Annotated in this window: 49 protein-coding genes, 1 tRNA gene and 1 pseudogene (2 of these 51 running past the window's edge); 29 read left to right on the top strand and 22 right to left on the bottom strand. The window is 69.2% G+C overall.

The genetic code is table 11. The features are described from left to right. The 3 genes from FE263_RS12345 to FE263_RS12335 form a co-directional block, all read right to left on the bottom strand. On the bottom strand, positions 1–1949 hold the 5' portion of the coding sequence (locus tag FE263_RS12345; protein WP_138326259.1) for a dipeptidyl-peptidase 5. 163 nt of this gene lie to the left of the window's left edge; the window shows 1949 of its 2112 coding nt (coding positions 1–1949); it begins with the start codon at positions 1947–1949; its stop codon lies off the left edge, out of view. 32 nt (positions 1950–1981) lie between these two features. Further along, positions 1982–3604 (bottom strand): tetratricopeptide repeat-containing sulfotransferase family protein, encoded by a 1623-nt coding sequence (locus FE263_RS12340; protein ID WP_138326258.1) that lies wholly within the window; start codon positions 3602–3604, stop codon positions 1982–1984. A gap of 109 nt (positions 3605–3713) precedes the next feature. After that, the gene (locus FE263_RS12335; RefSeq protein WP_138326257.1) at positions 3714–6527 is read right to left on the bottom strand and encodes a bifunctional YncE family protein/alkaline phosphatase family protein; all 2814 of its coding nucleotides are present in this window, start codon (positions 6525–6527) and stop codon (positions 3714–3716) included. Positions 6528–6727: 200 nt separating this feature from the next. On the opposite strand from FE263_RS12335, the gene FE263_RS12330 reads away from it, so the two are divergent. The 6 genes from FE263_RS12330 (at position 6728) to FE263_RS12305 (ending at position 11941) form a co-directional block, all read left to right on the top strand. After that, positions 6728–7480 (top strand): response regulator transcription factor, encoded by a 753-nt coding sequence (locus tag FE263_RS12330; RefSeq protein WP_138326256.1) that lies wholly within the window; start codon positions 6728–6730, stop codon positions 7478–7480. After that, positions 7473–8564, top strand: coding sequence for a sensor histidine kinase (locus FE263_RS12325; RefSeq protein WP_138326255.1), 1092 nt, complete (start codon positions 7473–7475; stop codon positions 8562–8564). Before FE263_RS12330 ends, FE263_RS12325 begins: the two co-directional genes overlap by 8 nt. Continuing rightward, entirely contained in the window at positions 8551–9468 is a 918-nt protein-coding gene (locus tag FE263_RS12320) for a LysR family transcriptional regulator (RefSeq protein WP_138326254.1), read from the top strand. The genes FE263_RS12325 and FE263_RS12320 overlap by 14 nt, the downstream gene beginning before the upstream one ends. Before the next feature lie 110 nt (positions 9469–9578). Further along, entirely contained in the window at positions 9579–9995 is a 417-nt protein-coding gene (locus tag FE263_RS12315) for a DoxX family protein (protein WP_138326253.1), read from the top strand. Positions 9996–10022: 27 nt separating this feature from the next. Beyond that, entirely contained in the window at positions 10023–10898 is an 876-nt protein-coding gene (locus FE263_RS12310) for a VOC family protein (protein WP_138326252.1), read from the top strand. A gap of 50 nt (positions 10899–10948) precedes the next feature. Continuing rightward, the gene (locus FE263_RS12305) at positions 10949–11941 is read left to right on the top strand and encodes a glutathione S-transferase family protein (protein ID WP_138326251.1); all 993 of its coding nucleotides are present in this window, start codon (positions 10949–10951) and stop codon (positions 11939–11941) included. 22 nt (positions 11942–11963) lie between these two features. On the opposite strand, the gene FE263_RS12300 is transcribed toward FE263_RS12305, so the two are convergent. From FE263_RS12300 to FE263_RS12285, 4 genes are all read right to left on the bottom strand, one after another. Next, complete coding sequence (locus FE263_RS12300; RefSeq protein WP_138326250.1) at positions 11964–13976, bottom strand: OPT family oligopeptide transporter; 2013 nt, start codon at positions 13974–13976, stop codon at positions 11964–11966. Next, positions 13937–15817, bottom strand: a complete 1881-nt coding sequence (gene cobT, locus FE263_RS12295) for a cobaltochelatase subunit CobT (protein ID WP_138326249.1) — start codon at positions 15815–15817, stop codon at positions 13937–13939. Before cobT ends, FE263_RS12300 begins: the two co-directional genes overlap by 40 nt. A gap of 1 nt (position 15818) precedes the next feature. Then, on the bottom strand, positions 15819–16898 hold the full coding sequence (cobS, locus tag FE263_RS12290; protein ID WP_138326248.1) for a cobaltochelatase subunit CobS: 1080 nt from the start codon (positions 16896–16898) through the stop codon (positions 15819–15821). Between the two features lie 76 nt (positions 16899–16974). After that, complete coding sequence (locus FE263_RS12285; protein ID WP_171034084.1) at positions 16975–17598, bottom strand: J domain-containing protein; 624 nt, start codon at positions 17596–17598, stop codon at positions 16975–16977. A gap of 53 nt (positions 17599–17651) precedes the next feature. On the opposite strand from FE263_RS12285, the gene FE263_RS12280 reads away from it, so the two are divergent. Further along, positions 17652–17963, top strand: a complete 312-nt coding sequence (locus tag FE263_RS12280; protein ID WP_240759425.1) for a BolA family protein — start codon at positions 17652–17654, stop codon at positions 17961–17963. A gap of 3 nt (positions 17964–17966) precedes the next feature. Here the strand turns inward: FE263_RS12280 and FE263_RS12275 are convergent, their stop codons facing one another. From FE263_RS12275 to FE263_RS12265, 3 genes are all read right to left on the bottom strand, one after another. Continuing rightward, complete coding sequence (locus tag FE263_RS12275) at positions 17967–18989, bottom strand: NADP-dependent oxidoreductase (RefSeq protein WP_138326246.1); 1023 nt, start codon at positions 18987–18989, stop codon at positions 17967–17969. After that, entirely contained in the window at positions 18986–19882 is an 897-nt protein-coding gene (locus tag FE263_RS12270) for a slipin family protein (RefSeq protein WP_138326245.1), read from the bottom strand. Before FE263_RS12270 ends, FE263_RS12275 begins: the two co-directional genes overlap by 4 nt. A 67-nt stretch (positions 19883–19949) precedes the next feature. Continuing rightward, entirely contained in the window at positions 19950–20564 is a 615-nt protein-coding gene (locus FE263_RS12265; RefSeq protein WP_138326244.1) for an ankyrin repeat domain-containing protein, read from the bottom strand. Between the two features lie 246 nt (positions 20565–20810). Between FE263_RS12265 and FE263_RS12260 the strand changes: the two genes are divergently transcribed. Genes FE263_RS12260 through hglS form a run of 3 tightly spaced genes read left to right on the top strand, consistent with a single transcriptional unit; the run spans position 20811 to position 23980 of the window. Continuing rightward, entirely contained in the window at positions 20811–22010 is a 1200-nt protein-coding gene (locus FE263_RS12260) for an acyltransferase family protein (RefSeq protein ID WP_171034068.1), read from the top strand. Beyond that, positions 22007–22681 carry a CoA pyrophosphatase gene (locus FE263_RS22395; RefSeq protein WP_205880350.1) on the top strand — a complete coding sequence of 225 codons (675 nt, stop codon included), beginning with the start codon at positions 22007–22009 and terminating at the stop codon, positions 22679–22681. The genes FE263_RS12260 and FE263_RS22395 overlap by 4 nt, the downstream gene beginning before the upstream one ends. 27 nt (positions 22682–22708) lie before the next feature. Continuing rightward, positions 22709–23980, top strand: a complete 1272-nt coding sequence (gene hglS / locus FE263_RS22390; RefSeq protein WP_240759424.1) for a 2-oxoadipate dioxygenase/decarboxylase HglS — start codon at positions 22709–22711, stop codon at positions 23978–23980. A 98-nt stretch (positions 23981–24078) separates the two neighbouring features. Here the strand turns inward: hglS and amaB are convergent, their stop codons facing one another. From amaB to FE263_RS12240, 3 genes are all read right to left on the bottom strand, one after another. Further along, positions 24079–25620, bottom strand: coding sequence for an L-piperidine-6-carboxylate dehydrogenase (amaB, locus tag FE263_RS12250; protein ID WP_138326242.1), 1542 nt, complete (start codon positions 25618–25620; stop codon positions 24079–24081). A 99-nt stretch (positions 25621–25719) separates the two neighbouring features. Beyond that, entirely contained in the window at positions 25720–25953 is a 234-nt protein-coding gene (locus FE263_RS12245; protein ID WP_138326241.1) for a hypothetical protein, read from the bottom strand. Positions 25954–26247: 294 nt separating this feature from the next. Next, entirely contained in the window at positions 26248–27753 is a 1506-nt protein-coding gene (locus FE263_RS12240; RefSeq protein ID WP_138326349.1) for an amino acid permease, read from the bottom strand. A gap of 151 nt (positions 27754–27904) precedes the next feature. Between FE263_RS12240 and FE263_RS12235 the strand changes: the two genes are divergently transcribed. Continuing rightward, entirely contained in the window at positions 27905–28813 is a 909-nt protein-coding gene (locus tag FE263_RS12235; RefSeq protein WP_138326240.1) for a glycosyltransferase family 2 protein, read from the top strand. 77 nt (positions 28814–28890) lie between these two features. Continuing rightward, positions 28891–29145: a hypothetical protein gene (locus FE263_RS12230; protein WP_138326239.1), complete on the top strand. Its 255-nt coding sequence runs from the start codon at positions 28891–28893 to the stop codon at positions 29143–29145. Positions 29146–29167: 22 nt separating this feature from the next. On the opposite strand, the gene FE263_RS12225 is transcribed toward FE263_RS12230, so the two are convergent. Next, positions 29168–29593 carry a DUF2934 domain-containing protein gene (locus tag FE263_RS12225; RefSeq protein ID WP_138326238.1) on the bottom strand — a complete coding sequence of 142 codons (426 nt, stop codon included), beginning with the start codon at positions 29591–29593 and terminating at the stop codon, positions 29168–29170. A 171-nt stretch (positions 29594–29764) separates the two neighbouring features. Between FE263_RS12225 and msrA the strand changes: the two genes are divergently transcribed. From msrA to prfA, 5 genes are all read left to right on the top strand, one after another. Beyond that, entirely contained in the window at positions 29765–30304 is a 540-nt protein-coding gene (msrA, locus tag FE263_RS12220; protein ID WP_138326348.1) for a peptide-methionine (S)-S-oxide reductase MsrA, read from the top strand. Between the two features lie 72 nt (positions 30305–30376). Continuing rightward, positions 30377–31405, top strand: coding sequence for a helix-turn-helix domain-containing protein (locus tag FE263_RS12215; RefSeq protein ID WP_138326237.1), 1029 nt, complete (start codon positions 30377–30379; stop codon positions 31403–31405). Positions 31406–31574: 169 nt separating this feature from the next. Further along, positions 31575–32729 (top strand): flavodoxin-dependent (E)-4-hydroxy-3-methylbut-2-enyl-diphosphate synthase, encoded by a 1155-nt coding sequence (gene ispG, locus FE263_RS12210; protein ID WP_138326236.1) that lies wholly within the window; start codon positions 31575–31577, stop codon positions 32727–32729. An 18-nt stretch (positions 32730–32747) separates the two neighbouring features. Next, positions 32748–33998 (top strand): histidine--tRNA ligase, encoded by a 1251-nt coding sequence (hisS, locus tag FE263_RS12205; RefSeq protein WP_138326235.1) that lies wholly within the window; start codon positions 32748–32750, stop codon positions 33996–33998. Positions 33999–34004: 6 nt separating this feature from the next. Continuing rightward, entirely contained in the window at positions 34005–35063 is a 1059-nt protein-coding gene (gene prfA / locus FE263_RS12200; protein ID WP_138326234.1) for a peptide chain release factor 1, read from the top strand. Here the strand turns inward: prfA and FE263_RS12195 are convergent, their stop codons facing one another. Continuing rightward, a complete protein-coding gene (locus FE263_RS12195) occupies positions 35064–35546 on the bottom strand; it encodes a hypothetical protein (protein ID WP_138326233.1) in 483 nt (160 codons plus the stop codon). It lies immediately after the preceding gene. Between the two features lie 21 nt (positions 35547–35567). On the opposite strand from FE263_RS12195, the gene prmC reads away from it, so the two are divergent. Both prmC and FE263_RS12185 read left to right on the top strand, forming a co-directional pair. Further along, positions 35568–36434 (top strand): peptide chain release factor N(5)-glutamine methyltransferase, encoded by an 867-nt coding sequence (gene prmC / locus FE263_RS12190; protein WP_138326232.1) that lies wholly within the window; start codon positions 35568–35570, stop codon positions 36432–36434. 285 nt (positions 36435–36719) lie between these two features. Then, positions 36720–37029, top strand: a pseudogene (locus tag FE263_RS12185) (DUF4167 domain-containing protein); the annotation flags it as partial. 774 nt (positions 37030–37803) lie between these two features. Here FE263_RS12185 and FE263_RS12180 read toward each other — a convergent pair. Further along, on the bottom strand, positions 37804–38910 hold the full coding sequence (locus tag FE263_RS12180) for a mechanosensitive ion channel family protein (RefSeq protein WP_240759422.1): 1107 nt from the start codon (positions 38908–38910) through the stop codon (positions 37804–37806). A gap of 153 nt (positions 38911–39063) precedes the next feature. Here FE263_RS12180 and FE263_RS12175 point away from each other — a divergent pair. Together FE263_RS12175 and FE263_RS12170 are read left to right on the top strand one after the other, a co-directional pair. After that, positions 39064–39138 (top strand) — tRNA-Met (locus FE263_RS12175). Between the two features lie 90 nt (positions 39139–39228). Further along, positions 39229–39483 (top strand): hypothetical protein, encoded by a 255-nt coding sequence (locus FE263_RS12170; RefSeq protein WP_138326231.1) that lies wholly within the window; start codon positions 39229–39231, stop codon positions 39481–39483. 8 nt (positions 39484–39491) lie between these two features. Here FE263_RS12170 and FE263_RS12165 read toward each other — a convergent pair whose 3' ends face one another. Then, the gene (locus tag FE263_RS12165; RefSeq protein WP_138326230.1) at positions 39492–39923 is read right to left on the bottom strand and encodes a DUF3574 domain-containing protein; all 432 of its coding nucleotides are present in this window, start codon (positions 39921–39923) and stop codon (positions 39492–39494) included. Then, positions 39920–40765, bottom strand: coding sequence for an NUDIX hydrolase (locus FE263_RS12160; protein WP_138326346.1), 846 nt, complete (start codon positions 40763–40765; stop codon positions 39920–39922). Before FE263_RS12160 ends, FE263_RS12165 begins: the two co-directional genes overlap by 4 nt. A gap of 82 nt (positions 40766–40847) precedes the next feature. Here FE263_RS12160 and FE263_RS12155 point away from each other — a divergent pair, with 82 nt between their 5' ends. The 5 genes from FE263_RS12155 to FE263_RS22875 all read left to right on the top strand — a co-directional run bounded on the left by FE263_RS12155 (position 40848) and on the right by FE263_RS22875 (position 46578). Continuing rightward, positions 40848–42773 (top strand): ABCB family ABC transporter ATP-binding protein/permease, encoded by a 1926-nt coding sequence (locus FE263_RS12155; RefSeq protein ID WP_138326229.1) that lies wholly within the window; start codon positions 40848–40850, stop codon positions 42771–42773. A gap of 28 nt (positions 42774–42801) precedes the next feature. Then, a complete protein-coding gene (locus FE263_RS12150; protein ID WP_138326228.1) occupies positions 42802–43077 on the top strand; it encodes a hypothetical protein in 276 nt (91 codons plus the stop codon). A 131-nt stretch (positions 43078–43208) separates the two neighbouring features. After that, a complete protein-coding gene (gene rpmB / locus FE263_RS12145) occupies positions 43209–43514 on the top strand; it encodes a 50S ribosomal protein L28 (protein ID WP_138326227.1) in 306 nt (101 codons plus the stop codon). 198 nt (positions 43515–43712) lie between these two features. Beyond that, positions 43713–45803, top strand: coding sequence for an elongation factor G (fusA, locus tag FE263_RS12140; protein ID WP_138326226.1), 2091 nt, complete (start codon positions 43713–43715; stop codon positions 45801–45803). 55 nt (positions 45804–45858) lie between these two features. Beyond that, positions 45859–46578, top strand: a complete 720-nt coding sequence (locus tag FE263_RS22875; RefSeq protein WP_338086715.1) for a PIN domain-containing protein — start codon at positions 45859–45861, stop codon at positions 46576–46578. On the opposite strand, the gene FE263_RS12130 is transcribed toward FE263_RS22875, so the two are convergent. From FE263_RS12130 to FE263_RS12115, 4 genes are all read right to left on the bottom strand, one after another. Beyond that, positions 46571–48472, bottom strand: coding sequence for a DUF1217 domain-containing protein (locus FE263_RS12130; RefSeq protein ID WP_138326224.1), 1902 nt, complete (start codon positions 48470–48472; stop codon positions 46571–46573). The genes FE263_RS22875 and FE263_RS12130 overlap by 8 nt on opposite strands. Before the next feature lie 79 nt (positions 48473–48551). Next, a complete protein-coding gene (locus FE263_RS12125) occupies positions 48552–50270 on the bottom strand; it encodes a S10 family peptidase (RefSeq protein ID WP_408886186.1) in 1719 nt (572 codons plus the stop codon). Next, the gene (locus FE263_RS12120; protein WP_138326222.1) at positions 50267–51109 is read right to left on the bottom strand and encodes an MBL fold metallo-hydrolase; all 843 of its coding nucleotides are present in this window, start codon (positions 51107–51109) and stop codon (positions 50267–50269) included. The genes FE263_RS12125 and FE263_RS12120 overlap by 4 nt, the downstream gene beginning before the upstream one ends. Positions 51110–51175: 66 nt before the next feature. Further along, positions 51176–54046 carry a phosphoenolpyruvate carboxylase gene (locus FE263_RS12115; protein WP_138326221.1) on the bottom strand — a complete coding sequence of 957 codons (2871 nt, stop codon included), beginning with the start codon at positions 54044–54046 and terminating at the stop codon, positions 51176–51178. Between the two features lie 239 nt (positions 54047–54285). On the opposite strand from FE263_RS12115, the gene FE263_RS12110 reads away from it, so the two are divergent. The 3 genes from FE263_RS12110 to sufB form a co-directional block, all read left to right on the top strand. Next, on the top strand, positions 54286–55611 hold the full coding sequence (locus tag FE263_RS12110; protein WP_138326220.1) for a DUF445 domain-containing protein: 1326 nt from the start codon (positions 54286–54288) through the stop codon (positions 55609–55611). 126 nt (positions 55612–55737) lie between these two features. Further along, complete coding sequence (locus FE263_RS12105; protein WP_138326219.1) at positions 55738–56205, top strand: SUF system Fe-S cluster assembly regulator; 468 nt, start codon at positions 55738–55740, stop codon at positions 56203–56205. 8 nt (positions 56206–56213) lie between these two features. Then, on the top strand, positions 56214–57671 hold the 5' portion of the coding sequence (gene sufB, locus FE263_RS12100) for a Fe-S cluster assembly protein SufB (RefSeq protein ID WP_138326218.1). 63 nt of this gene lie beyond the right edge of the window; only the first 1458 of its 1521 coding nucleotides appear in the window; it begins with the start codon at positions 56214–56216; the stop codon falls past the right edge of the window.

Raw genomic sequence — 57671 nt, 5'->3', positions numbered from 1 at the left:
GGAATGCGGAAGTCGCGGCCGCCATGGATGATGAGCTGCGGCACCCGCCAGTCGGCGACGTGGCCGGCCGGGTTGAAGCGCTCGTAGGCCTGCGGATCGGCCCACGGCGTGTGGTCCGGGCCACCGTGCTCCCACTCCGCGAACCACAGCTCCTCGGTGGAGAAACCCATCATGCGGTCGTCGAACACGCCGTCATGGGTGACCAGGCACTTCCAGGGCTGCGACCAGTTGCCCGCGATCCAGTTGACCATGAACCCGCCGTAGCTGGCGCCGAGCGCGCAGGCGCGGCTGCCGTCCAGCCAGTCGAACTGCGACAGCGCGGCGGTCCAGCCAAGCCGCAGGTCGGTGAGCGGCCGGTCGCCCCAGTGGTTGGAGATCGCGTCGGTGAACGCCTGGCCGTAGCCGGTGGAGCCGTGGAAATCGATCATCACCACGCCGTATCCGAGCCCTGCATAGAATTGCGGGTTCCAGCGGTAGCTCCAGCCGTCGCCGAACGAGCCCTGCGGACCGCCATGGATCAGGAACGCCACCGGGTATCTGTGCCCGGGCCGGTAGCCGGCCGGACGCACCACGTAGCCATGCACGGCCTCGTGGTTCCAGCCGGTGAACTCGAACTGCCTGAACGGCTGCATGGCGACGCCGTCGAGCTGCGCGGCGCCGATACGGGTGAGCTGCTCCGGCTTGCCGCCGGGCCGCCGGCGCCAGAGCTGGGCGGGACTGTCGAGCGTATCGCGCAGATAGAACAGGCCGCCGTCGGAGGCGGTGTGGACGTCGGTCACATGGCCGTCGCCGGTGAGCCCGGTAACCCCTCCGCTCTGCACGTCGAGGCCGAACAGGCGGAGCTGCCCGACATCCTCCGCGGTGACGCCAAGGGTCCGGCCATCGCTCGACCAGGCGAGGCTGCTCGCCGAGCGGTCCCAGCCGCCGGCAACCTCGCGGCTGTGGTGGGTGGCGAGGTCCATCACCATGACCCCGAACCGGTCGGCCTCGAAGCCTGGCCGACGCTGCGCCCGCCAGGCCAGCGTGCGCCCGTCCGGCGACGGCACCGGTTCGGCGTCCCAGGCGGGATTGCCGCCGGTGAGATCGACCGGCGCATGGCTGCCGTCTGCAGGCACGCTGTAGATGTCGAAATTCGTGCTCCAGGGCTCGCTGCGGCCAGCCTGCCGGGCCGAGAAGAACACCGTGTGGCCATCCGGGCTGATGCTGAAGTCGGCGTCGTCGCCGAACGGCCTGGACGGGCAGTCGCCGTCGAAGCCGGGCATCAGGGGGATTGCCGGCCGGCCGGCATTCCCGGCGGCATCGAGGGCGAGTGAGAACAGGTGGTTGCGGGTGCCGTCCACCCACTGGTCCCAGTGCCGGACGAACAGCCGGTCGAACACCATGCCGGTGGCCTTCGGAGCCTGCGCTCCCGCCTTCGGTGCATTGAGCCGGGCGTAGGTGGCATCCGGCGACCCGGCGTTCGGGAACACCGCCATCGATACCACCAGGCGGTGCCCGTCCGGCGACACCGCATAGGCCTGGATGTCGAGCGGCAGGTGGGTGACCTGCGCGGCGGGTCCATGGCCGGGGTCGAGGCGCCAGACCTGCGTGCTGCCGCCGTGACGGTCGGACAGCATGTAGAGGCGATGCCCGTCCGGCGACCAGCGCGGGGCGCTGGCATCGCCCGGCAGCTCTACCGGCTGCGCGCCGGCACGGGTCAGGTCGAGCAGCGCCACCGCGTGCGTGGCCCGGTTGTGCGCGAGATCGGTATGACGGATCTCCAGCGCGGCAGTATGGCCGTCCGGAGCGATCGCCGCACCGCCGAGCCGGTCGAGCGTGACGAGGTCGTGGGCGGTGAACGGCCTGGCCTGGGCTGGACCCGGGCTCCAGGGCGCGAAGGGGATCGCGAGGCAGGCGGCGAGGAGGGCGGCTGGGAAGCGGGCCGGGCGGCCAATCGGGCGGATCGTCATGGCGGACGCCATAACCGAGCCACCGCCCGGCATCAAATCCCTGGCTGCAGAGCCGATAGCGGGCCGAGCCAGGACCGGTATCGCCGCCAGGCGCCGGTGGCATCGGTGGAGATCGGCTGCCGCACCTGCCAACGGCTCGGGGTGTGCACCATGCGCGGGTTCTCCTCGGGCCGCAGGCAGGCATCTGACCAGGGCAGGCCGCAGGCGGACAGCAGCCGCCGGATCGCCGGCTCCGGGTCGGCGACCAGGTCCTCGTAGGCCAGCGCATGCAGGCGGTCGGCGGGCAGCACGGTTTTCCAATGCGCCGCCAGCCGCCCGACGGCGCGGATCGCCGCGACCAGGGCGTCACCGCCGGTCGGGAAGTCGACATGCTGGTTGAAGTAGGTGCGGTGGATCGACAGCGCGGTGTCGATCGGGCTGCGGCTGCACAGGATGATTGTCGCGTCCGGCAGCGCGGTGTGGATCAGTCCGGCCTGGAGGATATTGAACGGGCTCTTGTCGGTCACCCGCCCGGCGTCGCGCGCAAGCCCGCGCAACAGGCGCAGGTACTCGGCGGCGGAGGTGGCTGGATCGCCCGTCGCTTGATGCTCGGTCCAGAACGGCAGCTCGCCGCCGGCTTGCACCGCCGGATGCGCCGAGAGGATCTGCTCGACCAGGGTGGTTCCGGTGCGCGGCAGGCCGAGGATGAGTATCGGGGTGGCGTCGCGCCGGCCATCCTGCGCGAGGCGGGCCACGGTTTGCGGGGTGAACCGCGTGATCAGCTGGTCGATGCGGGTCTCGAAGGCGCGGACATCGAACCGGCACAGCGTCCCGCGCCACTGGTCGGCGAGATCGTACTGCCGCATGGCGCCGCGCGAGTCGCCGAGATCGTCGAGCGCCTTGCCGTAGGCAAGATGCAGCTTCAGGCGCGTCTCCGGCGGCTGTGCGGGGTCGGCGAGCGCCGCCTCGATGCGTTCCACCAGGACGGAGTCGGCCGCCGTGATGCGCCGGCAGCGCACCAGCTCGTAGACGCTGCCCGCAAGCTGCGGCGCGCGCGTGGCACGGTCCAGCAGGGTGAAGGCTTCCTCGAAGCGGCCGGCGCTGGACGCCAGCAGGCCGAGCAGCTCGGTCGCCGACAGCGCCTCCGGATCCAGGGTCAGCAGTTGGCGCAGCGCCCGTTCCGCCTCGGCGTCGCGGCCCTCTGCGAGCAGCGCGCGGGCATTGGCAAGCCGTACCAGGCTGGTCTTCGGGGTGGCGGAGGCGGCTCGGCGGAAGGTGGCAATTGCCTCGATCCTCTGCCCGAGCGTCTCGAGCAGCGACGCGGCGTGATAGCGGGCCTCGACCAGGGACGGCTGCAGTTGCGATGCGGCCTGGTAGGCAGCCAGCGCCGCCGGGATGTCGCCGAGGCGCTGCAGCGCGATCCCGAGATGCAGCCGGGCGAGCGCGAAGCGGGGATTGATCGCGAGTGTCGCCTCGAAGGCTTCGACTGCCTCGGCGATGCGGCCGGCCTGCAGGCAGACCTGGCCGAGATCGTGCCGGATGTTGGCATCCTGCGGTGCAGAGGCCACAGCATCGTAAAGCAGCGGCAGCGCCTCGACCGGACGTCCGGCCTGCAGCAGTTGCCCGGCGCGGATCAGGCGGGGATCCACCGCCTGGCTGGGAGCGTGGCGCGGCATGGGTCGGAGGCGGCTCGCATGTTCTGCAGGGGGCAGTCTAGAGCGCCGCTTCAACGAGCGACAGGCCGCGGCGATGCCGCGGCCTGTCGGCAAGGCGCGTGGATGAAGGTCAGTCGTCCTTGTCGACGACCGGGCTGCGCAGCGCCGAGGCGACCAGCTTGGCAGGCCACTGGATATGCGCCTCGCCCGGATAGGCACGCTGCCAGTTGGTGGCCGAATACCAGATCACGTGGTTGAGGAAGTTCTCGTCCACCGAGTCCGCATGGCCCTGCTTGCCGCGCGTCATCCGGTTGGATGCAACGTTCCAGGCCTTCTGGAGCGGCGACATGTGCATGTTCATCGTGTAGTTCGCAGCCCCGGTGCCGGCGATCGGGGTGCCGCCCGGGCCGATGTTGAGCGGCGTGGTGGCCGGCACGTGGGTGAACGGCGCGGTGTCGGCCGTATTCTGGAACACGTCGAACATCGGCGACGCGGTCAGGTCGAACTGTGTGAGCGGCGGCAGGTCGAGGATGTTCTCGATCGTGCGGTTGATGTTTTCCTGCGTGTAGGTGGTGTGGATCACGCGGCCGACGTTGGCTGCCTGCGGTGCCGCGGTGTACGGGCTGATCACGTAGACCGGCTGGCGATGGCCGTCGATATGGTCGACGCCGTCCTGGCTGTCATCCTCCTCGACGAAGATCGCGCTGGTCGGCCACGCCTTGGTCTTGCTGATCGCCTCGACCATGCGCCCGAGTGCCAGGTCGTTGTCGGCCTCGTAGTTGTTCGGCAGCGGATAGCCGGTGGTGGTGCCGTTGGTGTGGTCGTCCGGCAGCCAAAGGATGGTGAGGTCCGGCACCGCGTTTGCGGCATCCTGGGCGGCCAGGACCGGCAGGTAGTAGTCCATCCGGTACTGGTCGGGGATGCCGAGGTTGAAGGACGGGTAGTGCGGATCGAGGATCTTCACGACCGACGGGATGTAGGCGACCTCGGTGTCGGAGTTGTCCGGCACGACGTTGCTGCCGGCGGTGCCGCCGCTCTCCTTGTACAGCGAGGTGTTGTAGAAGTCGGCCCAGCTGTAGGTGCCACCGCCAGGCTTGCCCGCGATGGTGTAGTGGTTGCTCCACTCGCCATACATCTTGACGTTGAGGCCGCGCGCCTCTGCCGCCGACCACAGGAAGCCCTTCTGGGTGTAGGTCAGCGCGTCGTTGCTGTTGCCACCGGGATAGGAGCGGATCCAGTCCGGCGACAGGATGTCGTTGGAATAGAACGAACCGGATTCGACGATCCACGGATGGCCGTCGGCCGATTGGCGGCTCGGCGCGTAGACGTTGTCGAGCAGCGGGAAGCGCTGCACCAGGGCGTGCTGGTTCGGCACGTTGGCGGCGAACACCGCGAGAGACGGATCGCCGTTGCCCTGCGGCACGTCGCCGAGCATCTGGTCGTACGTGCGGTTCTCCTTGATCACCAGGAAGACATGCTTGATCAGCGACGGCTCGCCGATGTGAGCCGGGATCGCGACCGGCTTCGCGTTCGGATTGGCGTATTCCGAGCCGACCAGGATGTTCCTGGAGTCCCAGTGGTTGTTGCGGATCACGCGCGCCGTCAGCTTGACCAGCTGGATGGGGTTCGGCAGCGGGATCAGGTTGACGGTGCCGGTTTCCTGGTGGGTGTTGAAGGCCGAGACACCGTGCGCGGTTCCGATCGAGCCCTGCGCGCCGAGGCCCTTGTCGTTGGAAACCACCAGCTGGCTGTTGGCGGCGTCGTAGGCGATGGTGGTCGGAAAATACAGCGTCGGGATGTAGCCGATCACCGGGTTGGCGGAGTTGTTGGCGAGATCGACCACGGCGACCGCGTTGGACTGGCCGAGCGTCACGTAGGCGTGGTTGCCGGCGATCGCGATGCCGTTGGCGCCGGCGCCGAATGCGCCGCCCTTGATCGGCACGCCGACCGGGATCGTGCGCACCACCTTCTGCAGGCCGGTATCGATCACCGAGATGGTGTCGTCATACGAATTGGCGACGTACAGCTTGGAGCCGGATACCGCCATGCCGGCGGGATGCAGTCCGACATTGATCGTCTTGGTGACGGTGCCGGTCCGGGTGTCGATCACCGACACGGTGCCGGTGGTGGCGAACGCATCGGTCGGATCTGCAACGATCGGTGTGCCATCCGAGAGATTGGTGAAGTCCGACGACGTCGCCGGCCGGCCACCCTCGTTGCTGACATAGGCGTAGTCGCCGCTGACCACGATGCTGTTCGGCGCGTTGCCGACCGCGATCTGCTTCTCGAGGGTAGCAGTCGAGAGGTTCAGCACGCCGACGCTGTTGTTGGCGTTCAGCACGACCATGCCGAGCGCGGTTCCGGTGGCGACGACGCCGCCCGGATTGGCCGAGGTCGCGTTGTACAGGTTCGGGTTGGCCGGCGGCGGCGGCACCGGGATGCTGATCGCCGGGGTCAACTCGCCGTTTGCCGGGTTGACGTTGGCGACCGCGACGAAATTGTTGTCCTGGCTGAACAGCAGCTTGGAGCCGTCCGGCGAGTAGGTGACGCCGGTGAACGAGCCGGTGGTGTTGCTGGTGAAGGTGGTGCCGCTGACCGCGCTCGGTATGTAGCGCTGCAGCACCGCACCGGTCTTGGTGTCGAACACGATGATCGGCTGCGCCGCATCCATCAGCAGCACCGCGCCGCTGCGGGTCGACGGGTTCGGGTTGACCGCGACCGCCTTGGCCACGATCGGCGAACCGAGCTGCACGATCTTGCCGGTCGGCGTCAGCAGCTGGTTGTCGGAGGCCACGATCGTGCCGTTGGTCTGCGGACCGACGGTGCGCGTGGTCTGCGGGCTGGTCTGAGCGCAGGCAATGCCCGGGGCGGCGAGGGCAAGCGCCATGACGCCGGCGAGCGGGTGTTTCCGGAACGACATCGTCACCTTGAACTCCTGGGACATGATCGCCGCCGGACGGCCGCATCGGCCGCCGGCGACAGGATCTGCTGCGGAATGTTCTGGACCGGTAAACTGACAGAAACCTGACAAAGTCGGCGTGTCGAGCGCCCGCGCCTGCAATGTCACAAAACCATCGCCTTGCGTCGGTTCGCGGTGCGGGATTTCATAACCTGGAAGTGCCGCCTGTTGCGGGGGATCAACCTATGCGTGTCCTGCTCGTGGAGGATCATCGCGCCTTGCGCGAGATGATGACGGCGCATCTGCGCGGTGGCGGCTTCGTGACCGACGCGGTGGCGCGCGGCGACGAGGCCCTGGCGGCCGCCTCGACCAGCATCTACGACGTGGTCGTACTGGATCTGGGTTTGCCGGACCTCGATGGCATCACGGTGTTGAGGACGCTGCGTGCCGGACCCGCGGCGGATGTTCCGGTGCTGGTGCTCACCGCGCGCGACGCCATCGGGGACCGTGTGCAGGGGCTCGATGCCGGCGCCGACGACTACCTGCTCAAGCCCTTCGACCTGAACGAGTTCGATGCGCGGCTGCGTTCGGTGCTGCGCCGGCCCGGGCTGCGTCGCACGACGGTGCTGGATCTCGGCATCCTGACCTTCGATGCCGAGGCGCGCGAGGCCCGCATCCGCGGAGTGCTGCTCGATCTCTCCCGGCGCGAGCTGTCGCTGCTTGAGGAGCTGGTGCGGGCCGTTGGGCGCACGGTGGTCCGCGACATGCTGGAGGACCGGCTCTACGGCCTGAGCGATGCGGTCAGTGGCAATGCGCTTGAAGCCGCGGTGTCGCGGTTGCGCCGACATCTGGCGCGTGCCGGCGGGGAGGACATCGTCATCGAAACCATCAGGGGCATCGGCTACCGGCTGGTAGTGCGCGGTCCTGTCGCACCTGATCCGGCCGCACCTGATCCGGCCGCACCTGATCCGGCCGCTCCTGATCCGGCCGATGCCTGAACGGACGATCCGGCTGTCGCACTTCGCCCGCACGCCCGCCTTCAACAGTCTGGCTGCGCGGCTGGTCGGCTCGATGTCGGTCCTGCTGTTCGGTGGCCTCGCGGCGGTATCGGGACTGCACTCGCTCGAACGCGGTCGCGACCTGGCTGCCAGGATCGGCCGCCTGCTGCTTGGCGACGAACTGCCGGAGCCATGGCAGGACCTCGCCATCCTGCTGCCGTTCAGCCTGCTGGTTCTGGTCCTGATCGCGGTGGTGACACGCTGGAGTCTGCGCCCGCTGCGGCTCGCCTCCGAGGAAGCGCGGCGCGCCGGGCCGGATCATCCGGACGCGCGCATCTCGACGCGCAGGCTGCCCAGCGAATTGCGTCCGTTGGCGGATGCGGTCAACGCGGCGCTCGACCGCCTCACCGCCGCCTACGAGACCGAGCGCCGCTTCACCGCGGATGCCGCGCACGAGCTCCGTACCCCGCTTGCCGCCCTCAGCCTGCGCCTGCAACGCAGCCGGCGATTTGGCGTGGAGATCGAGTGGACGGCAATGGAGGCGGATATCGCGGCGATGCGGCAACTGGTCGAGGGTCTGCTCGATCTCGCGCGCAAGGAGGCGGGCGGACGCCGCTTCGCCACGCTGAACTTCTCCCGCATCGTGCGCGAGGCCGCCGCCGGGGTGCATCCGATGATCGAGGAGGCCGGCCGGCGCCTGGTCGTGGAGGCGCCGGCCAGCGTCAGGCTGCGCGGCGAGGCCAACGATCTGCGCGACCTGGTGCGCAACCTGGTGCAGAACGCCCTGGTGCATGGCGGCGGCCGGATCGCCCTTCGGCTCCGCGGCGAGCACGATGGCACGGTCGTCCTCGATGTCGCCGACGAGGGGGAGGGCATCCAGCAGGCCGAGCGGGAGGCGGTCTTCGAGCGTTTCCGCAAAGGGCCGGGCGCAGGGGCAGGGAGCGGCCTGGGCCTCGCCATCGCGCGCGCGGTGGCGACCGCGCACGGCGGCCAGGTCACCATCCCGCCGGGGCCGGGCTCGCTGGTGCGGGTGATGCTGCCTGGCGAGGCCTCGGGCGTCGGAGGCCGGAATGGAGCGGCTTGATTGCGATCGCATGCTGGTGGCGGTGCTCGCGACCGGGAGTTTCGCGGCAGCGGCCAGGCGCCTCGGGACAAGCAGCGGCCAGGCTTCCAAGCTGGTCTCGAAACTGGAGGCGGATCTCGGCGTGCAGCTGATCAAGCGCACGACGCGCGCGCTCGCAGCCACCGAGGTCGGACAAGCCTACTACGAGCGGATCAGGCCGCTGCTGGAGGAACTCGACGCCCTGGATGCGTCGGTGCGGCAGGCCTCCGGCGCACCCAGCGGCAGCCTGCGGATCACGGCGCCGTTCTCCTTCGGGACCACGCAGCTCGCGCCCGTCCTGATCGACTTCGCGCGCGCGTTCCCGCTGATCCAGCTGGACGTGGGCTTCTCGGACCGGATCGTGCACCTGGTCGACGAGGGCTTCGATGCGGCCATCCGGATCGTCGACAGGCCCGGCGACAGCAGCCTGATCGCGCGCAGGCTGTGCGACATCCGGCTCGTCCTGGCCGCGGCCCCGGCCTACCTCGAGGCGCGCGGCGAGCCGGTCGAGCCCTCCGACCTGGCGGGGCATGACTGCATCGTCGACACCAACTTCGCCGATCCGCTGAACTGGCCGTTCCGGCGCGGCCACGCGACGGCAACCGTCTCCGTGCCGGTCGAGGGCCGGCTGCGCTTCGCCAGCGGCGAAGCCTGCATCGCGGCCGCCTCGGCCGGGATGGGCATCACCCGGGTGCCGAGCTTCATGGCGGGTCAAGGCTTTCGCGCCGGCACCGTCCGGCCCGTCCTGGCGGCCTTCGAGGTGGCGCCGATCGGCCTGTATGCGGTCTATCCTCCCACCCGCCACCTGGCGCTGAAGGTCCGCGTCCTGGTCGACTTCCTGGCCTCCTGCTATCGCGGCCAGCCGGAGTGGGAGCGCGGATGGTGATCTGGTCGCTTCCGTTCCGGAAGGAATAACCTCCGGACCGCCCGGATAATCATCTCGCCGGAACCGGCTCATCTTCCTTCGCAGCAACCCCTGCAGAAGGAGACCTCCTCATGATCGACACCCGCACCGCACCCTACGCTTCCCTGGTCCTGCGCCTCTCCATGGGCATCCTGTTCCTGGCGCATTTCGGGCTGAAGTTCTTCGTCTTCACACCCGCCGGTACCGCGCACTTCTTCGCATCCCTCGGCCTGCCACCGGTACTCGCCTACGTCGTCATGGCGTGGGAACTCGCCGGCGCGGTGGCGCTGATCCTCGGCGTCTGGACGCGCCTCGTGGCCCTTGCCCTGATCCCCGACCTGCTGGGCGCCATCCTCACGGTGCACGGCCGAGCCGGCTTCTTCTTCAACGACGCCAACGGCGGCTGGGAGTATCCCGCCTTCTGGATCGTCGGCCTGGCCACCCTGGCGCTCATCGGCGACGGCCCGTTTGCGCTGCAGCCGACCAGCGTCCCGGCGATCACCCGCTAGATCGAAACACTCAAAGGAAGACCAACCATGACCGCTCCACTCTCGATGGGTCGCGTCGCCTTGACCGTCAACGATCTGGAAGGCACCAGTGCCTTCTACCGGCAGGTGGTCGGCCTGCATCCGATCGATGCCGATGCCGGCACCGTCCGGCTGGGTGCCGGCGATACTGTCCTGCTCGAGCTGCGCCGCGACGCATCGGCCCGCCGACGGTCGCAGCGCGAGGCGGGGCTGTTCCACACCGCGTTCCTGCTGCCGACCCGCGCGGATCTCGGCGCCTGGGCCAGGCACGCGTCGGAAGCGCGGGCCCCGGTCGTCGGCGCCTCCGACCACGTCGTCAGCGAAGCAATCTACCTCACCGACCCGGAAGGCAACGGCGTGGAGATCTATGCGGACCGGCCGGCAGCCGGGTGGCGGAGGCAGGACGGCCTGGTGGTGATGCGGACCGACGCGCTCGATGTCGAAGACCTCCTGGCCAGTGCCGGCACGCTGCGCTGGCAGGGCTTCCCGGCCGGCTCCACCATCGGCCACGTGCATCTCCAGGTCGGTGCCATCGCGCCGGCCGAGGCCTTCTATGCCGGGACCCTCGGGCTCGCGGTGACCAGCCGCTACCCCGGCGGCACCTTCTACGCCGCCGGCGAATACCACCACCACCTCGCGACCAACATCTGGAGCAGCCGCGGCGCCGGCGTGCGGAGCGAGCCTTCGACCGGGCTGGCCGATGTCGAGCTCATCCTGGAGCCGGAAATGCTCCAGGCGGTTCGAACGCGGCTCGCCGCGACGACACCGACCGCGGCCGAGGACAGGACGCGCCTGTCGCTGACCGATCCCTGGGGTACCCGGATCACCCTCGTCGCCGGCCAGCAGGCTGTCGAGGAAGCATTCGCCGAGGCATCGTCATCCTGACCGGCAGGCGCCCGACTGCAGAACAGACACTCCTGAGAGGAGAATGAGCAATGCTGGTCGACGGCAAGTGGACGGAAGACTGGCAACCGGTGCAGGCGACTGACGCCAAGGGCGGCTTCGTCCGTCAGGTCTCCGGCTTCCGCAACTGGATCACCCCGGACGGGGCAGCGGGCCCGAGCGGGGAAAGTGGCTTCGAGGCGGAGGCCGGGCGCTACCACCTCTACGTCGCGTTGGTCTGCCCCTGGGCCTCGCGCACGCTGATCACCCGCAAACTCAAGCAGCTCGAGACGGTCGTATCGGTCAGCGTCGTGGAACCGGCGCTGTCCGACCAGGGCTGGCGCTTCGGGGATTATCCCGGCTCCGACCGGGACACCCTGAACGGCGTGACCTACCTGCATGAGATCTACACGCGGGCCGACCCCGTCCATACCGGCCGCGCCACCGTGCCGGTGCTGTGGGACAAGCGGCGCATGACGATCGTCAACAACGAGTCCGCCGACATCGTGCGGATGTTCGACATCGGCTTCGGCGCCCTGGCCAGCCGGATGGAGCTTTATCCGGCGCCGCTGCAGGCCGACATCGACGCGCTGGATGCGCGCATCTATCCGTCGCTCAACAACGGCGTCTATCGCACCGGTTTCGCCACCACCCAGGGCGCCTACGAAGCGGCATTCGCCGATGTGTTCGGCATGCTCGACGAGCTGGAGGTGCGTCTCGGCGAACGCGGACCCTACCTGTTCGGCGATGCCCTGACCGAGGCGGACGTGCGGCTGTTCGTGACGCTGGTGCGCTTCGACGTGGCCTACCATGGCCTCTTCAAGTGCAACCTGCGCCGGCTCGCCGACTATCCGGCGCTGAGCGCCTACCTGTCGCGTATCCTGCTCGTTCCGGGCATCCGGGAGACGGTCGACATCGACCACATCAAGCGGGGCTACTATTCGATCAAGGCGCTCAACCCGAACGGGATCGTGCCGCTCGGTCCGGATCTTCCAGGCCTTGATCCGGTGACGCTGCACGGCAATGGAACCGGAAGGTCGTCGTGATGGGCGAACCTGCCGCGCGGGCTCAAGCCGGTGCCCGCACCACATGGCGGACGAAACCGACGCAGATCACGACGAATGCCGCAAGTCCCAGCCATGCGGCGGTCGCGGCATAGCCCGATCCGGTCAGCGACAGCACGTCCTCGCGGCCACTGGCGCCGATCACCGCAGCCAGCGCCACCCCCATCAGGCTTTCGCCGGCGATGAAGCCGGAGGCCAGCATCACGCCGCGCCGGCGGTGGCCGTCGAGCATGCTATCGGTGGCGGCACCCGCGCTCCGCCGCAGCCGGCCGGTCAGCCAGGAGAGCAGGGCGCCGATCACCAGCGTCACCGTTACCGTCGGCGGCAGGTAGAGTCCGAGCCCCACCGCCAGCACCGGCAAGCCGGGACCGCGCCGCTTGAGCAGCGTATCGCCGATCACCAGCAGCACCCCCAGGCCGACGCCGATCAGGATCATCGTCCAGTCGAGCTGGTGCAGGAAGATGCCGCGCGCGATCGTCGCCATCAGGGTGGCCTGCGGCGCGGCGAGCGCCTGCGCCGGATCCATGCCGGCATGCGGCATCGCGCCGGTGAAGCCGTAGGCAGAGTAGAGCAGGTTGAGCACCGGCGGGATCACCGCCGCACCGACCACCACGCCCACCATCAGCACGACCTGCTGCCGCCACGGGGTCGCGCCGACCAGCTGGCCGGTCTTGAGGTCCTGCAGGTTGTCGTTGGAGATGGTTGCAGCGGCCAGGATCGCCGAGGTCACGAACAGCACCGAGGCGATGGCGAGGCTGCGATGGTCGGCGGCGAACTCGGTGGGCAGCGCTCCTGCCGCATCGAGGGCCAGCAGCAGCAGCGAGACCAGCACGACGGCGAGGATGGCAATGCCGGAGATCGGACTGGACGACGATCCGACGATACCCGCCATGTAGCCGCAGGCGGCCGCCACCAGGAAGCCGAACAGCAGGCAGACCAGGGTGCAGGCAGCGGCGAGGGCGAGCGCAGCGCCAGGATGCGGCGCGCCGGCCAGGAAGAAGCTGCAGAAGCAGGCCATCAGGCACAGCAGCATCAGGATTCCGAGGCCGATGATGACGGGCGGCGCGAGGTCACGGTCCGTGCGCTCTCCGGTCGCATGATCCCGTCGCGTGAGGGCGGAGCGCAGTCCGGCGACGACGGGCCCGGCAAGTCCGAGCAGGGTCCAGATCGCCGCAACCGCGATGGTGCCGGCGCCGATGAAGCGCACCTTGTGCGACCACAGCGCGGTGGCGAAGGCGGCATTGCCGAGGCCGGCCGGGTGCGGCGTGATCGCCGTCAGCACCGGCACCGCGACGCCCCAGCCGAGAACCGCGCCGAGCAGGATCGCCAGCCCGCCGCCGATCCCGACCAGGTAGCCGGCGCCGACCAGGGCGAGCGAGAAGCCGGTGGAGAGCCGGAACAGTGCGGACCCGGCGGCGAGCGTCACGCTGACGCTGTCGGCGAGCAGGCCGAGCCCGCCGCTGGCGAGGCTGAACAGCGCCGCGATCACGCCTCCCGCAAGCAGCTCGCGCAGGCCGCTGTTGCCGGCGCCGCCGATCTCGCCGGCGCGCAGGATCTCGGCCGCCGCGGTGCCTTCGGGGTAGGGTAGCGCGCTGCCGGTGACCAGCGCGCGGCGCAGCGGAATGGTGAACAGCACGCCGAGGATGCCACCGGCGGCGCAGACCGCCATCACCCACACATAGGGAAAGCCGTGCCAGTGGCCGATCATCAGCATGCCGGGCAGCACGAAGATCACCGAGCTCAACGTGCCCGCCGCCGAGGCCTGGGTTTGCACCATGTTGTTCTCGAGGATGCCGCCGCCGCCGAGGGCGCGCAGCACCGCCATCGATATCACCGCCGCCGGGATCGAGGAAGCAAAGGTCAGGCCGACCTTGAGGCCGAGATAGACGTTGGAGGCGGTGAAGACGACGGTGATAAGCGCCCCGAGGACCAACCCGCGCAGGGTCAGCTCGCGGATGCCGATCGACGTGCCGGACACTAGGCGACCAGGGCGCTGATGCGTTCCTGTCGCAGCCATTCCCGGCGCGCATCCTCGTCGAACAGCTCGGACAGCTTGGCCATCATGGTGCCGCCCAACTCCTCGGCATCGGTGATGGTGACGGCGCGGCGATAGTAGCGCGTCACGTCGTGGCCGATGCCGATCGCGATCAGCTCGACCGCCTGCCGGCTCTCGATGTCCTGGATCACCTCGCGCAGGTGGCGCTCCAGGTAAGAACCCGAATTCACCGACAGCGTGCTGTCGTCGACCGGCGCGCCGTCGCTGATCACCATCAGGATGCGGCGGCTCTCGCGCCGACCGAGCAGCCGCTTGTAGGCCCACAGCAGCGCCTCGCCGTCGATGTTCTCCTTCAGCAGCCCCTCGCGCAGCATCAGCCCGAGATTGCGGCGCGCCCGGCGCCACGGCATGTCGGCGGACTTGTAGATGATGTGGCGCAGGTCGTTCAGCCGGCCCGGCTCGCGCGGCTTGCCCTCGGCGACCCAGCGCTCCCGGCTTTGGCCGCCCTTCCAGGCGCGGGTGGTGAAGCCGAGCACCTCGACCTTGACCGCGCAGCGCTCGAGCGTGCGTGCCAGGATGTCGCCGCACATCGCCGCCACGGTGATCGGCCGGCCGCGCATCGAGCCGGAGTTGTCGATCAGCAGCGTCACCACCGTATCGCGGAAGTCGGTGTCGCGCTCATGCTTGTAGGAGAGCGAAAGCGTCGGGTTCACCACCACCCGGGCCAGCCGGCCGGCATCCAGGATGCCCTCCTCGAGGTCGAACTCCCAGGCCCGCATCTGCTGCGCCATCAGCCGGCGCTGCAACCGGTTGGCAAGCTTGGAGACCACGCCGGACAGGTTGAGCAGCTGCTGGTCGAGTTGCTGGCGCAGCCGGGCCAGCTCCTCGGCGTCGCACAGGTCCTCGGCGGCGATCTCCTCGTCGAACTGCCTGATGAACGCCTTATAGGTCGGGCCCGCCTCGACCTCGCGCGGCGGGCGCTGCGGCTGTGGGCCACCCGGGCGATCCTCGCCCTCGGCGGAGCCTTCCTGCTCCTCGCCCGGCTCGTCATCCTCCTCCGCGGCGCCGGAGCGGGCGAATTCGGGGGTCGGCGACGGCTCCATGTCGCTGCCGTCGTCACCGGCACCGTCCTCCGGCGTAGGCGGCTTGTCGCCAGCCTGATCCTCGCTCTCCTCGTCGGACTGGGCGGTGTCGTCCTGCTCGTCCTGCTCGGCCTCCATCTCGGCTTCAGCGAGATCGTAGGCTGCGAGCAGCCGGCGGGCAGCGCGGGTGAAAGCCCCCTGGTCGTCCTGCGCGCGCGCCATCTCGTCGAAGGCGGCATCGGCGCCATCGCCCATCGCCTCGCGCCACTGCGCCAGCACCGCCTGCGCGGCGCGCGGCGACGGCGTGCCCGACATCCGCTCGCGCGCCAGCAGGCCGAGTGCCGCCGCCACCGGCATCTGCTCCTTGCGGGTCATGCGCGCGTAGCCGCCCTGCTCGCATTCCTGCGTCAGCCGCTCGAGCAGGTTGGCAGCGACGCCTCCCATGTGGCGTGCGCCGACCACCTCGAGCCGGGCCTGCTCGAGCGCGTCGTAGACCTCGCGGGCCTCGCGCGGGGCGGGGGTGCGGGCGGCGTGCACCCGGCTGTCATGATGGCGAAGGCGCAGTCCGGCGGCATCGGCTGCACCGCGCAGGCGGGCGATTTCCGGCGCAGCCAAGCTGCGTGCCGGCTGCGGCAGGCGCACCCGGTTGCCGACCACATTGCCGGGACCGGCCTGGAAGGTCACCTGGACGTCGGGCTTGCCGCCGATCGCACGCAGAGCCCCCGCGGTCGCCCGCTTGAATGCCTCCGCGCGGCTGTTGGGGTCGTTGCGGCCGCTCATTTCAGCGCGCGCGGACCTGGCTGCGTTCCTGCGTACTGGCGGAGATCGGCAGGGAAGCGGTCAGCTCTTCGTTGAAGCAGCGCTGGTAGTATTCGGCGACCGTCGGCCGTTCCGCCTCGTCGCACTTGTTGAGGAAGGTGAGCCGGAACGCGAAGCCGAGATCGTCGAATATCTGTGCGTTCTCGGCCCAGGTGATGACGGTGCGCGGCGACATCACGGTCGAGATGTCGCCGTTTATGAAGCCGGCACGCGTGAGGTCGGCGAGCGCCACCATGCTTTCGACGCGGCGCTTGATGGCGCCGTTGCGGCCGTCCCAGCCCATCTTGGACAGCACGATCGCGGTCTCCTGCGCATGCGGCAGGTAGTTCAGCGTGGTGACGATGTTCCAGCGATCCATCTGGCCCTGGTTGATCTGCTGGGTGCCGTGATAGAGGCCCGTCGTGTCTCCGAGGCCCACCGTGTTGGCGGTGGCGAACAGGCGGAACGCCGGGTGCGGCCGGATCACCCGGTTCTGGTCAAGCAGCGTCAGGCGGCCTTCCACCTCCAGCACGCGCTGGATCACGAACATCACGTCGGGACGCCCGGCATCGTACTCGTCGAAGGTGAGCGCGCAGGCGTGCTGCAGAGCCCAAGGCAGCAGCCCCTCGCGGAACTCGGTGATCTGCTTGCCGTCCTTCAGGACGATGGCGTCCTTGCCGACCAGGTCGATACGGCTGATGTGGCTGTCGAGGTTGATGCGGATGCACGGCCAGTTCAGCCGGGCTGCCACCTGCTCGATATGGCTCGACTTCCCGGTGCCGTGGTAGCCCTGGATCATCACCCGTCGGTTGAAGGCGAACCCGGCCAGGATGGCGAGCGTGGTCTCGCGGTCGAAGCGGTAGGCGGTGTCGATCTCCGGCACGTGCTCGGTGCGACGCGAGAACGCCGGAACGTCGATGTCGCTCTCGATGCCGAAGGTGTCACGGGCGGACAGCCGGATGTCCGGCAGGCCGAGCGAGGAGGTCGAGGCGAGGCCGGGCTCCCCCAACCCTCCCGCGCGTGCCTCGTTGCCGGCTCCAGCCAGATCCGCGATCTCGTCCATGTAGTTGTCCTGTCCTGTGCGCCCGGAAGCGTGGTCCTGCCCACGCCGGCCTGGGCCGGCGGTGAGCGGTAGCGGTTCAACCCGCTTCGGCGAGGCCGGTTTGCCGCTGGCCCTGAAGATGGGTCCTCAGCGCCGTATACGCCACGTTGATGGTCTTCAGCCGTTCCTCGGCGGCGCGGTCGCCGCCGTTGGCATCCGGATGATGGCGTCGGGCCAGTGTCTTGTAGCGGGTCTTGAGTTCCTGCATCGACACCGGCCACGGCAGGCCGAGCGTGTCGAGCGGCTGGCGTAGTTCGGCCGGCCGCTGGTCGACCTTGCGCGTGCTGCCGCGGCGGGCGGCGGCACCGTTCAGCAGGCCGAGCGGGTCGAGGACCGCCGCCTCGTCGAAGGCGCGGGCTGCCTGCGCGCCGCCCAGGTGGCCAAGCCGCCAGGAGGGCCGGTTCCACGACACATCGGCACGCAGGTGCGCCTCGATCTGGCCGGGGTTCATGCCCTTGTAGAAGTCCCACCGCGCATTGTACTCGCGCACGTGGGGCAGGCAGAACCACCAGTATTCCTGCAGGCTGTCGCGCGAACGCGGCGCCCGGTAGCCTGCGGGCTCGGTGCAGTCCGCCATGTCGCAAAGCCGGCCCGGGGCGTCCGGGTCGGGGTCGAAAGCCCGGTGGCGCGTGTTCCTGTGTCGCGGGTTCCTGGGGATCATCAAGGCGTTTATGTGCGCCCCCTGGCATGGGGTGCAAGAGGCAACGGGGGACGATGATGGGCTTGACACCGACCGGGCGCGAACAGCGGCTGCGGGCTGCGATCGAGCAGCATTTCCAACCGCAGTCGCTGGTCATCGAGGATGAAAGCGCGCGCCATGCGGGGCATGCCGGGGTGCGCGAGAGTGGCGCCGCCGGCGGCGAGACGCACTATGCGATGCTGGTGGTGAGCGAGGCGTTCGCGGGTCTCGGCCGGGTGCAGCGCTCCAGGCTGGTGCACGAGGCGCTGGATAGCGAGTTCAGGAGCGGGCTGCACGCCTTGTCGCTGACCCTGCGCACCCCGCAGGAGGCGGCCGGCATCCGCTAGCGGTCAGGGCCGTATCAGCAGCTTGCCGAAGTTGCGGCCTTCCAGCATGCCGATGAACGCCTCCGGTGCGCGCTCCAGCCCGTCGACGACGTCCTCGCGGGTGCGGACGTCGCCATTCCTGACCCAGGCCGCCATCTCTGCGAGGAAGGCGTCGTGGCGGTCGCGGAAATCGTACACGATGAAGCCGCGCACGGTCAGCCGGCGACGCAGGATGGCGCCCATCGCGCCCGCCAGCCGGTCGGGACCCGCGCGCTCGCCGGTCCGCGCGTTGTAGGTGGCGACGACGCCGCAGACCGGCACGCGCGCGAACGGGTTGAGCAGCGGCAGCACGGCGTCGAACACCGCCCCGCCGACATTCTCGAAATAGACGTCGATGCCTTTCGGGCAGGCGGCGGCGAGCTTTTCCGGGAAGTGCGGATCACGGTGATCGACGGCGGCGTCGAAGCCGAATTCCTCGATCAGCGCCGCACACTTGCGCGCTCCGCCGGCGATGCCGACGCTGCGCGCGCCGCGCAACCGCGCCACCTGGCCGACGGTGGCACCGACCGGACCGGTGGCGGCGGCGACCACCAGCGTCTCGCCGGCCTGCGGCTGGCCGATCCGGTCCAGGCCGACCCAGGCGGTGAAGCCGGGCATGCCGAGGACCCCGAGCGCGGTGCTGACCGGTCCCAGCGCCGGATCGACGCGCGCCAGGTGGTCCGCAGGCAGCACAGCATGCGACTGCCAGCCGCCCTGGCAGCGCACCACGTCGCCGGTGGCGAACTGCGCGACCGTGCTGCGCACGACCTCGGCGACGGTCTCGCCGACCATCACCCCTCCGAGCGCCACCGGCTCCGCATAACTCTTCGCATCGCTCATGCGGCCGCGCATGTAGGGGTCGAGGGAGAGGTAGAGCACGCGCACCACCACCTCGCCGGGGCCGGGCTCCGGCAGGGGGTGCGTCTCGATGCGGAAGTCGGACGCGACAGGCGCACCGTCCGGGCGGGATGCCAGGACGATCCTGGTCAGGTGGTCGCTGCCGCTCATGTCTGCCGCTCCGGTTCGGGAGGCTGCGACGGCCGTTCCGGCCCCTGCGCCGCCGCGACCGCCAGCGCCGACGCCATCAGCGCGGCCGACGGGCGGCCCATGCTGTCGGCCATCGAGGTCGGCAGCAGGATGGTGGCGCCACGGTCCTTGTTCATCTCGTAGATGCGGTTGATCTGCAGGATCTGCATCGCGGTCGGCGAGCGGTCGTAGGTGCGCGCCGCCTCCTCGAGCTCGGTCGCGACCTCGCGCTCGGCGGCGGCCAGGGTGACGCGCGCCTGGCGCTCCCGCCCGGCCTGCGCCTGCCGGCTCATCGCGTCCTGCAGGCTGCGCGGCAGCATCACGTCGCGTATCTCGACACCCTGCACGGTGATGCCCCAGTCGCCGATCTTGGCGGCGATGGAGTCGCGCAGGACGGTGTCGATATGCTTGCGGTCCTCCAGCAGGGTCGCGAGGTCGGTGGCGCCGATCATCTCGCGCAGGCTGGTCTGTGCCACCAGCGAGACGGAGCCCGCATAATCCATCAGCACGGTGATGGCGCGCTCCGGATCGGCAACCTTCCAGAACACGATGGCGTCGACGTCCACCGGCGTGGTGTCGCGGGTGAGCGTCTGCTCGGTGGCGATCGGCGTGGTCTGGATGCGCAGGTCGACCATGCCGGCGACGCTGTCCACCACCGGGATGATCATGAACAGGCCGGGACCGCGGGTGCCCTGCATCCGGCCGGCGCGAAGCACCACCGCGCGCTCCCATTGCCGTGCCATGCGCAGGCTGGAAGGCGCGAGGAAGGCCAGGATGGCCAGCGGGACCGCCAGCAGCGGCTGGTGCAGCAGCACGAAGGATGCGGCGGCGGCGGCGAGCAGGATGACCGCGATGCCGGTCGCGATCGGGTTCATGCTGTTCAGGAAGGCTCCTTCGAAACCTTAGCGGTGATCGGCCGGCCGGCTGCCGCCGGGACCTGCGCTAGCTGCCACCGAAGCCGAGGAAGCCGACATCGGGCCGGGCGGCGCCGCCATCCTCGGCAAGTCTCCTGGCCCGCATGTCGGCGGCCTCCTGCACCGGCGAGCGCCTGCGGGTGGCGCTTGCGGACACCGCGACACCACCGTCGCCGCCGGTCTGGGCGGAGGCAAGCTGCGTCCCGGTATCAGTGGTGCCGGCCCCGCGCATGGAGAGCAGCAGGAAGGTGATGTCGTTGCGGTTGAGGTCGATCGCCATGTCGAGCGGCTTCTGGCCGAGGATGTTGACCGCCTGCAGGTCGGCGCCGCGTGACAGCGCCTCTTTCGCGGCGGTGAGGTCGCCGCGGTTGATGGCATCGAACAGGGCGGCGTTCGGGTTGACGTCGAGCGCCGCGTGGCCCCGTGGCGCCGCATCGTCGCTGGGCACAGCGCCGGGCAGGGCGGGTGGCGGGGCTGCCGCCGCCGCTGCCGCCTTGGCCTCCTCCGCGGCGGCGTCGTTGGCGCCGCCGCCGCCGCCCGCGCCCCCGCCACCTACGCTCATCTGGGCCTGTGCCGCAGCCGGCGGCAGCAGACAGGCTCCGCTGACGAGGCAGGCGACGAGGAGAGGGCGGATCACGGACATGCGGCAATCTCTGATCTGTTGCTCGTTGGCTCGCCGGCGCGGCCATATGGCCCGGTCACAGGCCGAAAAATAAATCCGGATGACAGTGCAACCGAACCGGGACAACCGCAAGCCCGGGCGACCGCGTCCGGGATGCGTTCGGCAGCGAAAGCAGAACCGTGATTACGGTTGCCACGACTACGGGCCGCCGTCTCTAACTGGACGAGGCAGTCCGACCTGCCGATCCCAACCGGAGGCCGATGCCTGTTGCCCAGCCTGGCCAATGCAGCCCGTTCATCCCGCGACGCAGCCCCGGACCTGGCTCGCGGGGCGAGCGCAGCGGACCCCCTGGGGCGTCATGAACTTCCTGCCCTGACCTCTATCCGCGGACTGCTGGCCTGGTGGGTGGTGGTGTTCCACTTCGCCCCGTCGGCGCCATTCCACGCCGCGGCGCACCAGGTCTTCATCGCCAAGGGCATCGTCGCGGTCGACTGCTTCTTCGTGCTGTCCGGCTTCGTGCTCTGCCATGTCCACCCGGTCATCATCGGCCGGCGACCATTCGGCGTGGCGGACTTCCTGGTCAGCCGCCTGGCCCGGATCTATCCGTTGCACCTGGCGATGCTGGCGGCCTTCGTGCTGGTGGCCGCCAGCTATCGGCTGACCCATCCTGGCGCCCTCGGACCCGGCGCGCCGTTCGCCGACGATCGGATGCCCGGCCTGCTGCGGCAGCTCGCACTGCTGCATGGCTGGTTCCGCTGGGGTCACGAGACGGCCTGGAACGTGCCGTCCTGGTCGATCAGCAGCGAATGGGCCGCCTACATGCTGGCGCCGCTGGCGTTCCTCTGGCTGGGCCACCGTCGGCCCGGCGCGGCTTGGTTTTGCGCGGGCCTGCTGGCGGCGCTGGTGGTCTGCCTCGGCGAAATCGGCCTGCTGTTCGGCGGCGCGATGGCGTTGCCGCGCGTGCTGCTCGAATTCTGCCTCGGGGCGTCGCTGCGCAGCGGCCTGCGGCAGGGCGACGCCTGGTTGCACCGGATCCGGTCGCCCGGGCTGGCGGCGGGATGGCTCGCCGCTTTCGGCCTTGCCTGGACCGCCCACGCCGGCCTGTTCCTGGCGGCGATGATCTGGCTGCTGCTGCTGCTGTCGTTGCGCACCGGGCGTGCACAGGGAATGCTCGGACGCATCGAGCGGGTTGCGATCTATCTCGGCGAGACCTCGTTCGCGGTCTACATGTGCCATGCCTTCATCCTCATGCTCTGGAATGGCGTGGTGACCCCGCGGATGCATGGCATCCTGCTGCACAAGGTCCCGGACGCCCTGTTGCTGGCCGGCGTGATCCTGGGTTTCGCCTGCGTGCTGCACCATGCTGTCGAACTGCCGGCGCAGCGTGCCATCCGGCGCCGTTTCCGGGACTGGACACTCTCGCGGCTGGTCGAGCCGGGACCCGAGGCGCTACACGGGTATCGATGAGGACGGGACCGGAGACACGGGCGGCAACCGGCTTCCTGCCAGGGATTGCGCCGCTGGCATTCGATGCCGGATGGCTGCGCGGGCGTCTCGCCGGCCTGCCGCCGGCGCAGGATCCGGACTGGGAGACCCTGCTGCAGGGCATGGCCCCGCAGGTTGCGGCGACCCGGCCGATCCATACCCGCCTGCCGCGCCATGCCGCCGTGCTGGTGCCGCTGGTGCCGGCGCCGGACCCGATGGTGCTGCTGACCCGCCGGTCGGCGCTGCTGCGGCATCATTCCGGCCAGGTAAGCTTCCCCGGTGGCCGGCGCGACGCCGCCGATCGTGGCCCGGCGGAGACCGCCCTGCGCGAGTCGCAGGAGGAGATCGGCCTGGAGCCTTCCGCCGTCACCCTCCTCGGGCGGCTGCCGGTGCAATGGACGCATGCCAGCAACTTCCTGATCACACCTGTAGTCGGTCTGCTGTCGCCGGAGGCGCGGTGGCTCGCCGCTCCCGAGGAAGTCGACGTGATCTTCGGAATGCCGTTGCAGCAGCTGCTGGATCCGGACGCGCCGCGCCTGATCGAGGGCGGCCTGCGGCATGGCTCCTGGTCGTGGCCGCATCCCGAGCATGATATCTGGGGCGCCACCGCGGCGATCCTGCTCAGGCTTGCGGTGGCTCTGCGTGGCACCTGATCGGGCAGGGTGCGGGAGGGAATGATCGTGGTGGATCCGGATCGGCTGCGGGCGGAGTTCTCGCAGGCCATGTCGGCGATGTATCGCGCCGAGGTGCCGCTCTATGGCGAACTCGTCGCGCTGGTCGAGGCAATCAACCGGCGCGTGCTGGAGGCCGACCCGTCACTGGCCGCCTCTCATGGCCAGGACGAACGCGCCCGGCTGGATCTGGAGCGGCACGGCGCCATCCGGGTCGGCACCGCCGCCGAGCTCGGGCTGTTGCGCCGACTGTTTGGCGTGCTCGGAATGGTGCCGGTGGGCTACTACGATCTCGCCGCGGCTGGCGTGCCGGTGCACTCTACCGCATTCCGCGCCACCGGGCCGGCATCGCTGACGCGAAGCCCGTTCCGGGTCTTCACCTCCCTGCTGCGGCTCGAGCTGATCGCCGATCCGGCCCTGCGCCGGGCAGCGCAGGAGATCCTGGCGCGGCGGCGGATCGTCACCCCGAGGGCGGTGGCGTTGATCGAGCAGCACGAGCGGGAAGGCGGCCTCGACGAGCGGTCCGCTTCGGAGTTCGTACGCGAGGCGCTGGAGACCTTCCGCTGGCACGCCGAGGCGACGGTGGATGCCGCAGCCTATGGCGCGCTGCGCCAGGCGCACCCGCTGGTCGCCGACGTGGTGTGCTTCAGGGGGCCGCACATCAACCACCTGACCCCGCGGGTGCTCGATATCGACGCGGCGCAGGCGGCGATGCTCGAGCGCGGACTGCCGGCCAAGGAGCTGATCGAGGGACCGCCGCCCCGGCGCTGCCCGGTGCTGCTGCGCCAGACCAGCTTCAAGGCGCTGTCCGAGCCGGTCCGCTTCGATGGCGAGGCGGGCATCCATACGGCCCGCTTCGGCGAGATCGAGCAGCGCGGCGTGGCCCTGACGGAGGCCGGGCGGATCCGCTATGACACATGGCTGGCGTCGAACCAAAGCAGCACGATCAACGACTTGCCCGATGATCATGCGGCGTTGCGCGAGCAGGACCTGGCCTTCTATCGGTATCGACGGGTCCGGCGTCCGGATCCGCACGCCGGCCTGCAGGCGGCGATCGCAAGCGGCGCCGTGGTGGCCGAGCCGATCCTGTATGAGGATTTCCTGCCGGTCAGCGCCGCCGGGATCTTCCGCTCCAACCTGGGCGACGGTGCGGGCGAGGCAGCCCGACCCGACCCGCAACGTCCGGCGCTCGAGCAGGCGCTCGGGTGCGCGATCCTCGACGAGGTGGCGCTCTACCGGAAACAGGCGACGGCATCGGCGGCCGCCGCCATGGCCGGCTAGAGCATGATCCGATCGATCATGCTCCGCCTGACGTCTGGAAGTGCGGCATTATCCGACGCCCGGCATCACAGGGCGATCCCGGGTGATCGGAGGCTGCTCTAGGGCGCGCCGCCGTCGATATCGAACTTCACGCCCTGCGCCAGCGGCATCGTCAGGCCGTAGTTTATCGCGCTGGTGCTGCGCCGCATGTACGCCTTCCAGCTATCCGAGCCCGACTCCCGGCCGCCGCCGGTCTCCTTCTCGCCGCCGAAGGCGCCGCCGATCTCGGCACCGGACGGCCCCATGTTGACGTTGGCGATGCCGCAGTCAGAACCGATCGCCGACAGGAACAGCTCGCTCTCGCGTAGATCCCGGGTGAAGATCGACGAAGAGAGACCCTGCGGAACACCGTTCTGCAGAGCCAGCGCCTGATCGAAATCCCGGTACTTCAGCACATACAGGATCGGAGCGAAGGTCTCCTCGACCACCGGACCAGCCTGCTCCGGCATCAGCACCAATGCCGGGCGCACGTAGTACGCATCGTCGCAGCCCGCCACCGCATGGCGCTCGCCGCCATGCACCACGCCGCCCGCCTTGCGCGCCTGCTTCAGCGCCGACTGCATGCCCTTGTAGGCTGCCTGGTCGATCAGCGGGCCGACCAGCGCGTCGCCCTCCAGCGGATTGCCGACGCTGACCCCGGCATACACCGATCGAAGCCGCTGCACGAAGGCGTCGTGGATGCTCTCATGCACGATCAGCCGGCGCAGCGTGGTGCAGCGCTGCCCCGCGGTGCCCATGGCGGCAAACGCTACCGCCCGCAGCGCCAGCTCCTGGTCGGCGGAAGGGCACACGATGGAGGCGTTGTTGCCACCGAGCTCCAGGATGGCGCGGCCGAAGCGCTCCGCCACCGCCCGGCCGACCACACGGCCCATCGCCGTCGAGCCGGTGGCCGAGAGCACCGGCACCCGGCGATCCGCCACCAGGGCGGCGCCGGCCTCGCGGTCGCCGAGCACCAGGCCGCACAGGCCGGGCGGGGTGTCGCAGTGCCGGGCGGCGGCGCGCTCGAACAGGGCGATGGTCGCCAGCGCCACCAGCGGTGTCTTTTCCGACGGCTTCCAGACCACCGCGTCGCCGCAGACCAGGGCGAGGGCGGCGTTCCAGGCCCAGACCGCGACCGGGAAGTTGAACGCCGAGATCACGCCGACCACCCCGGCCGGGTGCCACTGCTCCATCATCCGGTGCTCGGGGCGCTCGCTGGTGATGGTCAGGCCGTAGAGCTGGCGCGACAGTCCGACCGCGAAGTCGCAGATGTCGATCATCTCCTGCACCTCGCCGGCGCCCTCGGACGGGATCTTGCCGGCCTCGATCGACACCAGCCGGCCGAGCGCGTCCTTGGCGGCACGCAGCTCCTCGCCGAACAGCCGCACCAGCTCGCCGCGTCGCGGCGCCGGCACCCGGCGCCACTGCAGGAACGCCTCGTGCGCCTCGCCGACCACGGCGCGCGTCGCGTCAGCGTCGAGATGGTCGACATGCGCGATCACCTCGCCGGTCAGCGGCGAGCGCACCTTGTTCGCCCCTTTCGCGACGCGGCTACGTGGCACGTCCAGCGCGGCCAGGATCGCACCGGTCTCGTAGGGCAGGTCCAGGCTCGCAGTGCTCATCAAGGCTCTCGCTCGTGTTGCGGCTGACGGCATAGGCCCGGGGCGAGCCCGGGGGAAGACCGGTTTCCCGCCCAACTACAGGTCCAGCGAAATCGGTGTTCAGGCTGCTCGCACCGAGGCGAGAGAGCCGTTCACTCCCGAGGACAGCGTCTCCGCCTGGCGGGACAGTCCGCCGGCGGCGTCCAGCACCTGTCCGGCCGATGCGCCGGTCGCGTTCGCCGTCCGCCCGACGCCCGGGATCTCGATAGCGAGATCCCCGTGCGCCAGACAATGCATGGCCAGCGTAATCGCCCGCACCGGGACTGCGATGGACTGCGTCAGCAGGAAGCCCACGGCGGTCGCGGCGAGAACCGGCAGGGTCCCGCCAGTCCGGAGGAAGACGAAGGCGGAGGAGAAGGCATCCTGCGCAGCGCGTTGCGGGCCCGCACGCTCTGCTCTTCCGTGTCCTTCAGATCCGCGATGATGGACCGGACCTGTTCCGCCGCCTTTCCCGCCCCGCTGTCTTCGAGGGCGATGAAAGCAGTCCGGGTAGCGGGATCGCTCATCAGGGCCAATTCCCTGTCCACCACATCGCGATGCCAGGCCAGGACGACGCCGTTCAGCCGGTCCCCGCGGCGCGCGGAACCGCTAGCGGCGCAGCCTGACTTCGCGTCCGAGCGCCGAGTGCCGCATGCCGTAGAAGAGATAGCAGGCGGCACCCAGCACCACATAGCCGAGCAGCAGCAGCGCCGGCACCGGATTGCCGTTGAACAGCTCGCTTACCAGGTCGATCAGCAGCGGGGCGGCCATCACGACGCAGAACAGGATGCCAAGCGCCGGCACGATGCCGATCCAGACGCCGCGGATGCGCAGCGCGCCGAGCGGCACCCGGAACGGCGGCGCCAGGTCCGGACGGGCGTTGCGCTGCCAGATCACGGTGAAGCTGACGATGCCGAAGGCAACCGTGGTGCCGAGGCTGACCAGGTCGCTGATGATGTCGATCGGCAGCGTGGCGGCGGCGGTGGCGCTGGCGACGCCTACGATGATGGTGCCGATCCAGGGCGTGCGGAAGCGCGGGTGCAGGGTGTTGAAGGCACGCGGCAGCAGGCCGTCGCGCGACATGGTGTAGAAGATGCGTGACTGGCCGTAGAGCAGCACCAGCATCACCGAGCACAGGCCGGTGACGGCGCCGACCTTGATCAGCAGGGCGAGCCAGGGCTGGTGCATGGCATCCACCGCGATCGCCAGCGGATCGGCGACGCCGAGCTTCTGGTACGGCACGATGCCGGTCAGCACGGCGGCGACGCACAGGTAGGTCACGGTGCAGATCGCCAGCGAAGTGAGGATGCCGATCGGCACGTCGCGCTTCGGGTTGCGCGCCTCGGCGGCGGCGCAGGAGACCGCCTCGAAGCCGACATACGCGAAGAAGATCACCGAGGCGGCCCTGAACACGCCGGGCACCCCGAAGCGGAAGCCGCCCTGGCTAGGCGGGATGAATGGCGTCCAGTTCGCCGGATGCACCGACGAGATGCCGAGGGCCACGAAGATCACCAGCACCGAGACCTTGATGAACACGATGACGGTGTTGACCGTGGCGCTTTCGGTGACACCGATCACCAGGATGGCGGTGACGAGCAGGCTGGCGAAGGCCGCCACCAGGTCGAGGCCGCCGCCCATCACCAGGGTGGTGAGCGGGCCGTCATGGCTGGTCAGCAGCATCGGCGTATGCAGCCAGGCGGGAACGTCGACGCCGAAATCATGCAGCAGGCTGGTGGCGTAGCCGGAGAAGCCGGCGGCAACCGCGGCGGTCGAGATCCCGTACTCGAGCAGCAGCAGCCAGCCGGTGGTCCAGGCAAACACCTCGCCGACGGCGGCGTAGGCATAGGTGTAGGCCGAGCCACTGACCGGCATCACCGACGCCAGTTCGCCGTACGAGAGGGCGGTGAACACGCAGGCGAGGCCGGCGATCAGGAACGAGATCAGCACCGCGGGGCCGGCATAGTTGGCGGCGGCGCTGCCGGTCATGACGTAGATGCCGGCGCCGATGGTCGAGCCTACTCCCAGCATGGTGAGGTTCAGCGGGCCCAGGGTGCGCTTCAGGCCGTGCGAAGCGATCTCGGCCTCGATGTGGGCGGTCGGCTTGCGCAGCATCATCCGCCGACCGGTCGATGCGCCCCCGGTCGGGCCACGAGCCGCGTCTGTGCTTTGAAGCTTTTGCATGGGACCCATGCTAAGGACGTATGAAGAGGCGGACAATGCGGGTCAAGGCCGCCAGTCCGGCTGCCCGCACCGCAAGGTTCAGCCCATGACCGACGGTCTCGTTGCACGTGAGGGCCTGGCGCGCGCCCCGCTTGCCATCGTCACCATGGTCTACAACGAGGGCGACTTCCTCCCGGTCTGGCTGCGCCACTACTGCCCGCAGGTCACACCCGAGCGCTGCCATGTCATCGACCACGGCAGCGACGACGGCAGCACCGCGGCGCATCTGCTGCCGCCGGGATTGAACCTGCTGCGCATCCCGCGCTCGCCGCAGGATGACGAGCGCCGCGCCGGCTTCGTCTCGCAATACTGCGCCGCGCTGCTGAGCTGGTACGAGAGCGTGATCTATGTCGACGTCGACGAGATGCTGGTGGCCGACCCGCTGCATCATGTGTCGTTGGCCAGCTTCGCGGCTTCGCTGCAGCCGACGGCCGTGGCGACGGCGATCGGGCTTGATGTCGTGCACAGGCCGGCGGACGAGGCAGCGCTCGACTGGACACGGCCGATCAGCTTGCAGCGGCAATGGCTGCGGTTCAGCTCCTCGATGTGCAAGCCGGCCCTGATCCGCCGGCCGATCCGCTGGGCGCCGGGTTTCCACAATATCGAGGCGGAGCCGGAGTTCTCGTCGCTGTATCTTTTCCACCTCCGCTACGCCGACATGCAGTCGGGCCTGCAGCGGCTGGCACGGACCCGGGCGCAGGCCTGGAGCCGGCCGGAGGCGGGCTCGCACCAGCGGGTCGACGATGCCGACTGGACCCGCATGCTGCACGGCATCGCAGGCCTGCCGCGACGCACCGGCCGCACGCTCGATGCCGACGACCCGGAATTGCAGGGCTGGCTCGGCCGCGTACAGGATAGCGCCACCGCCCGGCAGAAGGAGTTGTTCCGCATCGACCTGCATCTGAGTGGCGACGCGCTGTGGCGGCTGCCGCAGCGGTTCGCCGGCAGCTTCTGACCGGTAGCCGGCAACCGGGGGCGGGTCGCCCCTGTTGAACCGGCGGGTGACATGATCGCCGGCAGCCGGAGGGACGGATGGCAATCTCGGGAAACTGGACGGCAGCTTGGCTGGCGACGGCGGGCTTCGTGGCCGTGCTGGCGGGCGGCCCGGCGCAGGCTCAGCAGGCGGAGCGCCGGCCGGGTAAAGTTCCCGCCTCCGGCGTGTTGCATCCGCCCGGCCAGGTCGACCCGCAGATGACGCACCGGACCCCGAAACTGCCGGCGCAGAGCATGCCGGTCATCCGCCCGGAACTCCAGGACCGCAACGGGACCCTGACGGTCCCGCGCTGAGTTCAAGGAGTTTCCCGAGGGGCTACTTCGACTTTCCCTTCTTTGCCGACTTCGCAGCCGCCTCATTCGCCGCGGATGGCCTGGGCTTTGCGCCCTTGGGAGCCGGCGGCTCGACCGGCTCGGACTTGGCCTTGTGGCCCGGCGCATGGCCCTTCGGCACCGGCTGGCTCTCGCCCTGGTCGGCGAACCGGTCCGGGAATTCGCCGAGGTTCTCCTGCAGGAAGGCTTCCTCGACCGGCTGGGTCTGGGCCGGATCGGCGCCGGTGGTCATCGGATTCGGCAGCTGCCCGGTCTCCCCGGCGGACTGCATGCCCTCGAGTTCGCGGGCCCGCTCCCAGTAGTCGCCCTCGCGGCCGTGCGGCCGGCCGTCGGCCTCCCACAGGTGGTAGGCGCGAGTGCGGATCCGGTGATCGCGCTCGTGGTCTTCTTCAAGTGGATTACCGGCCATCAGTGTCTCCTGTCCTATCGCTGATCATCGTCCCATCCGCCCTGGCGGTTCCGGAACCCATCGCGCATGCGATGCCACGCGCGCAACCTGCCGCGTCCAGCCGGACGGTGGCACTTTTCGCGGCGTCCCAGGATCGCCATGTAGTGGCGCGGTTACAAGAAGGGGGTCGTGATGGCCATAGCGACATTGGGTGGCGGCTGCTTCTGGTGCGTCGAGGCGGTCTACAAGGACCTCGAGGGCGTCAGCGCGGTTCTGTCCGGGTATGCGGGGGGAACGGTCCCGCATCCGAGCTACGAGCAGGTCTGCACCGGCACCACCGGGCATGCAGAAGTGGTGCAGGTCACCTACGACGCCGCGGTGTTGAGCTACGCCGACCTGCTGCGCATCTTCTTCACCATCCACGATCCGACCACCCTTAACCGGCAGGGCAACGATGTCGGGACGCAGTATCGATCGGTAATCTTCGTGGGCGACGACGAGGAGCGCCGTGTCGCCGAGTCGGTGCGTGACGAGATCGACGCGGCAACAGTCTGGAACGGCAGCATCGTCACCGAGATCGCCCCGCTGCCGGCGTTCTACCCGGCCGAGGCGGAGCATCACGATTACTTCGCCCTGCACCCGGGCGCGGGCTATTGCCGGGTGGTGATTGCCCCGAAGGTGGCGAAGTTCCGCAAGGCGTTCCGCGACCGGCTGAAGCAGGGCGCGGCCTGAAGAGGGTCATCTCGCCTCGCGACGGGCTGTGCTCTAGCATCGCAGCCAGGGTGGCTTGGAAATAGGTTTTCGATGATCAGGCGGCAGGCTGAACAGGCCGCGCCCGGCGAGGGCACGCGACCGCCTCTTGTCGGCCACAGCCTGCGCGAGCAGCGCGAGCGATTGGGCTGGGACCTGGGTGAGGTGGCCGACTGGCTGCGTATCAGGCGCAGCTATCTTCAGGCGCTCGAGGACGGGCAGCCGGCGGCGCTGCCGAGCGGCACCTACACGATCGGCTTCCTGCGCAGCTACGCGACCGCTCTCGGGCTCGATCCGCAGGAGGTCGTCGAGCGTTTCCGGCTCGAGACGCGTGGCCTGCTTGGGCACCCCGATCTCAGTTTCCCGTCGCCAGTCCCCGAGCGGGGCGTGCCGGCCGGCGCCGCGATCCTGCTCGGCGTGGTGCTGCTGATCGGGGCCTACGCCGGCTGGTACGTGTTCAGCGCCCGCGATGCGGTGCCGGTGCAGCCGGTCCCCGCGGTCCCCGAGGCCATGCTGCCGCAACCGGTGCCACCGGTCGCCCGGCCAGCCCCAGGCCCCCCGCCACCACCGGTGGCGGCTACCGCGACCGCAGATGCATCACCGCCCGCAAGCGCGCCACAGTCCGTCATGCCTGCTCCCTCGCAGCCGGTCCCGGCCACCGCCGCCCCGACCGCCAGGCCCGAGGCATCGCCGGTCGTCCCGGCCCCGCTCGTGCCGGCATCCGTGGCGCCGGCCGCGCCCATTTCGCCAGCACCGGTTGCGGCTGACGCGGTGACACTCAGAGCGACCGCCGCGACCTGGGTGCAGGTCCGCAAGGCCGACGGGACGGTCGTGTATGACCACCTCCTCGCCCAGGGCGACAGCTGGACCGTGCCGGAAACCTCGCCCCCGCTGGTGCTCACCACCGGGAATGCGGGCGGCCTGGCACTGGCCCTGGGCGACGTCACCGGACCCGTGCTCGGGCGGTCCGGCGCGGTGATCCGACGCCTGTCACTCGATCCGGCCGCGGTCAGGGCGATCAACGCGAAGCTCGCCGGCAGCCCCGCGCCGGCGTCGCCATCTGGCCACACGGCGGCCCCGTGACGGCGGCGGCCACACGCGCCCCTGGCCAAAGCCCCCGCTTCCTGGCAGGAAGCCGCGCTATATATTCTCTGCGGGCTGAGAGCATCCAGCCGTCTGGGGCCCGACCTCCTGGGCCGCCTCTTCCGGAGCCCACGCCACCGGGCTTCGCGTTCATCCGGAGCATCGCGCCATGAGCTACCGTCCGTACCAGCAGATCGAGCGTCGCAAATCCCGCCAGATCCACGTTGGCCGCGTGCCCGTCGGCGGCGATGCGCCGATCACCGTGCAGACCATGACCAACACCCTGACGCACGACGCGCAGGCCACCATCGCGCAGATCCGCCGCGCCGAGATCGCCGGCGTCGACATCGTGCGTGTGTCGTGTCCGGACGAGGAGAGCACCGCGGCGCTCGCCGAGATCGTGCGCGAGGTGAACGTGCCGATCGTTGCCGACATCCATTTCCACTACAAGCGCGCCATCGAGGCGGCGCAGGCCGGGGCCGCCTGCCTGCGCATCAACCCCGGGAACATCGGCAGCCCGGAGCGGGTGCGCGAGGTGGTGCGGGCGGCGCGCGAACATGGCTGCTCGATACGCATCGGCGTCAACGCAGGCTCGCTCGAGCGTCACCTGCTGGAGAAATACGGCGAACCGAATCCCGAGGCACTGGTCGAGAGTGCGCTCGAGCATGCCAAGATCCTGCAGGACCACGACTTCCACGAGTTCAAGATCAGCGTGAAGGCGTCCGACGTGTTCCTCGCGGTTGCTGCCTACCAGCAGCTGGCCGACGCCTGCGACCATCCGCTGCATATCGGCATCACCGAGGCGGGCGGGAAGCGCGCCGGCACCGTGAAGTCCTCGATCGGGCTCGGCTCGCTGCTCTGGGCCGGCATCGGCGACACGGTTCGCGTCTCGCTCTCGGCGGAGCCCGAGGAGGAGGTGCATGTCGGCTGGGACATCCTGAAGTCGCTCGGGCTGCGCCATCGCGGCGTGAAGATCATCTCCTGCCCGTCCTGCGCGCGGCAGGGCTTCAACGTGATCCAGACCGTCGCCATCCTCGAGGAGCGGCTGGCGCATATCGAGACGCCGATTTCGCTGTCGATCATCGGCTGCGTGGTGAACGGGCCGGGCGAGGCGCTGATGACCGATATCGGCGTGACCGGCGGCGGCTCCGGGCGGCACATGGTCTATTCCGCGGGCAAGCAGGACCACACCATGCCGGCCGACGCCATGATCGAGCACATCGTGGATCTGGTCGAGACCAAGGCGAAGATCATCCAGGCCGAGATGGACATCGCAAAAGCCGCTGACGTTGCAGCAAAGACCTCTGCTGTCGCGGCGGAATGAAGCGGTCCGTCTAGCATCGTGGCAGAGGCACCGCAGCCGGTACGCGGCACCCGCGACCTCATCGGCGAGGACCAGCGGCGATTTGCCCACGTGGTCGACACGGCGCGCGCCGTCTGCGGCCTGTACGGCTTCGACGAATGGCAGACGCCGGTCTTCGAGGAGACCCGGGTGTTCTCGCGCACGCTGGGCGAAACCTCGGATGTCGTCACCAAGGAGATGTACAGCTTCGCCGATCGCGGCGGCGACAGCATCACGCTGCGTCCCGAGGGGACGGCGGCGATCTGCCGGGCGCTGGTCAGCAACGGACTGACGCAGTCGCTGCCGCAGAAGATCTTCTATGCCGGGCCGATGTTCCGCTACGAGCGGCCGCAGAAGGGCCGCTACCGGCAGTTCCACCAGATCGGCGCCGAGCTGATCGGGCCGGCCGAGCCGCTGGCCGATGCCGAGGTGATCGCGCTCGGACGCGACATCCTGGCGGCGCTCGGCATCGCAGACGCCACCGTGCTGGAGCTCAACACGCTGGGCGATCTCGAAAGCCGTGGGGCGTGGCGGGAGGCGCTGATCGGCTATTTCCGCGAGGTGGCCGAAGGGCTCTCGGAGGAGAGCCGGGCCAGGCTGGAGCGCAACCCGCTGCGCATCCTCGACAGCAAGGCGGCATCCGATCAGGCGCTGGTGGCGAATGCGCCGCGCATCGATGGCTACCTGACCGCCACGGCACAGGCGCACTGGGACGGCGTCCGGCGCGGGCTCGACCAGTTCGGCGTGGCCTACCGGGTCAATCCGGGCATCGTGCGCGGGCTCGACTACTACAGCCACACCGCCTTCGAGTTCGTGACCACCAGCCTCGGCGCTCAGGGCACGGTGCTTGCCGGTGGCCGCTACGACGGCCTGGTCGCCGAGATGGGTGGTCCGCCGACACCCGCGATCGGCTGGGCCGGAGGCATCGAGCGGCTGGCGATGCTTCTGAGCTCGGCGCCTGCCCAGCCGGCGCCGGTGGCGGTGGTGCCGATGGGCGAGGCCAGCCAGGCGGCGGCGATCGGCGTGCTGCAATCGTTGCGTGCCGCCGGCCTGCGGGCCGAGCAATCCTGGCGCGGCAACCTCAAGCGCCGGATGGAGCGCGCCAACCGAATCGGGGCCGGTTGGGCGGTGATCCTCGGCGAGGACGAGCTGTCGCGAGGGATGGCGCAGGTGAAGCGCCTCGCGACCGGTGAGCAGGCCGAACTGGCGCTGGACCGCATCGCTGCTTATATCGCCGCCCAGGATCATTAGGGCCCGATGAATTTCGATCAGAGGCTGGACCGCATCGTGGCGCGGTCGGACGAACTGCGTGACGCACTCTCCGGCTCCCTGAGCGGCGAGGCATTCAACCGTGCGTCGCGCGAATTCGCCGAGCTGGAAGCGGTGGTCGCGCGGATCAACGAATTGCGCGACGCCGAGGCCGAGGAACGCAGCGCCACCGCCCTGCTGGCCGATCCCGAGATGCGCGAGCTGGCGCAGGCCGAGCTGCAATCCCTGCACGAGCGGCTGCCCGGGCTGCGGCACGAGATCCGGCTGGCGATGCTGCCACGCGACGAGGCCGACGAGCGCAGCGCGATCCTCGAGCTGCGGCCTGCGGCGGGCGGCGACGAGGCCGGCCTGTTCGCCGCCGAGCTGTTCGGCGCCTACCGCAGATACGCCGAGGCGCGCGGCTGGCGCTTCGAACTGCTGGAATACAACGAGAGCGAGCTGGGCGGTCTGCGCGAGGGCATCGCCAACATCACCGGGCGCGGCGTTTTCGCGCGCTTCAAGTTCGAGAGCGGCGTGCACCGGGTGCAGCGGGTGCCGGCCACCGAGAGCCAGGGGCGCATCCATACCTCGACGGTGACGGTGGCGGTGCTGCCGGAAGCCGAGGAGGTCGACGTGGTGGTCAACGAGAGCGACCTGCGCATAGACGTGTATCGCGCGTCGGGCGCTGGCGGCCAGCACGTCAACAAGACCGAGAGCGCGGTACGCATCACCCACATTCCCAGCGGCGTGGTGGTGGCGATGCAGGAGGAGCGCAGCCAGCACAAGAACCGGGCCAAGGCGATGAAGATCCTGCGTGCCCGGCTCTACGAGCAGCAGCGTTCGGCGAGCCATGAGACGCGGGCGGCGGACCGCCGGTCGCAGGTCGGCACCGGCGATCGCAGCGAGCGGATCCGGACCTATAACTTCCCGCAGGGGCGGGTGTCGGACCACCGCATCAACCTGACCCTCTACAAGATCGATCGCGTCATGCAGGGCGACCTCGACGAGTTCATCGACGCGCTGACGTCGGAGGAGCAGGCGGCGCTGCTGGCGGAGGCCGAGTCCTGATCAGGACACCGCGGCGTGGCAGAGGCCGGAGCGCCAGGGAGCGTGGGTGGCGGCCCCGGTGTTGGTCGGGTCGGCCAGGTAGAACAGGGTGAAGTCGTCGGCGGCGAGCGCCTCGAAGCTGCGGCCGGCCGGGTCGAGCAGGATGCCGGTGCCGTTGACCTCGTGGACCTCGGGTGCGCCGTTGCCGTTCCGCACCGTCACCAGCCCGCACAGCACGTAGCTGTGCCGTTCGCCGCTGGCGCCGGGCAGCGGGGCGACCGTGACCGGCAGGCTGATCTGGTCGTGCGCGGCGTCCAGCGCGAAGGCCGCAACCCGCTGGCCGTCGACGTAGAGCTCGGTGGTTTCGGAGAGTTCGCGATCGGCGCGCTTGTCGTGCACGGTGAAGGTCGCGGCACATGCAGGCCCGGCTGCCAGGGACGCCAGCAGCGGGGCGACCGGCAGGGCCAGCAACAAGGCAAGATCAGGCAGACGCGCGGCGGTCATGGCGCGGCAGGATAGGACGCGATGCACCCCAAGGACGAGAGCCTGTCCGCGACGATCGCGCATGGCCAGCAACTGTTGATGTCCGCCGGCATCGAGAACCCGAGGCGCGAGTCGCGGCTCCTGCTGGCGCACGCGCTCGGTCTGCCGGCGCTCGGCCCGGTGGGCTGCGGTACGGTCGACCAAGCCGTGCGGGAGCGGTTCGATGCCATGCTGCGGCGTCGCATGGCGCACGAGCCGTTCGCCTACATCACCGGCAGCCAGGGCTTCTGGACGCTGGACCTTGCGGTGTCGCCGGACACGCTGATCCCGCGCGCCGACAGCGAGACGGTGATCGAGGCACTGCTGACGCTCAGGCCGGAGCGCGGGCGGGCGCTTCGCCTGCTCGATCTCGGCACCGGGACCGGCTGCCTGCTGCTGGCGGCGCTGAGCGAGTTCCCGTGCGCCGTCGGGCTCGGGATCGACCGGTCGGAGGCGGCCTGTCGCATGGCCGCAGCCAATGCCGTCCGCAACGGCCTGGCCGGCAGGGCGATGATGCTGTGCGGGGAGTGGTTGGAGGCGGTCCGGCTTGGCGAGGCAGACCGCTTCGACGTGGTGATCAGCAATCCACCCTACATTCCGGTGCAGGACATCGCGGGGCTGATGCCGGAGGTGTCGGGGCACGAACCGCGACTGGCACTGGATGGGGGTCCCGATGGGCTGCGATCCTACCGCATCATCCTGGCCGCGCTTCGCGAGGCACTGGCGCCGGGTGGCCTGGCATTGCTGGAGATCGGCCAGGGCCAGGACATGGCGGTGTCTGCTCTGGCCGGGGCATCCGGACTGCGGCTGGCAAGCCTGCGGGCCGATCTGGGCGGGGTCGTCCGGGTCGTCTGCCTCGAGGCGGCCTGAAACCTGGCTGCCTCAGAAATTATTTGGCAGGCCAGCCTGGGATGGCTAAGTAGGTCGAGTGCCGTGGTCGCCCTGAGATCAGGAGCGTTGCCGCGTCAGCTACCGGCAGCCGGTTGCAGGATCCAGGCACCTCCGGTTCCGGGAGATAGCGGATCCCGATCGGGATGCCGCAGGGCGCCGATCCGATACGACCCGGCCCCGCATAGGGAACATCCAGGGCGGTGACATCCGGCGAGGCCGGATCATGCCGGGCTTTGGCAAGCAGGAAAGCGCTGTGACGAACTGATGAACATGAAACGCATGCGAGGCCGTAACCACCGTCCGGGTGGCGGTGGTGGCGGTGGCGGTGGTGGCAGCCAGATACGCCACCATAACGGCCAGATCCCGCTCAATCGTAACCATGTCTTCGACAGCAACGGCCCGGACCTGCGTATACGCGGCACCGCGCAGCAGCTCTTCGAGAAGTATCTGCAGCTCGGGCGGGACGCGACGAGTTCAGGCGACCGGGTCATGGCGGAAGGCTACTTCCAGCATGCCGAACATTATTTCCGGATCCTGAATGCCATCGCCCAGGCGGCCCAGCAGGGGCAAGGCCAGGGCCAGGGGCAGCAGTCCGGCCAGGGTGGCCAGTACAGCCAGCCGAACCAGCAGCGCCGTCAGGGCATCGACCAGGACCAGGACGACCGCGGCGAGGATCCGCTGATCACCGGCAATGCACCACAGCAGCAGGATCGCCACGGCGAGCGCGGGTTCGACCAGCAACGCGGCGAGCGCCAGCAGGGCGATGCAAACCGGGGAGACGTGACCCGGGGAGACGGGAATCGGGGAGACGGGGGCCGGGGTGACCGCTTCCAGGGTGATCGTAACCAAGGCGAGCGAGGCCAGGGCGACCGGTTCCAGAACGATCGCCATCAGGGCGAGCGGGGCCAGGGCGAGCGGAGCCAGGGCGATCGGGAGCAGGGCGAACGGGACCAGCAGCGGACGCAGCCTGAGCGGGTCGCGTCCGAACGGTTCGAGATCGAGCGCAGCCTGGGTTCGAACCAGGACGGCGAGCGCACCGGGTCCTACGTGCCCGCCGCGTCGAACCACCCGGCCCGGTCCGAGCCGACGCTGCCGGGCATGGACAGTCATGGTGCCGGAGAAGATCTCCAGCGCTCCATCGCGGCGGAACTCACCCAGGGCGACGACCAGCCAGCCACCCCCGCGCCCGCCCCGGTGAGGGAGCGTCGCGAACGGCAGCCACGCCGGGAGCGGCAGCCCAAGGCCGAGCGCCAGCCGGCCGAGCCGCAGGCCTCGACCGACGAGCCGAGTTCGCAGCCCGAACTATCGGACGTCTGACCTCCTCGCGTGTCGAAGCCAGCCGGACCGGTCAGGCGACCGGTCCGACTGGCATCTTTCCCGGGTTCATCTCGATGCGCGTTCGTGGCAGCGCATCGGGATGCTCGCGTTGCAGCCAGACCAGGATCTTCTCACGGATCTCGCAGCGCAGGTCCCAGGTCTGCGGGGCGTTTCGCGCACTCACCAGCATGCGTACCTGGACCGTGTGCTCGGTGATGTCGCTGACCTGCATGTTGACCACCTTGCCGTCCCACAGCGGACTCTCCTTGACGATCTCGAGCAGCCTGGCCCGCAGGGCATCGAGCTGCACCGTGTAGTCCAGGTAGAAGAACACCGTGCCGATCAGCGACGCCGATTGGTGGGTCCAGTTCTGGAACGGCTTCTCCAGGAAGTAGGAGATCGGCAGGATCATCCGGCGCCAGTCCCACAGCCGCACCACCACGTAGGTGGAGGTTATCTCCTCGATCCAGCCCCACTCGCCCTCGACGATCACCGCGTCCTCCATGCGGATCGGCTGGGTCATGGCGATCTGCACGCCGGCGATCAGGTTGGTCAGCAGCGGCCGCGCTGCAAGACCGACGACGAGGGAGGCGGCGCCGGCGGAGGCGAACAGGCTGACGCCGTACTGGCGCACCGGCTCGAAGGTCATCAGCGCCGCCGAGACAGTCACCATGAAGATCAGGATGTCGCCGGCACGACGCAGGATGCCGACCTGGGTGAAGTGCTTGCGGGCGAGCAGGTTGTCCTCCTCGCCGGTCTTGAAGCGCGCCAGGTAGACGTCGCAGAGGATGCGGATCGCGATCGCTGCCCCCCAGCCGAGCAGCAGCACCAGCACCACCAGCAGTCCCTGGCCGATTGCCGCGAACCAGGTGTACGGCAGGCCCGCGGCTGGCAGCGACGAGCCGACCGCCACCACCACGACGAGGCCGCGCACCGGCCGGCGCACCGCGCGTGTGAAGGAGCGCACGAAGGCGCCGCGCTCGCCCGGGATGCGCAGCAGCAGGTCGGTGATCACCCGCGACGCGAGCAGGGCAACCAGCGCCACCAGCATGAGCACGATGGCCGAAGCCAGCGGCGCCGGGGCCCAGTCGAGCCACTCGCGCATGTTGACGATGTAGATCAGCAGCTGGTCGGGCATGGCGGGATCGGATCACTCCCCGGTGGCGATGGCAAATGAGAGTGCGAGGGCAGCACCGGCCGCCGGTTGACTCGCCCTGGACCGGGCTATATCTGACCGCCTCCCGGCGCGGTGGACCGGTCCGGATCCTCGCACGATCGGTCCTGATCCTGAGGCGGCGTAGCTCAGCGGTAGAGCAGGGGAATCATAATCCCTTGGTCGGCGGTTCAAATCCGTCCGCCGCTACCATCGCGCCGGGGTTGCGAAAATACCCCAACCCGGTGGCCGTGCCCTGGGCTACCTTCGCGCCGGTGATGTGAATCCGGTCCCGGGTAGACGATGAGCGCTCTGCACTGGCTGCTGGCAGGATTTGCCGTCTGGGGTGCCATGGCTCTCCTGGCCGCCCTGACGCTCGGCTGGATCATCCAGCGCACGGGACATCGGGATCCGTTCCGCACGCGGCGGCATGGCATCGCCGATGACGCGCCTGGAATGTCCGCACGGAAAACGCGGGCAGCCTCTGCACGATCAGCATCCGTCGTCGCCTCACCCGGCGATCGCAACCGTGGCGACCCGCGCGACGACGGGTCGTAGAACGGCGCTCAGAAGCCAGCGCAAACCGGGACGCTGACGACGCCGACCGATTGCTGGTCGAACAGGCGGCGATAGTCCGCGGTCATGCCCTCGACGCGGGCAGCGAGGTCTGTCGAGGCGGGCACGACCAGCAGCAGGATGCGGGATGGCTCGCGCCCGATGCGGTTGCTGACCCGGTCGCGCCACTGGCCGCCGGCTGCGAGCTCGCTGAGGCCGTCCGGAAAGCGCGGGGTGACTTCGCGTGCCACGAAATCCCGCCACTCGGTCTCGCTGATGGGGCGGCCATCGGGCCTGTCGAGGCCGAAATAGAGCTCGATCCGGAGTTGCCGCGTCTGCCCTGCGAACGGGCAGGCGGGCGGGATGCCGCGTCCGGGTGCGCCCGCCGCGCATCCGGCGAGCGCCGGTAGCGCCATCAGCACTGCGAGCAGGCCGCGCCTCAAAGCGGCGACCGCAGCCCGCCGCGCAACGCCCTGCCGTCGGCGCTGTCTGCCTCGATCAGGCCGCGACGCAGGAACAGGTCGATCAGCACCAGGCTGACATTGAACTTGAAGTCGTCGGTGTCGCGCACGAGCGCCAGCACCTCGGTCATCGGCAGCAGCCGGAACTCGGCAACCTCGTCGTCATTCGGCACCGGCTGGAAATCTTCCGGCAGCACCAGGTCGAAGCATTCCAGCAGGTCGCGGCGCAGGCCCTCGCGGCGCTGCATGGCGTAGGTGATGTCGGCAACCGGGACCGCCCTTGCGGCGAGGTGTTCCGGCAGGCTGCACTCCTCCGCGCCTTCCTTGCGCAGGGTGGCGGCGGCGTCGTAGCCGGCCGGAATGCCGCCCGCGACGATATGGTCGAGCTTGCCCGGGTCGAGCGCCTTGTCCGCGGCGCGGCGGCCAATCCAGAGCGCAGCGCCCTGGCGCCGCTCGACGATGCCGTTCACGTGCACCCCGGCGGCAATCAGCCCGAAGGCCGGCAGGGCGCCGCGATCGATGGTGCCGAGGCTGGCGGCGCGCGGCTCCAGGCGCACGTCGAACGCCTCGTCGCGGAAGCGGTACAGGCCGGCCTCGGCCAGCGTTTCACCGAGACGGGTGAGGGTCCCCACGTCCCCGATGCGGAACGCACCGTCCGGACCCTGATGCAGTCCGTGCCCGGGCAACGCTTCGGCGGTCGCGGGATCTATCCAGCCAAGCGGACGCGGGATGTCGCGGAGCAGCAGCGGCGCGCGGCCGCCGGGCAGCGTCGTGTTGTTGCAGGCGGCGAGGTGACGCAGGAACGGCCCCGCCGGTTCGCCCATGCCAGGGCTACTCATGCGCCATATCCCTGTCGCAGGAGCCGGCCGGTTTGCATTCGGGGCCGCCCGTGCCACATCGGCAGGTATGATCTCGTCGGCATCCGGGTCCTCTCCAGCTTCGCATTCGGCGGCCCGGCCGGCCGACAGCCGTCTGCCAGGCGATCATCGGCCGGCGGGCGACCGGCCGACGGCATTCTCCACCATCGGCGGCCTGCTGCCCTATCTATGGCCGCGCGGTGACCTGCGCACCCGCCTGCTGGTGGTGAGCGCCGTGGCTCTGCTTGTGGCAGCCAAGGTCGCCACGGTCTACGTGCCGATCGTCTACAGCCGCGCCATCGACCGGCTGTCGCGGCACGATCCCTCCCACATGATCGTGGTCCCGGCGGCGCTGATCCTGGCATACGGGCTGCTGCGTATCGCCTCGGGTGGCTTCGGCGAGCTGCGCGACGCGGTGTTCGCGCCGGTCAAGCAGCGGGTGATCCGGGTGGTCGCCATGCAGACCTTCCGGCACCTGCACGCGCTGTCGCTGCGGTTCCATCTCGACCGCCAGACCGGTGGCGTGACGAGGGCGATCGAGCGCGGCACCGTCGCCATCGAGCTGATCCTGCGGCTCGGCGTCTTCAACATCGTGCCCACCCTGCTCGAGACGCTTCTGGTCACCGTCATCATCTGGCGGATCTTCGACTGGCGTTTCGCGCTCGCGACCCTGCTCACCGTGGTGACCTATGTCGGCTTCACCGTGCTGTTCACCGGCTGGCGGATCGGCATCAGGCGGCGGATGAACGACATCGACAGCGAGGCCAGCGGCAAGGCGCTGGACAGCCTGCTGAACTACGAGACGGTCAAGTACTTCGGCAACGAGGGCCACGAGGCGCGGCGCTACGACGAGGCCCAGGCCCGCTACGAGCGCGCCGCCGTTCGCACCCAGGTCTCGCTGAACGTGCTCAATATCGGCCAGGCGACGATCATCGCGGTGGCACTTGCCATCATCATGCTGATGGCGGCGCGCGAGGTGGCGGCGGGCCGTCTCACGGTCGGCAAGTTCGTGCTGATCAACACCTACCTGATGCAGCTCTACCAGCCGTTGAATTTCCTTGGCTTCGTCTATGCCTCGCTGCGCCAGGGCGTGGTCGACCTGGAGCAGATGTTCCGGCTGCTCGGCCAGCCCCAGGACGTGTCGGACCGTCCGGAGGCCTCGCTGCTGCCGCCGCGGCTGGAGGATGCGCCGGCGGCGTCGCTCGAATTCCGCGACGTGCGGTTCGGCTATCGCGAGGACCGGGAGATCCTGCACGGCATCAGCTTCCGGGTGCCGCCGGGAGGCCGTACTGCCATAGTCGGCCCGACCGGGGCCGGCAAGTCGACCATCAGCCGGCTGCTGTTCCGGTTCTACGACGCCTGGGACGGCAGCGTTCTGATCGACGGCGCCGACGTAGGCGACTACGCCCAGGCCAGCCTGCGGGCCGCAATCGGGGTGGTGCCGCAGGATACCGTGCTGTTCAACGACACCATCCGCTACAACATCGCCTATGGCCGCATCGGCGCCAGCCAGGACGAGATCGAGCACGCCGCCCGGCTCGCCCAGGTGCACGACTTCGTGCTGCGTCTGCCGGACGGCTACGATACCCGGGTCGGCGAGCGCGGCCTGAAGCTGTCCGGCGGCGAGAAGCAGCGGGTGGCGATCGCGCGCACCATCCTGAAGAACCCGCGCATCCTGGTGCTGGACGAAGCGACCAGCTCGCTGGACACCCATACCGAACAGGAGATCCAGGCCGCCCTGCGCCAGGTCTCGGCGCATCGCACCACGCTGGTGATCGCCCACCGGCTCTCCACGGTGGTCGATGCCGACGAGATCCTGGTGCTGGACCAGGGCGACATCGTCGAGCGCGGCACCCATCGCGGCCTGCTGGCGACCGGCGGCCTCTACGCCTCGATGTGGGCGGCCCAGGCTGAGGAGAGCCGGCCCGAAGGAAACCGGGCGCTGGAGGAGCGGGCGGCGGTGGATGCCGACTGAACGAGACGTGACTGCGGGGAGAACGAACATGAGCAACGACCCGACCATCGGGCAGGACGGCACGGTTCCGGAGGAACTCAGCCACGCCGGCGCCGTGGTGGACAAGGCGATCGAGTACATGCTGGGCAAGGAGCTGCCGCCGTTGGCGATCGCGTCCGCGCTGCTCGGCGGCTCGCTGGCGCTGCTGGCGCGCAGCATGGACGAGGATGCGATGCTGCGGATGCTGGACAATGCCAGCCGGAGCGTGCGGGCCGGCGAACTGCGGCATGGCCAGGAGAAGGGCGCCGGCATGGGAAATGGGTAGGGCGCCGGGGCAGACTCCCGGGGTGCGGCGCTTGACGCCGGGCGACCCGGAGGCCATAAGCCGCCGCTCCAATGCAAGTCGGTGCCGGGGAGCCATGTCCGCCCGGCTGCTGTCGTCTTAAAGGTGATCAAATGTCCCGCCGCTGCCAGATAACCGGCAAGGGCGTGCTGACCGGCAACAATGTCAGCCACGCCAACAACAAGACCCGCCGCCGCTACCTGCCCAACCTGCAGGAGACCTCGGTGCTGTCCGATGTGCTGGGCGGCTCGATCCGGATGCGCGTGACCACCAACGGGCTGCGCACCATCGAGCACAATGGCGGCCTCGATGCCTTCCTGCTCTCGACGCCGAACCGCCGGCTGCCTGTCGAGGCCCAGGTGATCAAGCGCCGCATCAAGCGGGCACAGGAAAAGAAGGCCGCCGCTCCGGCGGTCTGAGGGCGGCAGGCCCATCCGGGCTTGCAATGCCGAGGGTCCTGACGCAAGTCAGGTCGAACATGATCCGCCGGTCGGCGTCGCGCTGCATGGTCCCTTGCGGGCAGGCGGCGGATACCATTCGGCCCCCCGGGCGGGCGCACGAAGTCGCTGGACTTCGACGGCGCCCGCTCGTCGTCGCCAATCCCGTGGGAGGTCCGCGTGTCCGTCATTTCCGAGCTGTCTAAGATCCGCAACATCGGGATCACCGCGCATATCGATGCCGGCAAGACCACCACCACCGAGCGCATCCTGTACTACACGGGCGTCTCGCACCGGATCGGTGAGGTCCACGAGGGCAACACCACCACCGACTACATGGACCAGGAGCGCGAGCGGGGGATCACCATCACCTCGGCGACGGTCACATGCGAGTGGAAGGACCACCGCATCAACATCATCGACACCCCGGGCCATATCGACTTCAACATCGAGGTGAACCGTTCGCTGCGCGTGCTCGACGGCGCGGTGTTCATCATCGAGGGCGTGGCCGGCGTGCAGCCGCAGTCCGAGACCAACTGGCGTCTCGCCGACCGCTACCGGGTGCCGCGCATCATCTTCATCAACAAGCTGGACCGCACCGGCGCCGACTTCTACCGGGCGTTCGACACGCTCAAGGAGAAGCTGGACATCATCGCGCTGCCGCTGCAGCTGCCGATCGGCATCGAGGAGAACTTCGTCGGCGTCGTCGACCTGGTCGAGATGCGGGCGATCGTCTGGGAAGGCGGCGAGCTCGGCGCCAAGTTCAACTACCAGGACATCCCCGCCGACCTGAAGGAGCGCGCCGACGAGGCCCGCCAGCTGCTGCTCGATACGGCGCTTGCCGCCGACAACGAGGCGATGGAGGAGTATTTCGAGAAGGGCGACGTCGCGGTCGCGACCCTCAAGCGGGCCATCAAGAAGGGTGCCATCTCCGGCGAGTTCCGCCCGGTGCTGTGCGGCACCGCGTTCAAGAACAAGGGCGTGCAGCCGCTGCTCGACGCCGTGCTCGACTACCTGCCGGCGCCGGACGAGGTCGAGGGCATCCGCGTGGCCGCCGAGGAAGGCCACGAGGACGAGGACCCGACGCTGCGCCGCCTGATCAAGATCGATCCGCAGGCGCCGTTCGCCGGCCTCGCCTTCAAGATCATCAACGACAAGTACGGCACGCTGACCTTCGTGCGCGTGTACTCCGGCACCCTGAAGTCCGGCGACATGGTCATGAACACGACCAAGGACCACAAGGAGCGCATCGGACGCATGTTCCAGATGCACGCCGACAAGCGCGCCGAGATCAAGGAAGTGACGGCGGGCGACATCGCGGCGTTCGTGGGCCTGAAGGATACCGGCACCGGCGACACGCTGGCCGCCGCCGACGACCAGGTGATCCTGGAGCGCATGGCGTTCCCGGTGCCGGTGATCGACATCTCGGTCGAGCCGCGCACCAAGGACGCGGTCGAGAAGATGACGCTCGCGCTACAGAAGCTGGCTGGCGAGGACCCCTCGCTGCGGCTGAAGACCGACCAGGAGACCGGCCAGACCATCCTGTCCGGCATGGGCGAGCTGCATCTCGAGATCATCATCGACCGGCTGCGTCGCGAGTATGGCGTCGACGCCAACATCGGCGCGCCGCAGGTGGCGTATCGCGAGACCATCAGCAAGCCGCACACCGAGACCTACACCCACAAGAAGCAGTCGGGTGGCTCGGGGCAGTACGCCGAGGTCAAGATCGTGTTCGAGCCGCTGGAGCGTAACGCCGGCATCGTGTTCGAGAACAAGGTGGTCGGCGGCACGGTGCCGAAGGAATACATCCCGGCGGTCGAGAAGGGCATCCGGATGCAGTCCTCGACCGGCGTGCTGGCAGGGTTCCAGACGGTGGACTTCAAGTACACCCTGACCGACGGCAAGTACCACGACGTCGACTCGTCGGCGCTGGCGTTCGAGATCGCCGCCAAGGCTTGCTTCCGCGAGGGCATGAAGAAGGCTTCGCCGGTCATTCTCGAGCCGATCATGGATGTCGAGGTGACCACGCCGCAGGATCATGTCGGCGACGTGGTGGGCGACCTCAACCGTCGCCGTGGCATGATCCAGAACCAGGAAAGCTCCGGCTCGACGGTGCTGGTGCGGGCTCAGGTGCCGCTGAAGGAGATGTTCGGCTACATCTCCCACCTGCGGTCGATGACCAAGGGCCGCGCCTCGTTCACCATGCAGTTCCATCACTACGATCCGGTGCCGCGCAACATCGCCGACGAGATCATGTCGAAGTCGGCCTGATCCGTTCAGTCCTGCGAACCTGGAAAGCCGGTCCCCTCGGGGGCCGGCTTTTTTCATGGCTGCCGCTCCGGCCAGTGCACATACGCCTGTTCCAGAACGGAGGGTGACGGTGGCGCTGAGCCTGAAGGACAAGGAGTCCGATCGGCTTGCCCGGGAGGTTGCGTCCCTCACCGGAGAGACGCTGACCGACACCATAGGCAAGGGCCCTGGCCGAACGACTGGGGCGCGAACGCCTGCGGCGGGGCCGGACCGCCAGCCTGACCGGGCAACTGATGGCGCTGAGCCAGGAACTTGCGCCACTGCCGGACGTCGATCTCCGGACCCCGAACGAGATCGTGGGATACGACGACACCGGTCTCCGGGGCCGATGGCCATCGACACCTCCGCGGTGGTGGCGATCCTGTTCGATCAAGCGGACCGGTTCAGCTACGCCGCGACGATCGATGCGGCCTCCGTCCGGTTCACTTCAGCAGTCACCCGCATCGGGCTGTCGCTCGTGGTCGAGGGACCGAAGCGGGAGGCCGGGCGCGACGGTCTCGATCGCTTCTCCGCCCTGACCGGTATGAAGGTCGTTTCCGTGACACCGGAGCAGGCGAGGCTGGCAACCGTTGCCTCTCGGAAGTTCGGCAAAGGTATGCTTCCGGCCGGCCTCGATATCGGCGACCGCTTTCCGTATGCGCTCGCCAGCGCCACCGGCCGTCCGCTGTTGTTCAAGGGGAACGAATCCAGCCGGACCGATATCAAGTCGGCGGTCGCGCGGCCGGGCGTCAGCTGAACAGCGCGAGCAGCGGATCAGAACTGCCGGACGAGCCGCCCGAGGCGTTGCTCGGGTAGAGCGCCGACAGGATACCGTCGGTACCGCTGCTGCTGCTCGAACCAGGATACAGGATCGACAGCATCGAGGTGTCGGACCCGTCGGCACTGGCGCTGCCTGCGTTCGCCTGCGCGGTCAGGGCGAGGAAGTGCTCGGAAGCCTGGTTGATCCCGGCCGTGGTCTTGTAGGTCGACAGCTTCACGTTCGCGGTCAGGTAGCTGACCTGCTCGTCGTACGGCATCGAGTCGTAGGTGTCCGACACCCCGAGATTGGTGGTCACCACGTTGAGCAGCGTCGGATCGGCCATCAGCGCGGGAATGCTGGTGATGCCGCCGATGGTGCGGGCGAAATACAGCGCACTGTCCATGCCGGGGATCTGCTTGCCCTGCTGCGCCTCGTATTGCGTAGTCTCGTAGTTCTTCAGGATACCGGCGACGTTGGCCGCATCACTGAGCGCGTTGGTTTCGGTATCGGCAAGTACCGGCAGCGCCTGCAGCGTATCGCCGGCGGCCACGGCACTGGTGATCCCGCGCTCCAAGGTGACGTTGCCGCTCGGGTCGACCGATCTCACGGTTCCCAGAACGGCGCTGCCGTCGGTGATGATCTGGCCAGGCTGCAGCAGGCTGGCACCGCTGCCCATGGCGAGGGTGCCGGCGCCCGATGCTGCCGCGGCGCCGGCGGTGAAGGTGGTGCCGATGTTGGTGATGCCGGCGCCGACGGCGACGTCGATCTGCGTCCCCGCGGCCAGGCTCAGAGACGACGGCGCGGCGAGCGTCGCGTTGCCCTGCTTGTCGAGCGAGGCGATGGTGCCGATCGCGGAGCCGCCGCTCATCAGCACGTCACCAGCCTGCAGCCGCAGCCCGGCGATCCCGAGCGGAATGATGGTCTGCGTATCGGTGATGTCCGCCGTCGCGGTCGTGTTGTACGTCGAGTAGGTCTGCTGCGACAGCGACAGCGGCCCGTTCAGGCCGGGATTGATGATGTCGAGGGTGCCGTTGCTGCTCAGCGTGGTGTTGAAGCCGGTACTGGCGATCGCCGCGCTGAGCAGCCCGGTGGCAGTCTGGTTGGTGAGGGTCTGGGTGCCGGTGGTGGTGGCGGTCGGCGCGGCGACCGCGACGATGGTGGCCTGCCGGAGTGTTGCGCCAGCGGCATTCTTTGCCAGCACGATGCTGAAGGTTGGACTGCCATCGCCGAGAGCCGCGGTCACTACCGGCGGGGCGCCCGCGGTACCGACGATCGAGCCGTCGGTGGCGATGCTGTAGCTGCCTGTCACCGGGGCGGCGGTGGTGCCGGTCGCCTGCAGGGCCGCGGTGAGCGCCGCGGTGATCGAGGCGGTGGCTGTTCCGTCATCGAGCAGATAGGACCAGGTCTGCGCCGGCGCCGCCGCGGTCAGCGCGGAATTGGCCGACGCATATTGCAGGTTCGCCATCGAGACGGTGGAGGCCGCACTACCGCTGGAGTTCATGCTGCTGCCGGCCGGGTTGCCGAAGTTCAGCGAGACGGTCGGACGTTGCGCCATCGCCTGCACGAAGTTCAGGTCGTCGGTATCACCGAGCGAGCGGACGAGGGAGCCGGTAGCCGACGGGTTCTGCGTAAGCAGCTGCTTGAGCAGGCCGGTCTCGCCGATGCTGCCGCTGAGGTTGTAGGCGCCGAGCGCCACGGTCAGCGCCTGCCGGTTCTGGCTGCTCAGGATCTGGCTGCTGCTGGAGATCGAGACGATGTCCTTGGTGAAGGCAGCGACGGTCCGGCTCAAGGTGGGGTCGCTCTTGACGTAGGCCGCTACCGTCGCCTGCTCATTCTTGGCGATCGACAGGTAGGCGGTGACCGGGGACATCCCCGAGATCGACGAGCTCATGGCAGATAAAGGTCCCGGACCCGGCTCAGGTCCTGCTGACCCTACACCGGCACCGGGACCATTGCAACTTATAGTTGTGTCAAGGCGAGGTGGCGTGCTGGTTGTCGGTGCGCCGGATGAAGTCGGCGACGTTGTCGTGCAGCTGCTTCAGCGCCGCCTGGTTGGCGTAGACCATGTGCCCCGACTCGTATTGCCGGAACTCGATGTTGCCCTGCAGCGAAGCCGGGATCGGCAGGTGCTGCATCTCGTAGACGCCCTCGTAGTACGGCGTGGCGAGGTCGAAATAGCCCGCGTTCAGCTGTATCTTCAGCTTGGGGTTGTATTTCATCGCCGTCGCAAGGTCGGGCATCACGTTGGCAGAGCTCTGCTGCTTGTCGTCGGCGCCGGGCGGCTGGTGCTGCATGTCCCAGGCCTTGCCGATCTCTGCGACGTCCGGCTTGTAGTAGTGGTCCTGGCCGTACTTCAGGGTGCGGCGCACATAGTCGTTGAACACCGACACGTAGGCCGAGCCGATCGATGCGCTCTGCGGGTCGTAGTCGGCCTCCTTGCTGAGCGGATCCATGCTGGGGCCGGAGAAACGGCTGTCGAGCCGGCCGGTGGTGGTACCGGTATCGTCCTGCAGCATCTTCTCGAACTGCCCGCCATCGACGCGCAGATCGGACTTCTTCAGGTAGTCGACCGGCAGGCCGGTATAGGCGTGCAGGCGCTCGGCGATATGCTCGCGCGCCGCCGGATCGAGGGCGGCTCCCTGCGCCAGCGCCTCGAGATAGTCGGTGGTGGCGAAATGCTGGACCTCGGCGAGGAGCGGTTTGAGCTCGGTGCTGGTGCCAGCCGGGAGCTTGTGGTGATACCAGGCGGTCGCGGCGAAAGTGGGCAGCGCCACCACATAGGGCAGGTCGACCCCCGGATTGAAGCCGGGCTGGTCGATGCTGGCATCGAAATTCAGGATCTGCGACAGCAGGATCACCCCGTTGAGGTCGATCTCCTCGTCATTCTCGAGATCGTTCGCCAGCACCGCTGACCGGGTGGTGCCGTAGCTTTCGCCGAACAGGTATTTCGGTGAGTTCCAGCGGCCGTACTTCGACAGGAAGGCGGCGATGAACTTCGAGAAGGCATGCCCATCCTGGTCGATGCCGTAGAACGATTTCTCCTTGTCCGGTCCGGCGATGCGCGAGAACCCGGTGCCCGGGGCGTCGATGAACACAAGGTCGGTGCTGTCCAGCAGGCTCTCGTCGTTGTCGACCAGGCTGTAGGGAGCGGCGTCGGTATGGCTGTCGTTGGCGGTGATCACCCGTCGCGGCCCGAATGCTCCCATGTGCAGCCAGACGCTCGATGAGCCCGGACCACCGTTGTAGAGGAAGGTGATCGGCCGGTTCTCGGCGCGCGCCCCCTTCTTGAAGTAGGCGACATAGAACATCGAGGCCTCGGCATCCTTGCCGGCCTTGCCATCGTCGCCCTTGTCATCGTCATGGTCGGAACCGGTCGCCTGGCCGTGCATCAGGCTGGCGGTGTCGTCCCAGCCCTTCGGATGCACCACCAGGGTGCCGGCGGCGGCCTGGTAGTCGACCCTGGCGCCGCCGATGGTGACGCTGCCGTCGGTCAGGCTCTCGGTCGCCTTCAGGTCGGGTCTGCGGTCGGATCTGTGCCCGTCCCGGTCATGATGCGAACCGGACGCATCAGCCGACTGGGCCGGGTCGGGATCGTTGTCGCGGGCTTGCGCCGGGACGAGGCAGCCGGACGAAACGAAGACGCTGGTGGCGAGCAGCAGGGCAGCAAGCCTGCAGGCGGAGTCTCTCAAGGGGTGTTCTCTCCAGGTTCGGATGCGGCCGGTCGGCGCCATCCATCGCCCGTATGCACTGCCCGACCGTGGCGCTCCAGGCGTATCAGGTGCGAGAGCAGGTTGGCGCGCGCCGCCTGGATCAATTCCGGCTTCAGGTTGACGTAGGCGCGGCCGAGCAGGGCCTCGAGCGGACGCACGTCCGCGTCCAGCGTCCCCTCGATCGACCGCTCGCGGGCAATGCGGTGCTCCAGGAGCCCTGCGACCAGTTCGGACGGCTGCTCGATGGCGGCGCCATGCGCCGAGAGCATCAGCCGGTCGTCGCGATCGCGTACCCGCTGCAGATTCTCGATGAACAGGTCGAGATCCCCGTACGGAGGCGGCGGCACCACCGAGGTCGACCAACCCATGACATGGTCGCCACTGAACAGGATGCCGTCCGGATGCGCGAAGCACAGGTGGTCCATCGCATGGCCGGGCGTGTGGAGCGCGGTCAGGCCGGCGATGCGGTCGCCGTCCTCGAGGCCGATCGCGGCGGCAAAGGCGGCATCGCCGCTGACGCGGTAGCCCACGGTCGGGGCGCCGGTGCGCTTCGACAGGGTGTGCGCGCCTTCGAGATGGTCGCGATGCGTGTGGGTGACCAGGATGTGGGTCAGGCGCCCGCCGGCCTCGTGCAGGATCGCCGCGAGATGGGCCTCGTCCTCGGAGCCGGGATCGATCACGACCGTGCCGGCGTCCCAGTCGACCAGCCAGCTGTTGGTGCCGTGATAGGTCATCGGACCCGGGTTCGGCGCGACGATGCGGCGTATGCCGGGCTGCACGAAGAGCGGCACGCCGCGTGGCGGCACTTCCTCGGTCACTTTCCAGGCGCGCCGTCTGGCGGCTGGCCGTGATTGTATCCTGCCCTCGGCCACATCGCGCTTCAATCAGCCGAACGCCCCGACATCGTGCATGACGGCGATGCTGATCTCCCTCAGCAGCTCGAACAGCCGGCGCATCGGCTGGAAGATCTCGGCATCCTCGCGGGAGTACGCATGGTCCAGCCGCAGACCGCGCGGCTCGCGGAAGTCCAGCGTCACCGACTGGTCGGGCGCCTTGGGGAAGATCTCGGCGAGATGCTTCAGCGCCGACGGGATCTCCAGGCGCAGGATCTGGTCGTCGAGATCCTGCCGGGTGAAGCCGTGCCGCGGCGAGAAATATGGGATGCGGGTCGAGAGCAGCCAGATCCTTTCGATCAGGGCGAGCCGGATGGCATGCAGCAGCAGCTCCTTGAGCTGCATGCGTGGCGCATCCGGCCAGGCAACGCGCAGGGCCAGGTGGTCCGCCTGGATGCGACGGAACATCGACTGGGTGGTGGCCCAGAGGTCGAGCCGCTCCAGCCCGGTCGCCAGCAGCACCAGCGCCTCGCGGCGGTGCGGATCGGCCTCGTGCGCGGCGCGGTCGAGCCAGACGCCGGGATCGAGCGTGAGTACGATGGCGCGCAGCACGTCGCGGTCGGAGTGGGCAAGCGCGTGGCTGGCGAAATCCAGCGCGCGGCGGAAGCGCGCGCTCTTCAGCAGGAACTCCTCGAAGGTCTCCGGATGCCGGGCAGCCGCGAGCCCGAGGCCCTGCAGGGTGTTCGCGCACCAGCCGAGCTGCTGCAGGATGGCGTTGTTGGGGATGGCGCGCAGCTCGCTCGGATGCTTGATGCGGGCGCCGCCGCCGCCGCTGTCGCTCTGCCGCGCCGGCGGACGCGAACCGGTGCGGTCGATCAGGGCCGGTCCGAAGGCGCCGAGCAGCGCCGCGTAGCCGGGATCCTCCACCAGGGCGGTCATGCCGGAGACGATGGTGGCGAAGAAGTCGGCGGAGAAATCCGGCTCGTCGTAGATCGGGTCCTCGTCCAGCGTCACGTGCGCGAAGGCGTGTTCGGCGATGGTGCCGATGGTGGCGTCGGCCAGCGTCTGGGTGCCGAACAGCAGGTATCCGTCGCCACCCTGGAACGCCGCCTCCTCGCGATAGGCGATGCCGGCCTGGGAAAAGGTCGCGCGGGAGCGGGCGGGGGAGAGATAATCCAGGCGGTCCGCCAGCCGGAACGGATGCGCGCCGCGGCCGATGCTCTCGCCGTGGGTGTCGAACAGGATCACCTCGACCTCGGTCATGCCGCGGCGGCGCAGCAGGTCGGCGACCTTGAGGCGCAGCCGCTCGACCAGGTAGGTGGCGGCGAGCTGGCCGACATAGCGGCCGGAATCGGAATAGCCGAACTGCAGCGCCATGCGCCCGGACTTGCGCAGATAGGCGCGCCAGTGCGGCGAGCGCAGCGCCTCCTCGACCACCTGGGCGCCATGCTCCAGCGCCTCCTGGGTCTCGAACAGCGGGCTGATCTCGATGTTGCCCTCGATGCCGAACAGCCGCGCAAGCCACAGCGCCACCAGCAAGGTATAGCCGCTCTCGGTCTCGGCGATCAGGAAGCGGACCCGGCTGGCGCTGTCCACGTGCTTGGCGATCTGCGCCACCGTCATCATCAGCCGCGCGGCCGAGGCCTGCTCGGTCAGCAGGGCGCCGAAATCCACCGGCGTCGGCTGCACGCGGTCCAGGGCCTCGTTAATCGCGGTCAGCAGCGCGCGACGCTGCGCCGGGTTTTCCGGGCTGTCCTCGATGCCGAGCCGCTGGCGCGCGACGTTGTGGATCTGCGTCGAGTTGAGCCTGGTATGGGTGTGCGCCAGCGCCATGCCGTGGCTCTCGAAGCCCGCGTGCGCGACCGCAAGCGGCAGCCGGTCGGCCTCCGGGGCGGCGGCGATGGCGACGCGGAAATCGGCCTCCAGCTGCGCCGGATCGTGGATCGCCTCCTCGCGGCGGTCGATCAGGGCGGCGGCGAAGCGGGCGACCTGGGCCGGGTCGGGGGCCGACGGGCAGGCCTCGATCTGCGCGGTGACCGCCTCGATGGCACGCAGGGTGCGGGCGGTGAGGGTATCCGCGGGGTCCTCGAGGGCGCCCAGCTGGCGCTCCAGCCGCTGCAGCTGCAGCAGCTTCATGCGCAGCCGCAGCCGCAGCGTGTCCCACCAGCCGATATCGGTGCGGCCGTCGGTGTCGTAGCCGACCCAGCTCGCGAGCACGATCGGACACGGGCTCAGCGTGCTCCAGGACTGCGGCCACAGCTTGGCCGCCTCGCGCAGCAGGGCGGCGTTCAGCTTGTCGATGGCGTTGCGGCCGAGCTCGATCGCGGCAGTGGCGAAGACGAATTCGTCCTCGAGGGTGGGTACAGGCGGGCGCTGGCTGTCCAGCCCCGGCAGCTCCACGGCTCCGGCGCTCTCGTTCCGGCTGGCGGCTTGCGCGAGCGAGCGGTAGGCCTCGGGCGCGAGTGCGAATGTCGGATGTGCGGTGAAGACGGCGGCAAAGCGTACGCGCTGCACCGCGGCGCGGAACTGCGCCAGCGGCACCGGGCTGTCGTTGGGATCCGGACGCACCAGGCGTTCGGCGATCAGGCCGAGGCGGCTGTCGACTGCGGCATCGGGATCATCGCTGCCGGCGGCGCCGACATAGGTGCGCAGACGCTTTGCCCGCGACAGGAACGCTTCGTCACGAAGCTGCTGCACCAGCAGTCCGATATCCTCGATGCCGAGCGCGCCCTCGTCGAGACGGCGCGAGACCAGGAGGGCGATTGCCAGCACCGGATTGCCGAACGGGTCGTCCTCCTGTCGCTCGACGACGCCGCGTGCCTGCTCGATCAGGGCAGCCAGGCGGTCGTGGGTCGGGTGGCCCGCGTCATGCCCGCGACTGCCGCCATCGCCGGACGCCGTGGCCGGAGAGAGATCATCCATGGACAGGTCTCGCTCTGCTGGGGTCATGAGGTGGGCTCGTGGGATGCGGCGCGAGGGCGGCTGGCGGAGCAATCCAGCGGCGGCAAGGTTTCATGTTCGGCGCCGCACCGCAACCGAGGCCGGCCACCCGCGGGTCCCGGCAATGCAAGGACGCTGCCGCCGGACGCCCTCCGGCGGCCGTGGCTTCGACAGCGCGGCGCGTGATGCTAAACGCGGCAGCCGATGGGCATGAAGACAGCATGACGACGATCACCTCCAGGCGCGCCGCCGGTCCGGCTGTCGCGGAGTCCGGCCGCCTCGAAGCCGACCGGGACGCCGAGGCGCGCCGGTCGCTGCAGCGCTACCGCCGCTTCGCCACCGGACTGCTGGTCGCCATGGCGGCGCTCACCCTGGCCGGCTATGCGCTGGGTCGCGGCTTCTGGCCCGGACTGCTGCAGGCCACCGCCAAGGCGGGGCTGGTCGGTGGGCTTGCCGACTGGTTCGCGGTGACCGCCCTGTTCCGCCATCCGCTCGGGCTGCCGATCCCGCACACCGCCATCCTGCCGGCGCAGAAGGAGCGGCTCGGCAGGGCGCTGGGCAATTTCATCGCCAACCACGTCTTCACCGAGGCCGATATCGAGCGCGCGCTGGCCCAGCTCGACGTGCCCGGACTGCTGTCCCGGCTGCTGGCCGAGCCGGAGAATGGCGCGCTCGCCGGGCGCGCCGCCGCGTCCGCCCTGCCGCACCTGCTGGACCGGCTGGAAGATGGCCGCGCCGGCGAGCTGCTGGCGCGCGCGATGCCGCGGCTGCTCAGCGGCGACACGCTGGCGCCGGTGATCGCGCGGATGCTGCGCACCCTGGTGGACGGCGACCGCCACCAGGAGGTGCTGAGCTTCCTGCTGGCCGAACTGAAGGAAGTGCTGAAGGCGAAGGAAGCCAGCCTGCGGGTGATGATCGAGGAGCGGGTACGCGAGCAGGGCGGCCGGCTGGTCGGCTGGGCGATCGGCGGCTCGATCGCAACTCGGGTGATGGGTGCCATGAGCGAGGAGCTTGACCGCACCGATCCGGCTAATTCCGACCTGCGCGAGGCCTTCACGGTGTGGGTGCGGCGCGAGATCGACCGCATAGAGAACGATCCCGAGCGCGGGCGCGAGCTCGCGGACGGGTTGCGCGGCGTGTTCGGGCATCAGAGCGTGCGCAGCTGGGGGCAGGACATCTGGCAGCGTGCCCGGCAGATGATCGAGGCCGACCTGGTGCGGCCGGATGGCTGGGTGGCGCGGCTGATCGCCGACGCGCTGCCGCGGCTCGGCGCCATGCTCGATCGCGACGAGGCTGCGCGGGCGCGTACCGAGATGACGGTGCGCCGGGCCGCGCTTCGCCTGCTGCCGGCGCTCCGCGAGCGCATGGCGGGGTTCATCGGCGCCGTGGTGGGCGGCTGGGACGCCCGCCTGATTACCGACAAGCTGGAGCTCAGGGTCGGGCGCGACCTGCAATATGTGCGGGTGAACGGCACGCTGGTGGGCGCGCTGGTCGGCGGCCTGTTCTACCTGGTGCTGCGCGCGCTGTTCGGCGCAGTCGAGTATTAGGGTGTTTCGCGCTGTTTATAGCGCTTCCGGGCCGGTTGCGGCGTTCGAACCCTTGACGCGGGGCAGGTCGACGGTCATTTGCGTATGGGAAACAGGACCGCCCAGGTCCTCAATTTGGCGTGTATGATGCTGCGGCTCTCCAAGCTCACTGATTATGCGGTCGTCGTGCTGGTCCGGCTGGACGGGTGCGGCGGGGTCGTCACCTCACCATCGCTGGCGCTGGATACCGGCATCCCGGAGCCGACCGTGGCCAAGGTGCTGAAGGCGCTGGCGGCCGCCGAATTGGTGGTCTCGCAGCGTGGCGCACGCGGCGGCTACCGGCTTGCGATGCCGCTGGAGCGCATCGCCGTGGCCGCGGTGATCAGTGCAGTGGACGGTCCGATCTCGCTCACCGCCTGCGTCGACGGCGCGGTCGGTGGCTGCGAGGCACAGGGCAAGTGTGCCATCCGTGGCCGCTGGGACCCGGTGAACGAGGCCATACGCGCCGCCCTGACACGCATCACGCTGGCCGACATGCGTCCGCCGGCGTCGAGCGATTCCTTTTCTATCGACCATCAGCCGTCGCGATCCGTCGCGTCGTTCGCTGCCGAGTGAGGTTCTGAATGCCTGCTGTTGCCGAGACGATCTCTGCCGTCGAGACCCTGAACGCCTCCACCTACAAGTGGGGTTTCGAGACCGATATCGAGATGGAATTCGCGCCGAAAGGCCTGAACGAAGACACCATCCGGCTGATCTCCGCACGCAAGGAAGAACCGGAATGGCTGCTGGCCTGGCGGTTGAAGGCGTTCGAGGCCTGGGGCCGGATGGTCGAGCCGCGCTGGGCCAAGGTGGGCTACGCGCCGATCGACTACCAGGATGCCTATTACTACGCGGCGCCGAAGCGCAAGCCGGGGCCGAAGTCGCTCGACGAGGTCGATCCGCAGTTGCTCGCGGTGTACGACAAGCTCGGAATCCCGTTGCGCGAGCAGGCGATCCTGGCCGGGGTGGAAGGCGCCGCACCCGCGGCGGGTGACGAGGATGCGGAGCCGGGCGAGGGCGCGCGGCCGCAGATCGCGGTGGATGCGGTGTTCGACAGCGTCTCGGTGGCGACCACCTTCCGCAAGTCGCTGATGAAGGCGGGAGTGATCTTCTGCCCGATCAGCGAGGCGGTGCGCGAGCATCCCGAACTGGTGCAGCGTTATCTGGGCAGTGTCGTGCCGGCGTCGGACAACTTCTTCGCGGCGCTGAATTCGGCGGTGTTCACCGACGGGTCGTTCGTCTACGTGCCAAAGGGCGTGCGCTGCCCGATGGAGCTGTCGACCTATTTCCGCATCAATGCGCGCAATACCGGACAGTTCGAGCGCACGCTGATCATTGCCGAGGAGGGCGCCTCGGTGTCCTACCTCGAGGGCTGCACGGCGCCGATGCGCGACGAGAACCAGCTGCACGCGGCGGTGGTCGAGCTGGTCGCGATGGACGACGCCAAGATCAAGTACAGCACGGTGCAGAACTGGTATCCGGGCGACGCCAACGGCCTGGGCGGGATCTACAACTTCGTCACCAAGCGCGGCGCCTGTCGCGGCGCGCGGTCGCATATCTCCTGGACGCAGGTCGAGACCGGATCGGCGATCACCTGGAAGTATCCGTCCTGCATCCTGCAGGGCGAGGACAGCGTCGGCGAGTTCTACTCGGTCGCGGTGACCAACAACCACCAGCAGGCCGATACCGGCACCAAGATGATCCATATCGGCAAGGGGACGCGCTCGACCATCGTCGCCAAGACGATCAGCGCCGGGCAGTCCGACAGCACCTATCGCGGGCTGGTGCGGATGATGCCGAAGGCGTCGGGGGCACGGAACTTCACCCAGTGCGACAGCCTGCTGATCGGCGACCGGTGCGGCGCGCATACCGTGCCGTATATCGAGAACCGCAACATGACGGCGCGGGTCGAGCACGAGGCGACCACTTCGAAGATCTCCGAGGACCAGATGTTCTATTGCCGGCAGCGCGGGCTGTCGCAGGAGGATGCGGTCGGGCTGATCGTCAACGGCTTCTGCAAGGACGTGCTGAAGGAGCTGCCG

It is taken from the genome of Lichenicoccus roseus (genome assembly GCF_005844085.1).
In the GTDB taxonomy this organism is placed as follows: Bacteria; Pseudomonadota; Alphaproteobacteria; order Acetobacterales; family Acetobacteraceae; genus Lichenicoccus; species Lichenicoccus roseus.
This window is presented reverse-complemented; position numbering and strand designations above follow the sequence as displayed.

What these genes read in the sequence shown, in the direction of transcription:
- FE263_RS12105 (WP_138326219.1), top strand. Translation starts at nt 55,738, where the DNA reads ATGCTGCGGCTCTCCAAGCTCACTGATTATGCGGTCGTCGTGCTGGTC.
- cobT (WP_138326249.1), bottom strand. Translation starts at nt 15,817, where the DNA reads ATGAGCGGCCGCAACGACCCCAACAGCCGCGCGGAGGCATTCAAGCGG.
- FE263_RS22395 (WP_205880350.1), top strand. Translation starts at nt 22,007, where the DNA reads ATGAGGACGGGACCGGAGACACGGGCGGCAACCGGCTTCCTGCCAGGG.
- FE263_RS12130 (WP_138326224.1), bottom strand. Translation starts at nt 48,472, where the DNA reads ATGAGCTCGTCGATCTCGGGGATGTCCCCGGTCACCGCCTACCTGTCG.
- FE263_RS12180 (WP_240759422.1), bottom strand. Translation starts at nt 38,910, where the DNA reads ATGCCCGACCAGCTGCTGATCTACATCGTCAACATGCGCGAGTGGCTC.
- FE263_RS12150 (WP_138326228.1), top strand. Translation starts at nt 42,802, where the DNA reads ATGAGCAACGACCCGACCATCGGGCAGGACGGCACGGTTCCGGAGGAA.
- ispG (WP_138326236.1), top strand. Translation starts at nt 31,575, where the DNA reads ATGAGCTACCGTCCGTACCAGCAGATCGAGCGTCGCAAATCCCGCCAG.
- FE263_RS12215 (WP_138326237.1), top strand. Translation starts at nt 30,377, where the DNA reads ATGATCAGGCGGCAGGCTGAACAGGCCGCGCCCGGCGAGGGCACGCGA.
- FE263_RS22875 (WP_338086715.1), top strand. Translation starts at nt 45,859, where the DNA reads ATGGCTGCCGCTCCGGCCAGTGCACATACGCCTGTTCCAGAACGGAGG.
- FE263_RS12170 (WP_138326231.1), top strand. Translation starts at nt 39,229, where the DNA reads ATGAGCGCTCTGCACTGGCTGCTGGCAGGATTTGCCGTCTGGGGTGCC.
- FE263_RS12310 (WP_138326252.1), top strand. Translation starts at nt 10,023, where the DNA reads ATGACCGCTCCACTCTCGATGGGTCGCGTCGCCTTGACCGTCAACGAT.
- FE263_RS12340 (WP_138326258.1), bottom strand. Translation starts at nt 3,604, where the DNA reads ATGCCGCGCCACGCTCCCAGCCAGGCGGTGGATCCCCGCCTGATCCGC.
- FE263_RS12335 (WP_138326257.1), bottom strand. Translation starts at nt 6,527, where the DNA reads ATGTCCCAGGAGTTCAAGGTGACGATGTCGTTCCGGAAACACCCGCTC.
- msrA (WP_138326348.1), top strand. Translation starts at nt 29,765, where the DNA reads ATGGCCATAGCGACATTGGGTGGCGGCTGCTTCTGGTGCGTCGAGGCG.
- cobS (WP_138326248.1), bottom strand. Translation starts at nt 16,898, where the DNA reads ATGGACGAGATCGCGGATCTGGCTGGAGCCGGCAACGAGGCACGCGCG.
- prfA (WP_138326234.1), top strand. Translation starts at nt 34,005, where the DNA reads ATGAATTTCGATCAGAGGCTGGACCGCATCGTGGCGCGGTCGGACGAA.
- FE263_RS12330 (WP_138326256.1), top strand. Translation starts at nt 6,728, where the DNA reads ATGCGTGTCCTGCTCGTGGAGGATCATCGCGCCTTGCGCGAGATGATG.
- FE263_RS12160 (WP_138326346.1), bottom strand. Translation starts at nt 40,765, where the DNA reads ATGGGCGAACCGGCGGGGCCGTTCCTGCGTCACCTCGCCGCCTGCAAC.
- FE263_RS12280 (WP_240759425.1), top strand. Translation starts at nt 17,652, where the DNA reads ATGATGGGCTTGACACCGACCGGGCGCGAACAGCGGCTGCGGGCTGCG.
- FE263_RS12195 (WP_138326233.1), bottom strand. Translation starts at nt 35,546, where the DNA reads ATGACCGCCGCGCGTCTGCCTGATCTTGCCTTGTTGCTGGCCCTGCCG.
- FE263_RS12275 (WP_138326246.1), bottom strand. Translation starts at nt 18,989, where the DNA reads ATGAGCGGCAGCGACCACCTGACCAGGATCGTCCTGGCATCCCGCCCG.
- FE263_RS12240 (WP_138326349.1), bottom strand. Translation starts at nt 27,753, where the DNA reads ATGATGCTGCGCAAGCCGACCGCCCACATCGAGGCCGAGATCGCTTCG.
- FE263_RS12115 (WP_138326221.1), bottom strand. Translation starts at nt 54,046, where the DNA reads ATGGATGATCTCTCTCCGGCCACGGCGTCCGGCGATGGCGGCAGTCGC.
- prmC (WP_138326232.1), top strand. Translation starts at nt 35,568, where the DNA reads ATGCACCCCAAGGACGAGAGCCTGTCCGCGACGATCGCGCATGGCCAG.
- amaB (WP_138326242.1), bottom strand. Translation starts at nt 25,620, where the DNA reads ATGAGCACTGCGAGCCTGGACCTGCCCTACGAGACCGGTGCGATCCTG.
- FE263_RS12300 (WP_138326250.1), bottom strand. Translation starts at nt 13,976, where the DNA reads ATGGCTGCGACAGGAACGCATCAGCGCCCTGGTCGCCTAGTGTCCGGC.
- FE263_RS12270 (WP_138326245.1), bottom strand. Translation starts at nt 19,882, where the DNA reads ATGAACCCGATCGCGACCGGCATCGCGGTCATCCTGCTCGCCGCCGCC.
- FE263_RS12320 (WP_138326254.1), top strand. Translation starts at nt 8,551, where the DNA reads ATGGAGCGGCTTGATTGCGATCGCATGCTGGTGGCGGTGCTCGCGACC.
- FE263_RS12285 (WP_171034084.1), bottom strand. Translation starts at nt 17,598, where the DNA reads ATGATCCCCAGGAACCCGCGACACAGGAACACGCGCCACCGGGCTTTC.
- FE263_RS12155 (WP_138326229.1), top strand. Translation starts at nt 40,848, where the DNA reads ATGATCTCGTCGGCATCCGGGTCCTCTCCAGCTTCGCATTCGGCGGCC.
- FE263_RS12305 (WP_138326251.1), top strand. Translation starts at nt 10,949, where the DNA reads ATGCTGGTCGACGGCAAGTGGACGGAAGACTGGCAACCGGTGCAGGCG.
- FE263_RS12265 (WP_138326244.1), bottom strand. Translation starts at nt 20,564, where the DNA reads ATGTCCGTGATCCGCCCTCTCCTCGTCGCCTGCCTCGTCAGCGGAGCC.
- rpmB (WP_138326227.1), top strand. Translation starts at nt 43,209, where the DNA reads ATGTCCCGCCGCTGCCAGATAACCGGCAAGGGCGTGCTGACCGGCAAC.
- FE263_RS12110 (WP_138326220.1), top strand. Translation starts at nt 54,286, where the DNA reads ATGACGACGATCACCTCCAGGCGCGCCGCCGGTCCGGCTGTCGCGGAG.
- FE263_RS12230 (WP_138326239.1), top strand. Translation starts at nt 28,891, where the DNA reads ATGGCAATCTCGGGAAACTGGACGGCAGCTTGGCTGGCGACGGCGGGC.
- FE263_RS12225 (WP_138326238.1), bottom strand. Translation starts at nt 29,593, where the DNA reads ATGGCCGGTAATCCACTTGAAGAAGACCACGAGCGCGATCACCGGATC.
- FE263_RS12315 (WP_138326253.1), top strand. Translation starts at nt 9,579, where the DNA reads ATGATCGACACCCGCACCGCACCCTACGCTTCCCTGGTCCTGCGCCTC.
- FE263_RS12325 (WP_138326255.1), top strand. Translation starts at nt 7,473, where the DNA reads ATGCCTGAACGGACGATCCGGCTGTCGCACTTCGCCCGCACGCCCGCC.
- FE263_RS12235 (WP_138326240.1), top strand. Translation starts at nt 27,905, where the DNA reads ATGACCGACGGTCTCGTTGCACGTGAGGGCCTGGCGCGCGCCCCGCTT.